The sequence below is a fragment of the Erwinia sp. 009765445 genome (assembly GCF_058137865.1).
Genome location: NZ_JBYUWC010000015.1, coordinates 1 through 57,671, shown reverse-complemented (window position 1 = coordinate 57,671; position 57,671 = coordinate 1). Strand labels below are relative to the sequence as shown.

Annotated in this window: 53 protein-coding genes and 2 pseudogenes (1 of these 55 running past the window's edge); 28 read left to right on the top strand and 27 right to left on the bottom strand. The window is 54.7% G+C overall.

Translation table 11 applies throughout. The features are described 5' to 3' along the window. The 6 genes from AC3Y5R_RS16870 to AC3Y5R_RS16845 form a co-directional block, all read right to left on the bottom strand. Positions 1-4,887 carry the 5' portion of a two-partner secretion domain-containing protein gene (locus tag AC3Y5R_RS16870; RefSeq protein ID WP_489922274.1) on the bottom strand. It extends 3,321 nt beyond the left edge of the window, so the window shows 4,887 of its 8,208 coding nt (coding positions 1-4,887); it begins with the start codon at positions 4,885-4,887; its stop codon lies off the left edge, out of view. Positions 4,888-4,909: 22 nt separating this feature from the next. Further along, the gene (locus AC3Y5R_RS16865; protein WP_489922273.1) at positions 4,910-6,607 is read right to left on the bottom strand and encodes a ShlB/FhaC/HecB family hemolysin secretion/activation protein; all 1,698 of its coding nucleotides are present in this window, start codon (positions 6,605-6,607) and stop codon (positions 4,910-4,912) included. Positions 6,608-6,815: 208 nt separating this feature from the next. After that, positions 6,816-7,613, bottom strand: coding sequence for an inositol monophosphatase family protein (locus AC3Y5R_RS16860; RefSeq protein WP_489922272.1), 798 nt, complete (start codon positions 7,611-7,613; stop codon positions 6,816-6,818). Positions 7,614-7,622: 9 nt separating this feature from the next. Then, positions 7,623-8,906 carry a histidine-type phosphatase gene (locus tag AC3Y5R_RS16855; protein WP_489922271.1) on the bottom strand — a complete coding sequence of 428 codons (1,284 nt, stop codon included), beginning with the start codon at positions 8,904-8,906 and terminating at the stop codon, positions 7,623-7,625. Between the two features lie 103 nt (positions 8,907-9,009). Then, the gene (locus AC3Y5R_RS16850) at positions 9,010-9,612 is read right to left on the bottom strand and encodes a peroxiredoxin C (protein WP_158783342.1); all 603 of its coding nucleotides are present in this window, start codon (positions 9,610-9,612) and stop codon (positions 9,010-9,012) included. A gap of 192 nt (positions 9,613-9,804) precedes the next feature. Next, positions 9,805-10,386 (bottom strand): ACP phosphodiesterase, encoded by a 582-nt coding sequence (locus AC3Y5R_RS16845; protein WP_489922270.1) that lies wholly within the window; start codon positions 10,384-10,386, stop codon positions 9,805-9,807. A gap of 116 nt (positions 10,387-10,502) precedes the next feature. Between AC3Y5R_RS16845 and queA the strand changes: the two genes are divergently transcribed. From queA to secF, 5 genes are all read left to right on the top strand, one after another. Then, positions 10,503-11,573: a tRNA preQ1(34) S-adenosylmethionine ribosyltransferase-isomerase QueA gene (queA, locus tag AC3Y5R_RS16840; RefSeq protein ID WP_489922340.1), complete on the top strand. Its 1,071-nt coding sequence runs from the start codon at positions 10,503-10,505 to the stop codon at positions 11,571-11,573. Positions 11,574-11,671: 98 nt separating this feature from the next. Further along, entirely contained in the window at positions 11,672-12,796 is a 1,125-nt protein-coding gene (tgt, locus tag AC3Y5R_RS16835; protein ID WP_489922269.1) for a tRNA guanosine(34) transglycosylase Tgt, read from the top strand. Between the two features lie 24 nt (positions 12,797-12,820). Next, a complete protein-coding gene (gene yajC / locus AC3Y5R_RS16830; RefSeq protein WP_024967238.1) occupies positions 12,821-13,153 on the top strand; it encodes a preprotein translocase subunit YajC in 333 nt (110 codons plus the stop codon). 27 nt (positions 13,154-13,180) lie between these two features. Further along, positions 13,181-15,028, top strand: coding sequence for a protein translocase subunit SecD (secD, locus tag AC3Y5R_RS16825; protein ID WP_489922268.1), 1,848 nt, complete (start codon positions 13,181-13,183; stop codon positions 15,026-15,028). Between the two features lie 10 nt (positions 15,029-15,038). Then, positions 15,039-16,007 (top strand): protein translocase subunit SecF, encoded by a 969-nt coding sequence (gene secF, locus AC3Y5R_RS16820; RefSeq protein ID WP_489922267.1) that lies wholly within the window; start codon positions 15,039-15,041, stop codon positions 16,005-16,007. A gap of 44 nt (positions 16,008-16,051) precedes the next feature. Here the strand turns inward: secF and AC3Y5R_RS16815 are convergent, their stop codons facing one another. Together AC3Y5R_RS16815 and lysM are read right to left on the bottom strand one after the other, a co-directional pair. After that, on the bottom strand, positions 16,052-16,624 hold the full coding sequence (locus AC3Y5R_RS16815; protein ID WP_489922266.1) for a SadB/YajI family lipoprotein: 573 nt from the start codon (positions 16,622-16,624) through the stop codon (positions 16,052-16,054). 25 nt (positions 16,625-16,649) lie between these two features. Next, positions 16,650-17,090 (bottom strand): peptidoglycan-binding protein LysM, encoded by a 441-nt coding sequence (lysM, locus tag AC3Y5R_RS16810; protein ID WP_489922265.1) that lies wholly within the window; start codon positions 17,088-17,090, stop codon positions 16,650-16,652. A gap of 214 nt (positions 17,091-17,304) precedes the next feature. Here lysM and nrdR point away from each other — a divergent pair, with 214 nt between their 5' ends. The 7 genes from nrdR to AC3Y5R_RS16775 all read left to right on the top strand — a co-directional run bounded on the left by nrdR (position 17,305) and on the right by AC3Y5R_RS16775 (position 22,432). After that, a complete protein-coding gene (gene nrdR / locus AC3Y5R_RS16805; protein WP_158783333.1) occupies positions 17,305-17,754 on the top strand; it encodes a transcriptional regulator NrdR in 450 nt (149 codons plus the stop codon). 3 nt (positions 17,755-17,757) lie between these two features. Beyond that, positions 17,758-18,858 carry a bifunctional diaminohydroxyphosphoribosylaminopyrimidine deaminase/5-amino-6-(5-phosphoribosylamino)uracil reductase RibD gene (ribD, locus tag AC3Y5R_RS16800; protein WP_489922264.1) on the top strand — a complete coding sequence of 367 codons (1,101 nt, stop codon included), beginning with the start codon at positions 17,758-17,760 and terminating at the stop codon, positions 18,856-18,858. A gap of 128 nt (positions 18,859-18,986) precedes the next feature. Further along, on the top strand, positions 18,987-19,457 hold the full coding sequence (gene ribH / locus AC3Y5R_RS16795; protein ID WP_158783331.1) for a 6,7-dimethyl-8-ribityllumazine synthase: 471 nt from the start codon (positions 18,987-18,989) through the stop codon (positions 19,455-19,457). Between the two features lie 16 nt (positions 19,458-19,473). Next, positions 19,474-19,893 carry a transcription antitermination factor NusB gene (gene nusB, locus AC3Y5R_RS16790; RefSeq protein WP_158783330.1) on the top strand — a complete coding sequence of 140 codons (420 nt, stop codon included), beginning with the start codon at positions 19,474-19,476 and terminating at the stop codon, positions 19,891-19,893. A gap of 55 nt (positions 19,894-19,948) precedes the next feature. Then, entirely contained in the window at positions 19,949-20,926 is a 978-nt protein-coding gene (gene thiL, locus AC3Y5R_RS16785) for a thiamine-phosphate kinase (RefSeq protein WP_489922263.1), read from the top strand. After that, positions 20,904-21,410, top strand: coding sequence for a phosphatidylglycerophosphatase A (gene pgpA / locus AC3Y5R_RS16780; protein ID WP_489922262.1), 507 nt, complete (start codon positions 20,904-20,906; stop codon positions 21,408-21,410). Before thiL ends, pgpA begins: the two co-directional genes overlap by 23 nt. Before the next feature lie 95 nt (positions 21,411-21,505). Then, positions 21,506-22,432 (top strand): DUF7916 family protein, encoded by a 927-nt coding sequence (locus tag AC3Y5R_RS16775; RefSeq protein ID WP_489922261.1) that lies wholly within the window; start codon positions 21,506-21,508, stop codon positions 22,430-22,432. A 104-nt stretch (positions 22,433-22,536) separates the two neighbouring features. On the opposite strand, the gene AC3Y5R_RS16770 is transcribed toward AC3Y5R_RS16775, so the two are convergent. From AC3Y5R_RS16770 to xseB, 4 genes are all read right to left on the bottom strand, one after another. Further along, a complete protein-coding gene (locus AC3Y5R_RS16770) occupies positions 22,537-23,511 on the bottom strand; it encodes an aldo/keto reductase (protein ID WP_489922260.1) in 975 nt (324 codons plus the stop codon). 97 nt (positions 23,512-23,608) lie between these two features. After that, complete coding sequence (gene dxs / locus AC3Y5R_RS16765; RefSeq protein ID WP_489922259.1) at positions 23,609-25,474, bottom strand: 1-deoxy-D-xylulose-5-phosphate synthase; 1,866 nt, start codon at positions 25,472-25,474, stop codon at positions 23,609-23,611. Between the two features lie 19 nt (positions 25,475-25,493). Beyond that, a complete protein-coding gene (gene ispA, locus AC3Y5R_RS16760) occupies positions 25,494-26,393 on the bottom strand; it encodes a (2E,6E)-farnesyl diphosphate synthase (protein ID WP_158783324.1) in 900 nt (299 codons plus the stop codon). Continuing rightward, on the bottom strand, positions 26,393-26,635 hold the full coding sequence (xseB, locus tag AC3Y5R_RS16755; protein WP_158783323.1) for an exodeoxyribonuclease VII small subunit: 243 nt from the start codon (positions 26,633-26,635) through the stop codon (positions 26,393-26,395). The genes ispA and xseB overlap by 1 nt, the downstream gene beginning before the upstream one ends. Before the next feature lie 227 nt (positions 26,636-26,862). Here xseB and thiI point away from each other — a divergent pair, with 227 nt between their 5' ends. Beyond that, positions 26,863-28,311 (top strand): tRNA uracil 4-sulfurtransferase ThiI, encoded by a 1,449-nt coding sequence (thiI, locus tag AC3Y5R_RS16750; protein WP_489922258.1) that lies wholly within the window; start codon positions 26,863-26,865, stop codon positions 28,309-28,311. A 73-nt stretch (positions 28,312-28,384) separates the two neighbouring features. On the opposite strand, the gene yajL is transcribed toward thiI, so the two are convergent. Together yajL and panE are read right to left on the bottom strand one after the other, a co-directional pair. Beyond that, entirely contained in the window at positions 28,385-28,990 is a 606-nt protein-coding gene (gene yajL / locus AC3Y5R_RS16745) for a protein deglycase YajL (protein WP_158783321.1), read from the bottom strand. Further along, positions 28,944-29,864: a 2-dehydropantoate 2-reductase gene (gene panE / locus AC3Y5R_RS16740; protein ID WP_489922257.1), complete on the bottom strand. Its 921-nt coding sequence runs from the start codon at positions 29,862-29,864 to the stop codon at positions 28,944-28,946. Before panE ends, yajL begins: the two co-directional genes overlap by 47 nt. A gap of 173 nt (positions 29,865-30,037) precedes the next feature. Between panE and AC3Y5R_RS16735 the strand changes: the two genes are divergently transcribed. Then, entirely contained in the window at positions 30,038-30,529 is a 492-nt protein-coding gene (locus AC3Y5R_RS16735) for a YajQ family cyclic di-GMP-binding protein (RefSeq protein ID WP_489922256.1), read from the top strand. 46 nt (positions 30,530-30,575) lie between these two features. Here AC3Y5R_RS16735 and AC3Y5R_RS16730 read toward each other — a convergent pair. From AC3Y5R_RS16730 to cyoA, 9 genes and pseudogenes are all read right to left on the bottom strand, one after another. Then, positions 30,576-31,120: pseudogene (locus tag AC3Y5R_RS16730) on the bottom strand (NAD(P)H-binding protein). Continuing rightward, on the bottom strand, positions 31,117-31,611 hold the full coding sequence (gene hutX / locus AC3Y5R_RS16725) for a heme utilization cystosolic carrier protein HutX (RefSeq protein WP_489922255.1): 495 nt from the start codon (positions 31,609-31,611) through the stop codon (positions 31,117-31,119). The pseudogene AC3Y5R_RS16730 and the gene hutX overlap by 4 nt, the downstream one beginning before the upstream one ends. Next, positions 31,592-32,935, bottom strand: a complete 1,344-nt coding sequence (gene hutW / locus AC3Y5R_RS16720; RefSeq protein ID WP_489922254.1) for a heme anaerobic degradation radical SAM methyltransferase ChuW/HutW — start codon at positions 32,933-32,935, stop codon at positions 31,592-31,594. The genes hutX and hutW overlap by 20 nt, the downstream gene beginning before the upstream one ends. Positions 32,936-33,384: 449 nt before the next feature. After that, positions 33,385-34,749 carry an MFS transporter gene (locus tag AC3Y5R_RS16715; RefSeq protein WP_489922253.1) on the bottom strand — a complete coding sequence of 455 codons (1,365 nt, stop codon included), beginning with the start codon at positions 34,747-34,749 and terminating at the stop codon, positions 33,385-33,387. 127 nt (positions 34,750-34,876) lie between these two features. Further along, positions 34,877-35,764 (bottom strand): heme o synthase, encoded by an 888-nt coding sequence (gene cyoE / locus AC3Y5R_RS16710; RefSeq protein WP_489922252.1) that lies wholly within the window; start codon positions 35,762-35,764, stop codon positions 34,877-34,879. A 14-nt stretch (positions 35,765-35,778) separates the two neighbouring features. Then, positions 35,779-36,108, bottom strand: a complete 330-nt coding sequence (locus AC3Y5R_RS16705; RefSeq protein ID WP_158783313.1) for a cytochrome o ubiquinol oxidase subunit IV — start codon at positions 36,106-36,108, stop codon at positions 35,779-35,781. Then, a complete protein-coding gene (locus tag AC3Y5R_RS16700) occupies positions 36,108-36,722 on the bottom strand; it encodes a cytochrome o ubiquinol oxidase subunit III (protein WP_158783312.1) in 615 nt (204 codons plus the stop codon). The genes AC3Y5R_RS16705 and AC3Y5R_RS16700 overlap by 1 nt, the downstream gene beginning before the upstream one ends. Continuing rightward, complete coding sequence (gene cyoB, locus AC3Y5R_RS16695; RefSeq protein WP_158783311.1) at positions 36,712-38,703, bottom strand: cytochrome o ubiquinol oxidase subunit I; 1,992 nt, start codon at positions 38,701-38,703, stop codon at positions 36,712-36,714. Before cyoB ends, AC3Y5R_RS16700 begins: the two co-directional genes overlap by 11 nt. 4 nt (positions 38,704-38,707) lie before the next feature. Next, on the bottom strand, positions 38,708-39,634 hold the full coding sequence (gene cyoA, locus AC3Y5R_RS16690) for a cytochrome o ubiquinol oxidase subunit II (protein WP_158783310.1): 927 nt from the start codon (positions 39,632-39,634) through the stop codon (positions 38,708-38,710). A gap of 734 nt (positions 39,635-40,368) precedes the next feature. Between cyoA and AC3Y5R_RS16685 the strand changes: the two genes are divergently transcribed. From AC3Y5R_RS16685 to AC3Y5R_RS16640, 10 genes and pseudogenes are all read left to right on the top strand, one after another. Then, positions 40,369-40,704 (top strand): hypothetical protein, encoded by a 336-nt coding sequence (locus tag AC3Y5R_RS16685; RefSeq protein ID WP_489922251.1) that lies wholly within the window; start codon positions 40,369-40,371, stop codon positions 40,702-40,704. A 4-nt stretch (positions 40,705-40,708) separates the two neighbouring features. Next, positions 40,709-41,398 carry an ABC transporter substrate-binding protein gene (locus AC3Y5R_RS16680; protein ID WP_489922339.1) on the top strand — a complete coding sequence of 230 codons (690 nt, stop codon included), beginning with the start codon at positions 40,709-40,711 and terminating at the stop codon, positions 41,396-41,398. Then, positions 41,395-42,387, top strand: coding sequence for a FecCD family ABC transporter permease (locus AC3Y5R_RS16675; RefSeq protein ID WP_489922250.1), 993 nt, complete (start codon positions 41,395-41,397; stop codon positions 42,385-42,387). The genes AC3Y5R_RS16680 and AC3Y5R_RS16675 overlap by 4 nt, the downstream gene beginning before the upstream one ends. Then, positions 42,384-43,166 (top strand): ABC transporter ATP-binding protein, encoded by a 783-nt coding sequence (locus AC3Y5R_RS16670; protein ID WP_489922249.1) that lies wholly within the window; start codon positions 42,384-42,386, stop codon positions 43,164-43,166. Before AC3Y5R_RS16675 ends, AC3Y5R_RS16670 begins: the two co-directional genes overlap by 4 nt. Continuing rightward, entirely contained in the window at positions 43,156-43,815 is a 660-nt protein-coding gene (locus tag AC3Y5R_RS16665; RefSeq protein ID WP_489922248.1) for a class I SAM-dependent methyltransferase, read from the top strand. Before AC3Y5R_RS16670 ends, AC3Y5R_RS16665 begins: the two co-directional genes overlap by 11 nt. A 10-nt stretch (positions 43,816-43,825) precedes the next feature. Continuing rightward, positions 43,826-44,676, top strand: a pseudogene (modD, locus tag AC3Y5R_RS16660) (ModD protein). Positions 44,677-44,739: 63 nt separating this feature from the next. Continuing rightward, positions 44,740-45,174: a Plug domain-containing protein gene (locus tag AC3Y5R_RS16655; protein WP_489922247.1), complete on the top strand. Its 435-nt coding sequence runs from the start codon at positions 44,740-44,742 to the stop codon at positions 45,172-45,174. A 44-nt stretch (positions 45,175-45,218) separates the two neighbouring features. Next, a complete protein-coding gene (locus tag AC3Y5R_RS16650; protein ID WP_489922246.1) occupies positions 45,219-45,866 on the top strand; it encodes a recombinase family protein in 648 nt (215 codons plus the stop codon). Further along, entirely contained in the window at positions 45,863-46,798 is a 936-nt protein-coding gene (locus AC3Y5R_RS16645) for an Rpn family recombination-promoting nuclease/putative transposase (RefSeq protein ID WP_489922245.1), read from the top strand. The genes AC3Y5R_RS16650 and AC3Y5R_RS16645 overlap by 4 nt, the downstream gene beginning before the upstream one ends. 168 nt (positions 46,799-46,966) lie before the next feature. Further along, on the top strand, positions 46,967-47,647 hold the full coding sequence (locus AC3Y5R_RS16640; protein ID WP_489922244.1) for an IS6 family transposase: 681 nt from the start codon (positions 46,967-46,969) through the stop codon (positions 47,645-47,647). 117 nt (positions 47,648-47,764) lie between these two features. Here AC3Y5R_RS16640 and AC3Y5R_RS16635 read toward each other — a convergent pair whose 3' ends face one another. Further along, on the bottom strand, positions 47,765-48,481 hold the full coding sequence (locus AC3Y5R_RS16635; RefSeq protein ID WP_455813098.1) for a GntR family transcriptional regulator: 717 nt from the start codon (positions 48,479-48,481) through the stop codon (positions 47,765-47,767). Positions 48,482-48,598: 117 nt separating this feature from the next. Between AC3Y5R_RS16635 and AC3Y5R_RS16630 the strand changes: the two genes are divergently transcribed. Genes AC3Y5R_RS16630 through AC3Y5R_RS16615 form a run of 4 tightly spaced genes read left to right on the top strand, consistent with a single transcriptional unit; the run spans position 48,599 to position 53,524 of the window. Beyond that, positions 48,599-49,393 (top strand): ABC transporter ATP-binding protein, encoded by a 795-nt coding sequence (locus AC3Y5R_RS16630; protein ID WP_455813097.1) that lies wholly within the window; start codon positions 48,599-48,601, stop codon positions 49,391-49,393. 16 nt (positions 49,394-49,409) lie between these two features. Further along, entirely contained in the window at positions 49,410-50,402 is a 993-nt protein-coding gene (locus AC3Y5R_RS16625) for an ABC transporter substrate-binding protein (protein WP_455813096.1), read from the top strand. Then, positions 50,399-51,145 carry an ABC transporter permease gene (locus tag AC3Y5R_RS16620; protein ID WP_455813095.1) on the top strand — a complete coding sequence of 249 codons (747 nt, stop codon included), beginning with the start codon at positions 50,399-50,401 and terminating at the stop codon, positions 51,143-51,145. Before AC3Y5R_RS16625 ends, AC3Y5R_RS16620 begins: the two co-directional genes overlap by 4 nt. A gap of 15 nt (positions 51,146-51,160) precedes the next feature. Continuing rightward, complete coding sequence (locus AC3Y5R_RS16615) at positions 51,161-53,524, top strand: CehA/McbA family metallohydrolase domain-containing protein (RefSeq protein ID WP_489922243.1); 2,364 nt, start codon at positions 51,161-51,163, stop codon at positions 53,522-53,524. 99 nt (positions 53,525-53,623) lie between these two features. Here AC3Y5R_RS16615 and AC3Y5R_RS16610 read toward each other — a convergent pair whose 3' ends face one another. The 3 genes from AC3Y5R_RS16610 to AC3Y5R_RS16600 form a co-directional block, all read right to left on the bottom strand. Then, positions 53,624-54,178: a recombinase family protein gene (locus AC3Y5R_RS16610; RefSeq protein WP_489922242.1), complete on the bottom strand. Its 555-nt coding sequence runs from the start codon at positions 54,176-54,178 to the stop codon at positions 53,624-53,626. Positions 54,179-54,220: 42 nt separating this feature from the next. After that, positions 54,221-55,144, bottom strand: coding sequence for an IS5 family transposase (locus AC3Y5R_RS16605; protein WP_489922241.1), 924 nt, complete (start codon positions 55,142-55,144; stop codon positions 54,221-54,223). A 353-nt stretch (positions 55,145-55,497) separates the two neighbouring features. Next, positions 55,498-57,513: an AAA family ATPase gene (locus tag AC3Y5R_RS16600; protein ID WP_489922240.1), complete on the bottom strand. Its 2,016-nt coding sequence runs from the start codon at positions 57,511-57,513 to the stop codon at positions 55,498-55,500. Between the last annotated feature and the right edge of the window lie 158 nt (positions 57,514-57,671).

The following is a 57,671-nucleotide window of genomic DNA, read 5'->3' as shown; positions in this document are numbered from 1 at the left end:
CAGCGTACCATTATCGTTCTGCACGTAGATGCCTGCCGGACGATCGAAGGTGATGCTGCCCTGACTGCCGCCCAGGGTACTGATGCTGTTGATATCCCGACCTGCAATCGCCGTCAGGCTGCTGCCGCCCTGCAGTGTTCCGCCAATATTGTTGATATCGGTGCGAGCCTGCAGAGAGACCTTGTCACCACCGATAAAGCCGCTGTTGTTCAGGCTGTCTGCCGTCAGCTGCGTCACTTCACGGCCATTGATGTGCCCACTGTTGGTCAGGTCGTTGCTGACGTTGAGTGAGATGTTATTACCCGCCAGCAGTGCGCCACTGCCGTCGAGGTCGCCAGATTTGACGCGGGCATAAAGCTGCGGCACCAGTACGTCCTGAGTGGTGCCGTCCGGCAGGGTTATGGTCTGTTTAACCAGCCAGATCATATCGCTGGTCAGCAGCGCCATCTGCTGTGCCGTCAGCGCCACCCCGAGAGTCAGGTTGTAATCTTTCCCGAAAGTAACGCCGGCATCCATCAGTGCCTGAAACTGTGCTTCGTCGCTGCTGTAGCCGCTCAGGTAACGATTGCCGGTCAGCGCCACTACCTGCTGGCGGATCAGCTGCTGCTCGTAAAAACCATCTCCCAAACGCTTCAGCACATTGCCCGGATCCTGAGTGAACTGATTCTGCATATAATCACTGCCCAGCCACTGTTTTTTATTGGTAAAGCGGGGATCTGTCTCAATCAGGAAAGGCACGTCACTGCCGGGATGCAACTGCCAGAGGCTGCTATCCGGCAGGCTGGTGTTTGGGGCGATCATCTTTATCACGGTATCGCCATCACTGCCTGGCGGAACGATTTCAACCAACTGCCCGGAAGGTGGGGTCAGCGGCGTCTGTCCGGTATCCGCGGTGATATCGCCTGCGTGAATGATGGTGGTATCCGTTCCTGATGTGTCGCGCCCGGCGATAGTTGTTTCGCTGCCGCTGATTGCTGCATTTCCCTGCCACGCTATGGTCTGCAGGTCGATGGTCTGGATAATGTCGTCAGGGCTGTAGGTGTCGCTGTCCTTGCCCTGTGACGTTTTCGTGCCGCCAATACTGCCACCCGATTTTTTGGCATACCAGCGGATCTGTTTACCGATATCGGTGATCACCCGCTCACCCGTGGTCGCGATATTATTCAGCTCGCCGATGATGATGCCGAGCAGGCCTCCGGCAACAATGCGGCTGTCGTGGTTATTTACCCGGTCACTGTTGATGGTCAGATTGCCGCCAGCCATAATCTGACCGGGGTCGCTCTCGATCACCTGTGTCTCCGTGATGGTCCGGTCATACTGATATTCGTAGAAGGTCCGGCCGCTGGAGCCGTCCGGCATTATTGCGGCATGAACGCCATATTTATTCGAGGTGCTGGTATTCACATCGTCCCAGTTATAGCGGGTGGTTGAACTGCTCAAAACAGCTTCATGATGAGATGACTGCTCAACTACCACCACCTCTGTCACCAGATGGTCATTGATATTGTTAATCTCGCCGATATTGAGCGTCATATCCCCGGCGGATTCCAGCGTGGCGCTGTGGTTATTGAAAACTGAACTTTTGCCATTGGCCCGCCAGCTACCGTCCAGTATCCCGCCGATGGCAATGTCTCCGGCGCTGTAAATCAACCCGTGCTGATAGTTGTTTATGACACCAGCGCCGATATCCAGCCGGTCACGGGCGGCAATCGTTGCGGCCGTACAGTTTTCGGCCAGGTTATTCAGCGTGCCGGTGTGCAGCGCAACATGGTCGCCGTAGATGCGTCCGGTTCCGGTATTGGTCAGGGTAGAGGCTGAGACGTGCGTCAGCCCGCCATCAAGCAGGCCCCGGTTGATGACATCGCCGGAAATCAGCAGGTGATTTTCTCCGGCGCTGATTTCCGCCGACTGCTGGTTCTCCAGCCCGCCAGCCTGCAGGTTAAATACGCCACCAGCTTTAATCAGCGACTGATTCACCAGGCCATTTCCCACGGTGAAGTTCATATCCCCGTTAGCAATAACGTCACCCTGATTGAAAAAGGCCTGCTGTAAGACCAGTTTCATGGTGTTCTGAGACAGCACCCGGCCGTCGCCACTCAATGAATATGCGGTCAGATTCACGGCGCTTCCGCCAATCAGCGTGCCTGCGGTGTTGGTGAATGCCAGCGAGTTGCCGCCGTTGAAATTGAGCAGGGAAGCGGACGAAATCAGACCATCGCTGTTATTCAGGGTGCTGGCGGCGGTGATATCGAGCAGGTCATTTGCCCTTATTGCACCGTCTGAGTTATCGAGTTTGTCGCCTGAAAGAGTGACAGACTGGCCTTCAATGCCGGTGTTTTCGCTTTGGGTGTTACGGTTGATCAACTGAGCCGTGGTAAGGGACAGGTTTGTTCCTCCACGTATCAGCCCGGAAGTGTTGTCCAGGCCGGTCCCGCCTGCGTTGAGCAGCGCGTTGCCTGCTATCTGCATCTGCCCGCCAATGTTCGACAGGGTACCAGTATTCAGCTGCGCATCACCCCGGGCAATAATAGTGCCGCTGTTGTTATTTAACTGCTGGCCCTGCGTGTTGAGCTGCAGCGCGCCGGAGCTGATTAACTGCCCCGATGAATTGAGCAGAGCGCCCGTCAACAGCGTCAGGCTCTTGCCCGCATTGAACACGCCGCCGGTATTGGTCAGCGCGTTGCCACGGGTATTCAGATTAAGGCTGGTTCCCGCCTGAACGCGGCCGGACTGGTTGTTCAGTGCTTTGGTCGTGAGACTCAGGCCCGCGTCACTGGCAAGCGTGCCCTGCTGGTTGGACAGGTTCAGCCCGGTCACTGAGGCATTACCGCCTGCGGCGATAAACCCGCCAGTGTTATCAATATTGCCACCTTTAATCGTCAGGTTATCGTGGCTGAGAATGCCGCCATTATCTCCGCTGTAACGGTTAATAAGATCGCCATCCGCTAAAGCCAGCTTCATATCTGCACCGGCCTGCAGCAGGCCGCCCGCATTATTCAGGCCGGTGCTCTCCAGTGACAGGTTATCGGCTGCGGCCATCACACCGTGCTGGTTGTTGATCTGAGCCTGAGTATCAACCTGCAATGCACCGTTCTGCGCAGCAATCAGCTGTCCCTGCTGGTTATTCAGGTTGCCTGCCTTCAGCTGAACATTACCGTTTGCTGCAATGTTGCCCTGCTGATTATCCAGCATGCCTTCGACCGTTATGGAGAGATCGCCGCTGCCGTTGAGCAGCAGTGAACCCTGCTGATTGTTGAATGATGAGGTGTTCAGCGTCAGATTGAGGCCATTGCTGGCAATTTTACCGTCAGCATTATTCAACCCATCGTCAAAGGACAGTTGCAGATCGCTGGTTCCAAGCTGCTGAACCAGTCCCTGCTGACTGGAGAACGAGCGGGCATTGAGGTTCAGCGTATCAGCCGACATTTTGCCGCCATCGTTATTTATGGTGTCACGAGCGGTAGCCGTAAGCTGATGCGTGGCTGCCACGGTGGCCTTTGCCATACTGATGTTGCCTGAGCTGGCCTGCAGCAATATGTCATTACCAAAAGTCTGGCTGCCGCTCAGATCCACTGTTGTGCCTGTCGCAGTCAGTTGGCTCGCCGCGAAAGCCTGGCCGTTAATCTTCAGTTCGCCCTGGCTGGTCACGGTCAAATTACCTGCCGATCCCAGCGAGCCGTCGCTGTTCATGCCCGCAGCCAGTGCAGCTGTTGAACTGCTGGCGACCGAAGCGGCGCTCAGCGTGGTGTTATTGCTGGCGGCAATAATCCCGTTGTTATTAAGCATGCCCCCGGCCGTAATATCGGTGCTGCCTGCTGCATAAATTTTGCCGCTGTTATCCACCAGGTGTTGAGAGGTCAGTTGCAGGTTCTGTGAAGCGTTGATGCTGCCGGTATTGCCAATGCTGCCATCGGCATTGACAACCACATCACCTGCAGAGGAACCGATATTTCCGGCATTGTGGACGCCCACGCCGTTTTCGGTGCCCAACAGGCGGATTTTATTGGCATACATGCCGCCCAGACTTGCAACATCAATCGCGAGGGCCGGTGCAGTGCTGCCATCGGCGGCTTTGGCCGTCACCGCGTTATGATCGGCATCGACGTTGTTCCGGCCTGCGGTCACTTTCAGTTCGTTAGCCCAGATCCCGGCATTGACCTTTACCGCGCGGGCGATCAAATCGGTGCTGTCCTGACGGCTGCTGTCCATGCCTGCACCCTGAATGACAATCTCCCCGTTGTTCACGTCATAACCGGTGATTAAACCGTTATTCATTTGCACCTGGCCAGTGGTCAGGGTGGCGCGATGTGCGTTGATAAAGCCGCAGCCGTTACAGGTAATACCCGACGGGTTGGCAATGACGACCTGGGCTTTCTGGCCTGCGATTTCAATCATGCCGTTGAGCTGGCTGGCATTGCGTGCATTGACTTCGTTGAGGATGACTTTCGCCTCGCCTCTGGCCAGGTTGCCGTTGCCGTTCACCATTCCGGCCAGCTGGGTCTGTGTGCTGGTGTGACTGTTGTTCAGCACCACGCCCTTGTTATCAACATCAAACTGGCTGTAGACGTTGCGGGATACGCCGCCGCTACTGGGGGTCTGAATATTAATCTGGGGTGTGCCGTTAGCCGAGCTGATAATGGTCGGCTGCTGATTACCCGGAGCCTGACCGTCGGCGACGACTGCCGCAGTGGAAGTCAGGCTGACAAAGCCCAGAGAGATCAGCAGCGCAAATTGCAATGCAGAAAGTTTGCTGACCAGCCGGATCAGACTCTGACCCGATTCAGAAGAAGGAGAGGCGGTGCCGTGTGCCGACGTGGCGAATTCACCAACGACCATCAGCATGCCGCGGGCTTTATTGAAAACGATACGGTAGAAATTCTTGTTCATAATTACGTCCTTGTCAGCCCAATCAGTACTGCCAGTTAAGCGTGAAGCCTAGCGAAACCGGGTCGGTCCTGAATCCGTCAAGTTTGGAGAAGGGCACGGCGGCAAACAGGTCATAGCCCACGTTGAATGCCTGCCCGCGCAGGCCAATCGCGCCCCCGGCAAGGTGGTTGCCCACCAGATTTTCTGTGCCTTTGCCGCCGACTTCGCCGTAGTCGACGCCCACATACAGCTCCTGCTGCGGCAGTGGGGTGGCCCAGGCAAGGTCATTGCGTACAAACCAGCCACGATCGGCGTTCAGAGAGCGCTCGCCATCAAAACCCCGTACCGACCAGCGGCTGCCAATGGCAAACTGCTCCTGTGTCGTCAGAGGGGTGTTGCTGAACTGGCGCTGATACTGCACGTTGTAATGGAATTTCTGCGTGCCCAGCGTGAAGGGGATATTTAACTGCGCAGAGATCTGCACAATTTTGGACAGTGCCGTGGCCTCGCCAAAGCTCTCTTCTGGTGCGGAGAGCGCGCCGAACCAGCGGGTGCCGCGCTGATAGCTGATCCCAGCATCCAGCGTGGATTGCGCAATATAGTGACGGTGCTGTAAGCCAACACGCCACGCCGAGGTGCGGCGGCGCTGCACTTCCACTTCCGTATCGTTAACGTAGTTCTTTGACTCTTTCGCCAGCACGTCATAAGTCAGGGTGGTTTTCTGGCTGCCTGAGCGGTGCAGGATGCGGCTGAGCTGGAAATCCAGGTTCTGGCTTTTGCCGCTGTAGCGATAGTCCTGATTCAGCCCTGCAACCAGTTGGTGATAGTCATAGCTGTTGACCGTAAGCCCCGCGGTCCACCAGCCGAACGGCACCGAGTAGTGGCCGGTCAGGTTGCTGGTGCCTTTATCGTGATGTTTTTCCAGACTGCTGCTGGCGGACACATAGAAGAGGTCGCTGAACGAAAATGGGTTATCCAGCGAGACGGTCAGGCCACCCTGATAGCGACCAGTACTACGGGTGCCGGAATCATCCAGCGAAGCACCGATGCGCCACAACCGGCTTTGTTGCCAGCGCAGCAGCACATCGCTTTCGCCAGGACCGGTTCCCGGCACAATTTCCATACTGGCCTGCACGGTTGGCAGGCGCTGCAGGTTCTCCAGCCCTTGCTCAATATCACGCAGGTCAAGCAGCGCTCCGGCATGAGCCGGGAAAGCTCCGTACAGCGTAACATAATGGTCACTGTCAGGCGTCAGGATAACGTTATGCACTTTGCCTGGCACCACCACCAGTTTCAGCTCTTCGCTTTTCAGATCCTGGGCCGGAGCCAGCACGCGGGTGGTGATGTAGCCGTGGTCGATCAGGCGGTTCTGCAGGGTGCTCATCAGCAGGTTGATGCCTTTGCCGCCCAGGCAATGGCCAGCGGCCTGATTGCCCAGACGCTGCAACGGCAGCCAGCCGGGCAGGGCATCATTGCCGCTGAGGATCACCTTTGATATCGGGAAACAGGGTTTTTCATCCGGGAAAGATAAACGGTCAAATCGGTACGGCGGAGAAAGACGCACGTCAGGCGCGGGGGGATTCAGCTGCTGTTCCAGCGCTTTCTGACGCTGTTGCTGCAGAAGTAGCGGCTCATTAAAGTCTGCGGCGTTTACCGCAGGCAGCAAAAACAGCAGAGGAAAGGTAGTGAAAAAAGCAGCGCAGTTTTTACGGTTAACGATAAGGGTGAGAATCCCCTTCATTGACTAATCCTTGTCAAAAATAAATATTATTCAACCAGTTATTCCTGGTTTTGATGTTTTCAGGTTTTGCTTGCTGTGAGAACAAAAAAGGCCCACTACGGATAGGGGCTTTGTGTTGAACAGAAAGGATACTAAGTTACATTTTTTATCGAATCAACATGAAATCTTACGTATTCCTGTTGTTCTGAGGGTAGTTTGACCTGCGTTGTTAATGGTCAGAAAGTGCCTTAATCTGTTCGTAAATCGTCGGGTTCCCCAGCAGGATCGCATTGCCGTTCCTCAGGCCATTTCCGGCCAGAAAATCATTACTGACGCCGCCAGCTTCCCTGACCAGCACCAGCCCTGCCAGCGCATCCCACGCATTGGTATGCGGTTCGTAAAAGCCAATCAGGCGACCAGCCGCTACCCATGCCGCCGTCAGTGCGCCCGATCCCAGGCGGACAAACATACCCTCCTGCAGCAGCAGGCGCTGAATAAATCCGGTGATGATTTCCGGTGCAATCTTTGGTGAGTTGCTGATCCCGGTCACGCCTTCTTTTAGCGTCAGCCCCGGATGGACCTGCATTGGTGCCTCGTTTAGCCAGGCTCCGCCACCCCTGCAGGCGTGGAACACTTCATCATGGTTGGGATCGCAGATCACGCCGATGGCGGGTTCGCCGTCAACAATTACCGCAATGGAGACGCACCAGGCTGGCAGGCCGTTGAGAAAACAGCTGGTGCCATCAATCGGGTCCACCACCCACAGACAGGCAGCATCTGCCTGTGTTCCACCGCCTTCTTCGCCGAGAAAACCATCCTGCGGGAACTGCTGCTTCAACCGGTTACGGATCAGATCTTCCACTTCCCGATCGGCACGGCTGACCAGATCCTGCATGTTGCCCTCCTTGCGTTCGACAGCCAGTTGGGCGCGCTGCCGGAAGAACGAAAAGGCAAAAGCGGCAGCGTCTCCGGCCACCTCACGGGCAAAAAGATAGCGTTGTTGTAAAGCCTCTGGCGTCACGGTCAACTCCTCAGGTCATGATTGCGGATAATCGATCGGTGCGATCGACGAACGATCTATATTCTTCTCAATACGTTGCAGTGATGTGTCATATGGGCAAAGCGTGCCCACCGGGGTTGCCTTGCAGCCAGTGAACTTCAGCTCGCTGAGCAACGGAGGATTGCGCTGACTGAGTGGCGTCAGCTGGCGCAGCTGATCCAGACCCTGCGACTGAAAATAGATGCGGATAAAACGTTGCTGGTGGTCATTGCGCCAGCGTTCAAACACCAGGCTGCCGCCGGGAGGAATATTGCCCGCAGGATAGAGGCCCTGCTGCCAGCGGAAGTCCAGCAGGGTACGCAGCCAGGAGATATTGATGTCATGCGCCACATACAGCAGCCAGCGGACGTCAGGTGGGGCATTTTGCTGGTCGGTTACGCCCTGTTGCAGGGCTCTGGCAATCTGATCCATCAGCAGCGAAGCACCGCGCTGTGCCGGGCCTTGCAGATCGTTGGTGTAATCATATTTTGCGGTCAGCAGCGGCAGCAGTCTGGCAACCTCTTCAGCACTGCGGGCATGCCCGAATGCCACCTGAGCGGTGGGTTTGTTCTCGCTGTATTCCAGCCGGATCGTTTCTGCCATCGCCGCCAGCGAGTCCAGACCTTTGATGCCAACACCGCCGGACGACCAGCTTTTCAGTTCCCATGGCTGGCTGAAGAGCGGGCAGCTTTGCCCTGGCGGACAGAGTGCCTTTTTTAGTGCGTCAATTTGCGGCTGTAAGCGTTGCTGAGCGCTGGCAAGGTTGCCGCCCATTGCCTGCAGCGCCTGCTGACGGGTTGCTTCAGCCTCTTCAGGGCTGGCTTTTTTAGCCGGAGCAAAGAAAAGGGGATCTTCTTTTTCACTGTTAATAGCGATACTGCAGCCGGGGAAAGCCGCTTCGGTCAGCGCTTTCGCCGTCGCGCGGGTTCGCTGGAACGGGCTGGCGCGAATGTAGAATTCTCCGCTGGCAGGGCAGCCGTCTTTCAGCAGGCCGAGCTGGTGATAACGCTGGCTTTCATATTGCCCCTTCAGCCAGACTGCGGTGTAGCCATGGCCGGTGAGTTCACCGTCCGGTGTCAGCCAGCTGGCCCAGGAGCGCGCCGTTCCGGCTTCAATCTCTTTACGGTTATCAGGAGAGGGCGGCCGGACACCGTGGCGGCTGACTTCCACCACTTTTTCCAGGATGTAATGGGGTTCGGCGTGGGCCAGAAAAGGAGCAGCCAGCGCTGCGGCCAGCATCACTATCGGGAAGGTCTTGATCACATCGGGCATCAGGTTCATCCATGCGCTTTCGGCTGAAGACAGCGGTCAGCATGCCCTGGCCTTATCTCAGGCGCAAAAAAAAGCCCGCATTTGCGGGCTTTTTCGGACTAAGAGGCGGCGATTACAGCTTGCCAGCGTTCTCAGACAGGTATTTAGCCACGCCATCCGGAGACGCGCCCATACCTTCTTTTCCTTTTTCCCACTGAGCCGGGCACACTTCGCCGTGCTCTTCGTGGAACTGCAGCGCGTCAACCATACGCAGCATTTCGTCTACGTTACGGCCCAGCGGCAGATCGTTAACAACCTGGTGACGAACCACACCGGCTTTGTCGATCAGGAATGAACCGCGCAGCGCAACGCCTGCGTCCGGGTGCTCGATGCCGTAGGCTTTCTGGATTTCACGCTTGATGTCAGCAACCATGGCGTATTTCACTTCGCCGATGCCGCCTTTTTCAATTGGGGTCTTACGCCATGCGTTGTGCACGAACTCGGAGTCGAAGGAAACGCCTACAACTTCCACGCCGCGCTTCTGGAACTCTTCGTAACGCTTGTCGAAAGCGATCAGTTCAGAAGGGCAAACGAAAGTGAAGTCCATTGGCCAAAAGAACACAACGGTGGCTTTACCAGCGGTGTGTTTTTTAAAGTTGAAGTTTTCAACGATTTCACCGTTGCCCAGCACAGCTGCGGCAGTAAAATCAGGGGCTTGACGAGTTACCAGGACCATGTTCACTCCTGTAAAGGTAGTTAGATTAAGAAGACAAGAACGCAAGTATACGGGCGATTTCGGCCCACGAACCAGCGTAATTCATCGATTGTTCCGATAGGTTAAAACTATCGAAAAAGAATAATTCACAAGGAAGCCTCATACAATAACCTTTTTTGCCAAAAGGGCAAGGGTTATGCGTTTATCTGCCGCTCAGAGAGCCTGCTGCGAAGCTTTTGCCATCATCTGCGGGTAGAACTGCCAGAAGAGTTCGCTAAATTGCTGATAATGCGCGATGAAATCCTGGTACGAGTCCGTCAATGCCGCCAGGCGGGGACGACGGCTGGCCATGCCGCTTAACACACTCTGCAAATAAGCCGCTTCGGCATACTTCTCCATCCAGCGGTCGGTCCATAAGTAACGATTAAGTGTGCGGAACCGCTCCGGTGTGGTGTGCAATTTCGGTTCGATCACACTTCTGCAATTGGCCAGAAAAGCTGGCAAAGATTTTTCCGGGTGAATTTTATCCCAGTTTAATGACAGAAAATGATCCCAGATAACGTCCAGCGTAATCGGGGCTACACGATGAGTTTCTGCCCGGAATAAGCTGCGCGCTGCCCGTACTTCAGGCAGCGAATCGGTCATCACGTCGATACGCCGGTGCAGCAGAATGCCTGCTGCAACCTTTTCCGGCCAGACCTCGCGCGGATTGCCGCGCACAAAGTCGGCCATCAGATTACCGATGAGGGAGCTGTCAGCCAGTGAGGCGAGATGGAGATGGGCAAGAAAGTTCATCGGGGGAGTATATCGCTTTATCCATTGCCATCACAGCGGCGTTATCTCACGGTTGTTTAGATATGGCGGGATTTCAGCTAGAATGTGCGCCCTGATTTCCCTGACAGTGAATGACCATGCGCGTTGCCGATTTTTCTTTTGAGTTGCCCGATTCTTTGATTGCCCACTATCCGCAGGCCCAGCGCAGCGGATGCCGTCTTCTGTCCCTTAATGGGCCGGACGGCGAGCTGACGCATGGGGTGTTCACCGATTTACTGGATAAACTCAATCCGGGCGACCTGCTGGTGTTCAACAACACGCGGGTGATTCCTGCGCGAGTATTTGGTCGCAAGGTCAGCGGTGGGAAAATTGAAGTTCTGGTGGAACGGATGTTGGACGATCACCGCGTGCTGGCTCACGTACGTTCCTCTAAAGCGCCAAAACCAGGCACTGAACTGCTGCTTGGCGACGACGAAAGCGTCAGGGCCACTATGGTCGCCCGTCACGATGCGCTGTTTGAGCTTCACTTTGACGATGAACGTGCAGTGCTGGATATCCTCAACGCCGTTGGCCATATGCCGCTGCCTCCTTATATTGATCGTCCGGATGAAGAGGCGGACCGCGAGCTGTATCAGACGGTCTACAGCGAACGTCCTGGGGCTGTTGCCGCGCCGACCGCCGGTTTGCATTTTGATCAACCGATGCTTGAAGCATTGCGGGCTAAAGGGATTGAAACCGCTTTCGTCACTCTGCACGTTGGCGCGGGAACTTTCCAGCCGGTCCGGGTGGAGAGTATCGAAGACCACATCATGCATGCCGAATATGCCGAAGTGCCTCAGGAAGTGGTTGATGCCGTGTTGGCCTGCAAGGCTCGCGGAAATCGCGTGGTGGCCGTGGGCACAACTTCTGTCCGTTCGCTGGAAAGCGCGGCGCAGGCAGCAACCGACGCGCTGATAGCGCCGTTCTTCAATGACACCAAAATCTTTATCTTTCCGGGCTACCAGTATCAGGTGATTGATGCGCTGGTGACCAACTTCCACCTGCCGGAATCCACGCTGATTATGCTGGTCTCGGCCTTTGCCGGTTACCGCAACACCATGCATGCTTATCAGCAGGCGGTGGCGGAGCAGTATCGCTTCTTCAGCTACGGCGATGCGATGTTTATCACCCGCAATCCTGAAGCGGTGCATGAGAAGGTGAGTAAATAATTTTCTGCCAGTCGTGCCCCGCACGGCGGCTCTCCCGGTCACACATGGGGTGTGATCGTTAACACTAAACATCAGACTGTTTCTCTGGTGGAGGCAACGTGAAGTTCGAATTAGATACTACCGATGGGCGCGCGCGCCGTGGCCGTCTGGTCTTTGACCGTGGCGTGGTGGAAACTCCGGCATTTATGCCGGTGGGCACTTACGGCACCGTTAAAGGCATGACGCCGGAAGAAGTGCAGGAAACCGGAGCCCAGATCATTCTCGGCAACACCTTCCATTTATGGCTGCGTCCGGGCCAGGAGATCATGAAGCTGCATGGCGACCTGCACGACTTTATGCAGTGGAAAGGGCCGATCCTTACTGATTCCGGCGGTTTCCAGGTCTTCAGCCTGGGTGACATTCGTAAGATCACCGAAGCAGGCGTGCATTTCCGCAACCCAATCAACGGCGATGCAATCTTCCTCGACCCGGAAAAATCCATGGAGATCCAGTACGATCTGGGCTCCGATATCGTAATGATCTTTGACGAGTGTACGCCTTACCCGGCCGACTGGGATTATGCCAGGCGCTCGATGGAGATGTCGCTGCGCTGGGCACAACGTAGTCGCGATCGCTTTGATTCCCTTGAGAATAAAAATGCGCTTTTCGGCATTATCCAGGGTGGGGTTTACGAAGATTTACGAGATGTCTCGGTAAAAGGGCTGGTAGATATTGGCTTTGATGGTTACGCTGTGGGCGGCCTGGCGGTCGGCGAGCCAAAAGAGGATATGCACCGGATTCTCGAGCATGTCTGCCCGCAGATCCCTGAGGACAAACCGCGCTACCTGATGGGCGTCGGCAAACCCGAGGATCTGGTGGAAGGCGTGCGTCGCGGCATTGATATGTTCGACTGCGTGATGCCAACCCGTAATGCCCGCAATGGTCACCTGTTTGTGACCAATGGCGTGGTGAAAATCCGCAACGCGAAGTATAAAGATGACACGTCCTCGCTCGATGCCGACTGTGATTGCTACACCTGTCGCCATTACAGCCGCGCCTACTTGCATCATCTTGATCGTTGTAACGAAATACTGGGTGCGCGCCTGAACACCATTCATAACCTGCGCTATTACCAGCGTTTGATGGCGGGTTTACGCCAGGCTATTGAAGAGGGTAAATTAGAGCACTTTGTTACCGAATTCTATGACCGGACGGGCAAGGCGGTTCCGCCGTTAAACGTCTGATAATTAAACAATGAGGGAAATTTAATGAGCTTGTTCATTTCTGACGCAGTGGCCGCCGCTGGGGCGCCATCTCAGGGAAGCCCGTATTCACTGGTCATTATGCTGGTGGTGTTTGGTCTGATTTTCTATTTCATGATCCTGCGCCCACAGCAGAAACGTGCGAAAGAGCACAAAAAACTGATGGACTCCATTTCCAAGGGTGATGAAGTGCTGACCACCGGTGGTCTGGTGGGCCGTGTGACCAAAGTGGCTGAAACTGGCTATGTGGCAATCGCGCTGAACGATACAACGGAAGTTGTGGTCAAACGTGATTTCGTGGCTGCCGTTCTGCCGAAAGGTACGATGAAGGCGCTGTAATTTTTTGTTTTCCCTAAGGGAACTGCCGTGTTAAACCGTTATCCTTTGTGGAAGTACATCATGCTGATCGTCGTGTTAATCGTCGGTCTGGTGTACGCACTTCCCAACCTTTATGGTGAGGATCCGGCTGTTCAGGTCACTGGCGCGCGCGGAAGCGCCGCCAGTGAGCAAACGCTGGGTCAGATCCAGGACGTACTGAAAAAAGACAATATTCAGAGCAAATCACTGCTGCTTGAAAATGGCGCGATTATGGCGCGTTTTGCCAACGGTGACTTGCAGCTGCGTGCCCGTGATGCCATTACTCAGGCGTTGGGTGAGAACTACGTTGTAGCGCTTAACCTTGCCCCTGCCACGCCAGCCTGGCTGAGCCTGCTGCAGGCAGAGCCGATGAAACTCGGTCTCGATCTGCGTGGCGGCGTACACTTCCTGATGGAAGTCGATATGGATACCGCTCTGGGGAAACTCCAGGAGCAGAACATCGACAACCTGCGCAGCGATCTGCGTGACAAAAACATTCCTTATACCAACGTTCGCAAAACTGATAACTACGGTCTGGAAATTCGTTTCCGTGACGGTCAGGCGCGTGATGATGCCGTCAGCTATCTGACTGGTCGCCACCGTGACATGGTGATCAGCACCAGCGGCAGCAATGCCCTGCGAGCGGTGATGACTGACGAGCGTCTGCGTGAAGCGCGTGAATACGCGGTGCAGCAGAACATCAACATTCTGCGTAATCGTGTCAACCAACTGGGCGTGGCTGAGCCACTGGTGCAGCGTCAGGGCTCTGACCGTATTGTGGTGGAACTGCCTGGTATTCAGGATACCGCACGTGCGAAAGAGATTCTGGGCGCAACTGCCACCCTGGAATTCCGTCTGGTAAACACTTCTGTCGACCCAACTGCTGCAGCTAACGGCCGCGTACCGGGCGACTCAGAAGTGAAAAACACCCGTGACGGGCAGCCAGTGACGCTGTACAAGCGTGTGATCCTGACCGGTGACCACATCACTGACTCCACGTCGAGCCAGGATGAGTACAACCAGGCACAGGTCAACATCTCGCTGGACAGTGCCGGTGGTAACATCATGTCCAACTTCACCAAGGACAATATCGGCAAGCCAATGGCAACCCTGTTTGTGGAATACAAAGACAGCGGTAAGAAAGATGCCAACGGCCGGGCGATCCTGGCGAAGCAGGAAGAAGTGATTAACGTAGCCAACATCCAGTCTCGTCTGGGTAACAGCTTCCGTATCACCGGTATCAGCAACCCTAACGAAGCCCGCCAGCTCTCGCTGCTGCTGCGTGCCGGTGCGTTGATTGCCCCAATTCAGATTGTGGAAGAGCGGACTATTGGCCCGACTATGGGCCAGCAGAACATCACTCAGGGTCTGGAAGCCTGTCTGTGGGGCCTGATCGCCTCGATCCTGTTCATGATTATCTTCTACAAGAAGTTTGGTCTGATTGCGACCTCTGCGCTGCTGCTTAACCTGGTGCTGATTGTCGGTATCATGTCATTGCTGCCAGGCGCGACGCTGACCATGCCGGGTATTGCCGGTATTGTGTTGACGCTGGCGGTAGCCGTTGATGCTAACGTTCTGATCAACGAGCGTATTAAAGAAGAGCTGCGTAACGGTCGTTCTGTTCAGCAGGCAATTCATGAAGGCTATAAAGGCGCTTTCTCAAGTATTGTCGATGCGAACATTACCACTCTGATCAAAGTTATCATTCTGTATGCGGTCGGAACCGGTTCGATCAAAGGCTTTGCGATTACTACCGCAATCGGTATTGGGACGTCGATGTTCACGGCGATTATAGGTACCCGTGCCATTGTTAATCTGGTTTACGGTGGCAAACGCATCAATAAGCTGTCTATCTGAGGAGTGCGTTGTGGCACAGGAATATAACGTTGAACAGTTGAACCACGGCCGTAAAGTCATTGATTTTATGAGCTGGGACCGACTGGCCTTTATTATCTCAGGGCTACTGATTGTGGCTGCGGTGGCTGTTATTGGCATACGTGGTTTCAACTGGGGACTTGATTTTACCGGTGGTACGGTAATTGAAATCAATCTGGAAAAACCGGCCGATCTTGAGGTGTTACGTGATGATTTGGTGAAAGCCGGTTTTCACGAGCCACAGGTGCAGAATTTCGGCAGCAGCCGTGACGTGATAGTGCGTATGGCACCGGTGTCAGGTCCGGCTGGTACGGAATTAGGTAACAAAGTGGTTTCGGTTATCAATCAGACGACCCAGCAGAACGCCAGTGTTAAGCGTATCGAATTCGTTGGTCCCAGCGTCGGCAGTGATTTGGCGCAGACGGGGGCGATGGCACTGCTGTCGGCACTGATAGCGATTTTGATCTACATTGGGTTCCGTTTTGAATGGCGTCTGGCCCTGGGTACCGTGCTGGCGCTGGCACACGATGTGATCATCACCAGCGGTCTGCTGGCGCTGTTTCGGGTCGAAATTGACCTTACCATTGTCGCGTCGCTGATGTCGGTAATAGGTTATTCGCTTAACGATAAAATTGTTGTCTCCGACCGTATACGTGAGAATTTCCGCAAGATTCGACGGGGATCCTCTTACGATATTACCAATGTGTCGCTGACCCAAACGCTGAGCCGAACGCTGATTACCTCGCTGACCACGTTAGCGATGATTCTGATCCTGTTCGTCTTTGGCGGTGAGCTGCTGAAAGGCTTCTCACTGACTATGCTGATCGGTGTGACTATCGGTACTGTCTCGTCAATTTATGTTTCTTCGGCGCTGGCGTTGAAGCTGGGCATGAAGCGCGAGCATATGCTGGTGCAGAAAGTGGAAAAAGAGGGCGCAGACCAGCCTTCAATTCTGCCTTAATCTGGACTGTCAGAAATGAGAAGGGCCGCGAAAGCGGCCTTTTTTTATGGCTGGCTGGTGGGTTGAACGGGAGCCTGTACCACGAGGTCATGAACGCGAATGTAACCTGACTGTTCCGGCACGGTGTTGCTCAGCCGCAGCGGGATGGTCACTTCACTGCGTGGCAGCAGAGATCCCGCCACGTTGATCAACTGACTCTGGCTGTCGACCTGCAACGGTTTGCCGGTTGTCGGATCCATTTCTCCCCATTCGACACGGACGGTGAAGGCCGGAAGGGTATTTTCTCCGGCCGCGCGGATATTCAGGATCGCACGGGTACCGTTGGCTTCACTTGAAACATGGCTCAGCGACAGGCGAACATCGCCTGCCTGGCTTTTCAGCACCACCGCGGTGTTGGCGGCGGGCAACAGCCACGCGCCCTGAGTGGAGTTAGTGTTAAGCATGTTCTGCTGGGTCAGCGCCGTAGCCTGTTGGGTCAGCTGGCGCAGTTCGCCATTCAGCTTGCCAACCTGAGTATGCAGCTTGTTCAATTCCGGCTGCTGTGAGGGCGTTGCACAACCTGCCAGCAGCAGTGCTGCTACCAGCAAAACGGGCTTTCTCATTACCACTCTGGTCATTACCAGTCAGCTCCTTGCAGTTAAATTATTCAGGAATACGCAGTGTCTGCCCGGGATAGATTTTGTCCGGATGAGACAGCATCGGCTTGTTAGCCTCGAATATCTTATTGTATTTGTTTGCATCACCATACACTTCACGTGAAATGGCACTCAGGGTATCGCCTTTCTTCACAGTATAGAATTTTGCTTCTGTGGCTGGCTGCGCGACGTTAACGTTATCTTCCACCGAGGTAATACCGGCCACGTTACCAGCAGCAATCAGGATCTTCTCCTTCAGCTCCTGGGAGATTGCGTCACCGCTGATGCTGGCTTTGCCGTCGGTGACCTTCACATCCACCTTATCCGCGCCGGGCAGGCCCCGCTTGCTGATGTAGTCCTGCAGTTTCTTACTCTGATCGTCACCTGAGCCGGTAACGGAGTCCCACAATTTCTCACCTGCTTCTTTTACGAAGTTAAACAGTCCCATATATCCTCCGGTTAATCCTTGATAAGAGAAAAAGTTACGCTATGTAACTAAGTTATTATAGCGGGAAAGTCGAGTCTGTTCTGCGTACGGCTGTCTGAAAGTCATCGGGGAACGAACTTTTCCGGGAAAGGGCGGAAATGGCCAGCCCGTTATTTTGTTAGCGTTGACTTCGCGCTACACTGTGGTCAAATTTCCAGGATTATCAGGAAGCACCATGCATTGCCCGTTCTGTTCCGCTGTGGATACCAAAGTGATCGATTCCCGCCTGGTGGGGGAAGGCACCTCGGTGCGTCGCCGCCGTCAGTGTCTGGTGTGCCATGAGCGGTTCACCACTTTCGAAGTGGCCGAGCTGGTTATGCCACGGGTGGTCAAAAGCAACGAGATCCGCGAACCGTTTAACGAAGACAAGCTGTGCAGCGGTATGCTGAAAGCGCTGGAGAAGCGCCCGGTGAATTCCGACGATGTGGAAAACGCCATCAGCCATATCAAGAGCCAGCTGCGCTCCACCGGCGAGCGTGAAGTGCCCAGTAAGATGATCGGCAATCTGGTGATGGACGAGTTGAAAAAGCTCGATAAAGTGGCCTATATCCGCTTTGCTTCTGTTTATCGTAGTTTTGAAGATATCCGTGAATTTGGCGAAGAGATCGCCCGCTTACAGGACTGAACCATGCAAGATGAAGTCTGGATGGCGCGAGCCCTTGAACTGGCCCGTCGGGGTCGGTTCACCACCACTCCAAATCCTAACGTCGGCTGCGTGATTGTCCGTGACGGCGAAATGGTCGGCGAAGGGTATCATTTTCGCGCCGGGGAGCCGCATGCCGAAGTACACGCGCTGCGGATGGCTGGTGAAAAAGCGCGCGGTGCAACTGCTTATGTCACGCTGGAGCCTTGCAGCCATCATGGCCGCACGCCACCCTGCTGTGATGCTTTAATTGCCGCTGGCGTCTGCCGGGTGGTTGCTGCCATGCAGGACCCGAACCCGGAAGTGGCAGGACGCGGTTTGTATCGGCTTCAGCAGGCAGGAATTGAGGTCAGCCATGGGCTGATGATGCAGGAAGCAGAAGCGCTGAACCGGGGCTTTCTCAAGAGGATGCGCACCGGCTTCCCGTGGGTACAGCTGAAGATGGGTGCTTCGCTGGACGGTCGTACGGCAATGGCCAGCGGTGAAAGCCAGTGGATAACCTCCCCGGAAGCCCGCCGTGATGTACAGCGCCTGCGTGCGCAAAGCTCGGCTATCCTGACCACCGGTGCCACGGTGCTGGCAGACGATCCTTCGCTGACCGTGCGCTGGGATGAATTAAGTGCGGAGACGCAGACCATATATGCGCAGGAAAATTTACGTCAGCCAGTGCGGGTGGTAATTGATGGTCATAACCGGGTTACGCCCCAGCACCGCCTGATTGCACAGCCGGGGCAGACCTGGCTGGCCCGTCATCAGGCCGATACGCGGGCCTGGCCTGAGAATGTGGAACAGTTCACTGCACCTCAGCTCAATGGACAGGTAGATTTGGTGTCGCTGATGATGCTGCTGGGACGTCGGCAGATTAACAACGTCTGGGTGGAAGCCGGCGCTAAGCTGGCGGGCGCGTTGCTGACTGCGGGCGTGGTGGACGAGTTGATTGTCTACCTGGCACCGAAACTGCTCGGTGATTCGGCGCGTGGTTTATGCCATCTGCCTGGTTTAGCACAACTTGCTGAAGCTCCTGCGCTCACATTCAGCGATATTCGTCAGGTGGGGCCAGACTTGCGCCTCACGTTGACAGCCTGATTTATGGCCTGCTGACAAGAATCCAGTCGCCAGGCGGTAACGGAGTGAATCTCCGGAAGCAGACCGTTTAAGAGTGTGATAGAATCCGCCCCCCTGCGGGGCCATAACAGAACCCTGAAAGGAAAATTATGAAAGTTATTGAAGCTGCTGTTGCTACTCCTGATGCGCGCGTGGCCATTGTTATTGCGCGTTTCAACAACTTTATCAACGACAGCCTGCTGAGCGGTGCCCTCGATGCGTTAAAACGTATCGGCCAGGTGAAAGATGAAAACATCACCGTAGTCTGGGTGCCGGGTGCCTATGAAATGCCAACCACCGCGCGCGCGCTGGCGAAAGCCGGCAAGCACGACGCCGTAGTGGCACTGGGCACCGTGATCCGCGGTGGCACTGCCCACTTCGAATACGTGGCCGGTGAAGCCAGCTCTGGCCTGGCCAGCGTGGCAATGAACAGCGATATCCCGGTTGCCTTTGGCGTCCTGACGACGGAAAACATCGAGCAGGCCATCGAACGCGCCGGAACCAAAGCGGGTAACAAAGGGGCGGAAGCTGCCCTGACCGCACTTGAAATGATTAACGTATTGAAAGCCATCAAAGCCTGATCCTAAGGGGAATTTCGTGAAACCTGCTGCTCGCCGCCGCGCCCGTGAATGTGCTGTCCAGGCACTTTACTCCTGGCAGTTATCTAACAACGACATCGCTGATGTCGAATATCAGTTTCTTGCGGAGCAAGACGTCAAAGACGTTGATATCAGCTACTTCCGTGAGCTGCTGAGCGGCGTTGCGACCAACAGCGCGTATCTCGACGGCCTGATGAAGCCTTACCTGTCCCGCCAGCTGGAAGAGCTGGGCCAGGTAGAGAAGGCCGTTCTGCGCATCTCACTGTTCGAGCTGAGCAAGCGTGCCGACGTTCCCTACAAGGTGGCAATCAACGAGGGGATTGAGCTGGCCAAAGTGTTTGGTGCCGAAGACAGCCACAAGTTTGTCAACGGCGTGCTGGACAAAGCCGCTCCTCATATCCGCCCCAATAAGAAGTAATCCTCTCAGGCCGGTTTAACCGGCCTTCTTCATTTTCAGACTCGGAACACAGTGTATGGCATGTGGCGAATTTGAACTTATCGCGCGTTATTTTGACCGCGTGACAAGCTCCCGTCGCGATGTGGAAAAAGGCATCGGCGACGACTGCGCATTACTGACTCTGCCGGAAAAACAGACCCTGGCAATCAGCACCGACACGCTGGTTGAAGGCGTGCATTTCCTGCGCGATATCCATCCTTCCGATCTCGGCTACAAAGCGCTGGCGGTTAATCTCAGCGATCTGGCGGCAATGGGGGCTGACCCGGCGTGGCTGACGCTGGCACTGACCCTGCCGGAAGTAAATGAAGCCTGGCTGAAAGACTTCAGCGACAGCCTGTTTGAGCTGCTCGACTACTACGATATGCAACTGGTCGGGGGCGACACCACTCGCGGGCCGCTGAGCCTGACGCTGGGCATTCACGGCCTGGTGCCGCAGGGCAGGGCGCTGAAACGCTCTGGTGCCCGACCGGGAGACTGGATTTACGTCACCGGCACGCTGGGCGACAGTGCGGCAGGGCTGGCGCTGTTGCAGCATCATATGAAAATTAACGATCCGGTGGCACATGAAGCGCTGATCAAGCGCCACCTGCGCCCGATGCCACGTATTCTGCAGGGCCAGGCGTTGCGCGATCTCGCCACCTCGGCTATCGATCTCTCCGACGGGCTGATCTCCGACCTTCACCATATCCTGAAGGCCAGCGATTGTGGTGCGCGTCTGAATCTGGATGCCCTGCCGCTATCAAAGGTGATGAAGCAGTATTTTGAGCCGGACCAGGCTCTGCGCTGGGCGCTTAGCGGCGGTGAAGACTACGAACTGTGCTTTACTGTGCCGGAAATCAACCGTGGTGCTCTGGACGTAGCGCTGGGACATTACGGCGTACCGTTTACCTGCATCGGGCAGATGGCTCCGCAGTCTGAAGGGCTGGTGCTGCTGCAGGATGGCAAACCGGTGGAAAGCGAATTGAAAGGATTTGATCATTTTGCCTCGCGATAAAGACGTGGCGAAAAGTCGCCTGAAAATGAGCAATCCGTGGCACCTGCTGGCAACGGGGTTTGGCAGCGGGTTAAGCCCTTATGTGCCGGGCACCATGGGTTCCCTGGCCGCGATCCCGTTCTGGTGCCTGATGATTTACCTGCCGCCGGATATCTATTCGCTGGTGGTGATGTTCGGCATCTGTATTGGGGTCTACCTTTGCCACCGAACGGCGAAAGATATGGGCGTACACGATCACGGCAGTATCGTCTGGGATGAGTTTATCGGGATGTGGATCACGCTGATGGCGATCCCGGTAAATAACTGGAAATGGGTGCTGGCGGGATTCGTGGTGTTTCGTATTCTGGATATGTGGAAACCATGGCCCATTCGCTGGTTTGACCGCAACGTGCACGGTGGCATGGGCATTATGGTTGACGATATCGTGGCCGGGATTATCTCCGCCGGTATCCTTTACTATGCGGGGCTGCATCTGACGCTGTAAGCGGTGTTAATTCGCGATGAAAATTATGTGGGTTGTTTCACAGCCAGTCAGCTGACCTACTGCCTATAATGTCTCCTTTTTATAAGGAGCTTTATATGGTTAAACGCTATCTTGACTGCAGCGCCTCGGAACTGGCGGCTCTTCAGGCACGGGAATTACTGGATTCGCTGCGCCAGAGTGAAGGACGCATTATAGTCAGCGAGACAATCTCTGCCGTACAACCTTTGCTGATGTCGGTGACCAACGCGGAACTGGCCGCCAGCCAGGGGGCCGATTTGCTCCTCCTGAATATGTTCGATGTTAACTCACCTTGCGTACAGGGGATGCCTGCTGGCAGCGAACCCGGTGAGACCTTGCGGGATTTGCAGCGCCTGACAGGGCGTGTCATTGGCGTCAATCTTGAAGCTGTCGATCCCGGATTTACAGATCATCATAATGAATTTTGGGCGATGAAAGCCGGACGGCTGGCAACGTCGCAAAATGCGTTGAAGCTGGCAGAGATGGGGGCAAAGTTTATTGTCCTGACCGGGAATCCAGGGAATGGCGTCAGTAACGAGGCTATAGGTAACTGCATTCGTGCAATCCGGGAAGCTACCGGTGACAAATTGGTGATCATCGCGGGCAAAATGCACTCGGCGGGCATACTTCCTGCTGCGGGTGAAAAAATCATCACCACTGCCGATGTCGATAAGTTTATTGCCTGTGGCGCAGATATTTTACTGATCCCCGCGCCCGGAACAGTGCCTGGTATCACTCAGGCCTATGCAGAGCAGTTAATCAGTCACAGTCATCAGGCTGGTAAAATGGTGATGACGGCTATTGGCACTTCACAGGAAGGCTGCGATGTGTCGACGATCAGGCAGATAGCGCTGATGTGCAAAATGGCGGGTGCCGATCTGCATCATATTGGTGATACCGGTTATACAGGGATCGCTTTGCCGGAGAATATTCAGGCGTACAGTATCGCTGTTCGCGGTGTACGTCATACCTACGCGCGGATGGCCCGCTCGATCAACCGCTGACGGCCATACGTGTCGTGAGCATGTTGTCAGTTGAGGTACAGGCTTCCCGGATAAAAATCCGTAAAGCCTGCTTTCATAATTGCGCTTTATTTGTCGCCTGAGGGTTATTCGAAGCCCACCACGTTGTGCGGCTGATAGACGCTTTCCAGTTCGATCATCTCTTCCTGCGTCAGCTCCACATCCACTGCTTTAACCAGGTCGGCCAGCTGCTCTGAACGCGATGCCCCGATAATCGGTGCGGTGATCGCAGGTTTTGCCAGCATCCATGCCAGTGCAATCTGCGCCCGGCTGACGCCTTTATCTTCGGCTATCTTCGCCACCCGCTGGGCAATCGCGCCGTCATTCTCTTCGGTTTTGTCATACAGCGTGCTGCCAAATTCATCTGAAACCGAGCGGGCGGTGGTTTCACCCCACGGACGGGTCAGCCGTCCACGCGCCAGTGGACTCCACGGCAGCACGGCAATATTTTCTGCCTGGCAGAGCGGGTGCATTTCACGCTCCTCTTCGCGCTGGATCAGGTTGTACTGGTCCTGCATGCTGACAAAGCGCGTCCAGCCATGGCGATCGGCTGTATAAAGCGCTTTGGCAAACTGCCAGGCAAACATCGAGGATGCGCCGATATAGCGGGCCTTGCCGGATTGCACCACGTCGTGCAGCGCTTCCAGAGTCTCCTCCAGTGGCGTGTTGTAGTCCCAACGGTGGATCTGTAGCAGGTCAACATGATCCATGCCCAGACGGCCAAGGCTGTCATCAATGGATTGCATAATGTTGTCGCGGGACAGACCTCCGGCCAGGTTGCTCATCGGAAAATATACTTTGGTTGCCACCACGATCTCGTCGCGGCGGGCGAATTCTTTCAGTGCACGGCCCACGATCTCTTCGCTGCTGCCGTCTGAGTAGCTGTTGGCGGTATCGAAAAAGTTAATGCCGGACTCCAGCGCCTGCCTGATCAACGGTCTGCTGCTCTCTCCGGGTAAAGTCCAGGCATGGCGGCCACGGTCAGGCTCACCAAAAGTCATGCAGCCCAGGCAAAGGCGGGAAACGGTCAGGTCGGTGCTGCCTAATTGAAGGGTTTTCATGCAGGCTCCTGCTATCGGTTTACGGCTTACCAGCCGGTGAAATTCCCGTTAAGCATAGCAGGTGAAAAGCTCCCCGGACGGGGAGCATCGTGCGGTATTACTGTGCCAGCCAGTGGCTGATTTGCTGTGCAATCCCTTCAGCATCCAGCTGATAGTCATGGCGAATTTCGTCCTGAGTGCCCTGCGGAATAAATTCATCGGGCAGGCCGATATTCAGCACCGGTACCAGCAGCCGTTTAGCCATCAGCAGTTCAATCACGCCGCTACCGGCACCGCCTTTAATCGCCCCTTCTTCCAGAGTGATCAACGCTTCATGGCTGGCGGCCAGTTCAAGGATTAACGCCTCATCCAGCGGCTTCACAAAGCGCATATCCACCAGAGTGGCATTCAGCGAGTCAGCTACCGCCGCCGCTTCTGGCAGCAGCGTACCAAAGTTGAGGATCGCCAGCTTTTCGCCTTCGCGCTTCACCACGCCTTTCCCTAACTGCAGCGAGGAGAGTGGCTTAAGCTCTGCGCCAGTACCTGTTCCGCGCGGATAACGCACGGCGCTCGGCCCCTGAGAGTAGTGGTAGCCGGTATACAACATCTGGCGACACTCGTTCTCATCGCTCGGCGTCATGATTACCATATTCGGAATACAGCGCAGGAAGGAGATATCGAAGGCACCTTGGTGAGTCTGCCCGTCCGCACCGACGATGCCGCCACGGTCAATGGCGAAAAGCACCGGCAGTTTCTGGATAGCCACGTCATGGATCAGCTGATCGTAAGCGCGCTGCAAGAAGGTGGAGTAGATAGCCACCACCGGTTTGTAACCGCCAATCGCCAGGCCCGCAGCAAAGGTCACAGCGTGCTGTTCCGCAATTGCCACGTCAAAATACTGCCCCGGGTAGTCGCGTGAGAAGCTGACCATACCGGAGCCTTCACGCATCGCCGGTGTCACAGCCATCAGCTTGTCGTCATCAGCGGCGGTTTCGCTCAGCCACTGACCGAAGATTTTCGAGTAACCCGGCAGACCTTCTGCCGCTTTTGGCAGCAGACCGCTGACGGGATCGAACTTCGGCACCGCGTGCCAGGTGATCGGGTCTTTTTCTGCCGGGGCGTAGCCTTTGCCCTTTTTGGTCATGATATGCAGGAACTGCGGGCCTTTCAGGTCACGCATGTTATTCAGGGTATGCACCAGCGACAGCACGTCGTGGCCATCTACCGGACCGATATAGTTCCAGCCCAGCTCTTCAAACAGCGTGCCGGGCACCACCATCCCTTTCAGATGTTCTTCGGTGCGCTTTACCAGCTCTTTGATCGGCGGCAGGCCGGTCAGCACTTTTTTACCGCCCTCGCGCAGGCGGGAGTAAGTCTTGCCGGAAAGGATCTGCGCCAGGCGATTGTTCAGCGCACCGACGTTTTCTGAAATCGACATTTCGTTGTCGTTCAGCACCACCAGCATATCCGGCTTGATGTCGCCAGCGTGGTTCATCGCCTCAAACGCCATTCCGGCGGTAATAGCACCGTCGCCAATCACACAGGCGGTGCGACGGCCTTTGCCTTCTTTTCCGGCGGCTACGGCCATACCCAGCCCGGCGCTGATCGAGGTGGAGGAGTGGCCGACGTTCAGCACGTCGAACTCGCTCTCATCGCGCCACGGGAATGGATGCAGGCCGTTTTTCTGCCGGATGGTGCCGATACGATCGCGGCGACCGGTCAGAATTTTATGCGGGTAGGCCTGATGGCCCACGTCCCACACCAGATGATCAAATGGCGTGTTATAGACATAATGCAGCGCAACGGTCAGTTCCACCACGCCCAGTCCGGAGGCAAAATGACCGCTGGAGCGGCTGACGCTGTCCAGTAAATACTGGCGCAGCTCGTCACAGAGTTTTGGCAGGCTCTCTTTTGGCAGTGAACGTAATTCTTGTACCGAAGCGGCCAGTGCAAGCGTCGGATATTTTGCAGTATCAAAACTCATCAGAGACTCATTGTGGAAGTTATTTATTGCGTTCAATTATGTAACTTGCCAGTGCTTGTAGTGATGCTGTGTTAAATGATTGCGCGGCAAGTGTTTCCAGTGCGCTGAGCGATTCCTGATAGAGATCCCAGGCTTTTGCCCGCGCACCTTCGAGTCCCAACAGCGCTGGATAGGTGCTTTTTCCCAGATCCTGATCGGCTCCCTGCCGCTTTCCGATGACGGCGGTATCGCCCACCACATCGAGTATGTCATCCTGCACCTGGAATGCCAGGCCAATGGCGTTTGCGTACCGGTCCAGCGCCGGTATCGCAGCACGTCCGCGTTCTCCGGCAGCCAGCGCACCCAGGCGGACTGCGGAGCGGATCAGCGCACCGGTTTTATGACGATGAATTTGTTCCAGCGCCGACAGGTTAACCTGCTGGCCTTCAGCCGCCAGATCGAGCGCCTGGCCTCCACACATTCCGGCCACACCGCTGGCCTGTGCCAGTTCGGAAATCATCGCAATCCGGTTGAATTCCGTCACGCCGGGCATCGGTGTATCAGCAAGAATGGTAAATGCCAGCGTTTGCAGCGCATCGCCCGCTAAAATGGCCGTGTCCTCGCCAAATTTAATGTGGCAGGTTGGCTGTCCGCGGCGAAGGCTGTCGTCATCCATGGCGGGAAGATCATCGTGGATCAGCGAATAGGCGTGAATGCATTCAACCGCTGCGGCGGGCGCATCCAGTGCGGCGCTGTCGGCGTGTAGCATCTCTCCGGTGGCATACACCAGAAACGGACGCAGCCGCTTACCCCCTAATAATGCACCATATTCCATGGCATTCACCAGAGGAGAACTCTGAAACGGCAACGGGGCAATGAAGCGTTGTAAAGCCTGATTAACGCGCGCGTGGTGCGCGGTCAGAAGGGCGCTAAAATCCATCAGTCATTTTCCGGCGTGAAAGGCTTCAGTTCGGCATCTTTATCATCGCTGAGCAGGATCTGCACGCGCTGCTCTGCCTGTTGCAATTTTTGCTGCCCCACGCGGGCCAGCTGGACGCCACGCTCAAACTCATTGAGCGCCTCTTCCAGCGGCAAATCCCCACTTTCCAGACGAGAGACGATTTGCTCCAGCTGTTCCAGAGAGGTTTCAAAGCTGGCGGGCTGTTCGGCTTTTTTTGGCATTATGGCTCTCGGCTCAGTTGTTTTTTTCACCTTGGAGCCGTCCATGGTAGCCGACTCAAAATGATTAGCAAAATAATGATCTCAACAGATGAAGAAGCAGTCGCCGGACAGGTGTGGTATAATCCGCGACTTAGCTGCAAAGGGCATAAGCTGCTTTGCGAGAAGATGATTTTACCCTCTAAGTGCCGATAATACAGCACTTAATTGCCCTTTGAGCCCATGCTTCCATGAAGTTTATCATTAAGCTGTTCCCCGAAATTACCATCAAAAGTCAGTCTGTTCGTCTGCGTTTTATCAAAATCCTGACGACGAACATCCGTAACGTGCTGAAAGACTATGACGACTCGCTGGCGGTTGTCCGCCACTGGGACCATATCGAAGTGCGTGCCAAAGATGAGAGCCAGCGCGAAAACATTGTTGACGAGCTGCAGCGTATCCCCGGCATCCACCACGTACTGGCGGTGGAAGACCAGCCGTACACCGATATGCATAACATTTTTGAGCAGGCGCTGGAGCTGTACCGCGAGAGGATCGAAGGGAAAACTTTCTGTGTCCGCGTGAAGCGACGTGGCAAGCAGGACTTCAGCTCACAGGATGTTGAACGCTACGTGGGCGGCGGGCTGAATCAGCACGTTGCCACCGCGCAGGTGAAGCTGAACCACCCGGAAGTCACGGTGCATCTGGAGATCGAAGACGATCGCCTGCTGCTGATCACCGGCCGTTACGAAGGTATCGGGGGCTTTCCTATTGGTACTCAGGAAGATGTGATGTCGCTGATTTCCGGCGGCTTCGACTCCGGTGTCTCCAGCTATATGCTGATCCGCCGTGGCTGCCGCGTGCATTACTGCTTCTTCAACCTTGGCGGTGTAGCACATGAAATCGGTGTCCGTCAGGTGGCGCACTATCTGTGGAACCGCTTTGGCCGCTCGCACAAAGTGCGCTTTGTGGCGATCAACTTTGAGCCGGTAGTCGGTGAGATCCTTGAAAAAATCGAAGACGGTCAGATGGGGGTGGTACTCAAGCGCATGATGGTGCGTGCCGCCTCAAAAATTGCCGAGCGCTATGGCGTACAGGCTATCGTCACTGGCGAAGCGCTGGGGCAGGTTTCCAGCCAGACGCTGACTAACCTGCGCCTGATTGATAATGCGTCTGACACGCTGATCCTGCGTCCGCTGATCTCCCACGATAAAGAACACATTATCGATCTGGCCCGCCATATCGGGACGGAAGATTTCGCCCGGACCATGCCGGAATACTGTGGGGTGATTTCAAAAAGCCCGACGGTGAAGGCAGTGAAGTCGAAAATTGAGGCGGAAGAGCAGAATTTCGACTTTGCTATCCTCGACAAAATGGTGGAAGAAGCGACTAACGTCGATATCCGTCAGATTGCAGAAGACACCCAGCAGGAAGTGGTGGAAGTGGAAACCGTGGTTTCCTTTGGCGATAACGATGTGGTGCTGGATATCCGCTCACCAGATGAGCAGGACGACAAGCCGCTGGCTCTGGAAGGGGTGGAAGTGAAGGGTATGCCTTTCTATAAGCTCAGCACCCAGTTCGGCGATCTTGATCAAAGCAAAACCTGGCTGCTGTACTGTGACCGTGGCGTGATGAGCCGCCTGCAGGCGCTCTATCTGCACGAGCAGGGCTTCACTAATGTGAAGGTTTACCGCCCGTAATCTGCGTGGGGCGAAGCGATTCGCCCCTGCTTATACAACCTAAACCGCTCGCTTTTCCTGGCGCTCCAGCCTGCTACTCGATCCACTCGCGGTAATCAAAAATACCGGCTGCCAGTACCAATTGGCTGGCAACTTCGTGCGCTTTTTCTTTCCCGACCAGCAGGTCAATCAGCTTCAGGGCAAAATCGATAGCCGTGCCCGGTCCTTGGCTGGTCAGCAGGTTAACCCGCGGATCCCACACCACACGTTTGTCCATCCACTTGCTGTCAGGAATGGTCTCTTTCAGGCCAGGAAAGCCGGTCATATTGCCGACCGGGAACAGGTCATGCGGCACCAGTACCGTTCCGGCGGCGGCGCAAATGGCCGCCACAATCCGGCCGGAAAGATGAAACTGGCGAACGGTTTCCACCAGCAGTGGGCTGTCACGAAAAGCTTCTGCCCCTTTCAGTCCACCGGGCAGCACGATGGCGGCAAAGTCGTTATCAGCCACTTCAACCAGCGGTGCATCAGCCAGCAGGCGCACGCCTCTTGAACAGCGAATCTCCGTGCTGCCGTCATCCGTTACGCTGGCAGTGGTGACTGACAGGCCACCGCGTACCAGCAAATCAATAGTGGTAACGGCTTCCGTTTCCTCACTGCCAGGTGCCAGGCAAACCAGCACCGATGCGTTCGCGCTCATAATCTTGTTCCTTACGCTTAATCATTTCATAAAGTCGGCTGTTTTCCGGCGTTGCCAGACCCTGCGCCCGTGCGCGGCGGATAACATAGCCGGTGATATAATCGATCTCTGTTCGCCGTTCTGCACGGATATCCTGCAGCATAGAAGAGGTGTTGGCGGCCGTGCTGTTAATCACATCCATCACGTAATCAAGCAGCGCCTCTCTTGAGGTGTGCTGGCCTTCACGCTCCATCACCATCGCCACTTCGTTACACAGCGCCGCCACCTCCTGCTGATGATTGAGCAACTCACCGTTCGGGCAGTCGTGCTGCACCGTCAGCGGGTTGATCACACAGTTAACCGCCAGCTTTTGCCAGGCAGCAGAGGCCACATTGTTGTGCCAGGCCACGTCAGGCAGCGCCTGATGCAGCACTTCGGCCAGGTCGCTGAGTCCTGCCCCATCCGCCGTGGCGGGGCCGATATGGGTGATCCCGGCGGCAACATGCACGATCACCGTTCCGTCTCGTTTGGCGGCGTGAGTGGTGATCCCTCGCAGCAGCGGTTGTTGAACCGCCTTCAGCTCGTCCAGCGTGCCCATGCCGTTGTGCAGCAGAAGAATGGGGCAGTCATCACGTATCACAGACTGCAGATTTTTCACCGCTTCGGAGACCTGCCAGGCTTTCAACGTTACCAGGAGCAGATTGCTGTCGGCTAAAAATTTCGGATCGTTGGCAATCCAGGTTTTGTTGATTGCCGTGCCGCCCGGTGTGATTACATTGGCCGAGCAGTACGGCTGCGGCACCCGCAGCCAGCCCTGCACCTCATGTCCCCGGGCATCAAGTGCCGTAAGCCAGATCTGCCCTAAGGCACCGCATCCCAATACGGTAATCTTCATTCGTCCTCCCCGCGTGCGGGTTGTGTAAAGTCCGCCGTGCTGTCCAGCCCTTGCCGGGTAAACCGGGTCCGCGCTGGTGGATACTTTCTTATTATAGCTTTCCACGCCGGTGGTTTTTTTAAACCGGCTAAGTGGGTATTATGCATGTCACTTTAGAATCAGGAGAATACATCATGCCATCTTTCGATATCGTTTCAGAAATTGACATGCAGGAAGTACGAAATGCCGTAGAGAATGCTAACCGTGAAGTCTCAACCCGTTTCGATTTTCGCAACGTCACTGCCAGCTATGAGCTGAACGAGAAAAACGAATCCATAAAGGTGTTGAGCGAGTCTGATTTCCAGGTGAAACAGCTGGTGGATATTTTGCGCGAGAAGCTGCTGAAGCGCGGCATCGAAGGCGGTGCGCTGGAAGTCCCGGAAGAGATTGAGCACAGCGGCAAGAGCTGGTCGGTGGAAGCGAAGCTGAAGAAAGGCATTCCCGCTGACGTGGCGAAGAAGCTGGTTAAGCTGATCAAAGACAGCAAGATGAAAGTGCAGACGCAGATCCAGGGTGAGGAAGTACGGGTGACCGGCAAATCCCGTGACGATCTGCAGGGCGCGATGGCGCTGGTTCGTGGCGGCAATCTGGGCCAGCCGTTCCAGTTCAAAAACTTCCGCGATTAAGTAAACAGGGCGAAGATTTTCGCCCTGTTTACTTTGCAGACTGTGGTCAGGCTTTTTGCGGTGTTAAGCCCGGTTGAGTCAGGCTGTAGATCTGATTATCCAGCGGTTTCGCGACTAAGGCGGCGATAGTTAATGCCACATCAGCGCGGCGGATAAGTCCGTGTATTTCGGTATTTTGCACCAGCTCTCGGCCAGCGACTTCTCCCTGACGGCCTGACCAAAAGCCTGTTTAGCCCGGTCAGACAGCGTTGACCAGCTGTCACCGCAGCCCAGTGAAGTGACCATCAGCATTTTCCGGATCCCAGCCTGCTCCGCGCAGTCAATCACTGTCCGGTGTGCGGGGTAATCGTGGCTGCCGCCCATGGTTGAGACAATCACCGCATCCGGCCCGGCAGCCTGGCATACCTGCGTCACGGCATTTTCGTCGCAGGCGTCACCGATCATAATCTGAATATTCATCGCGGCCAGTCGGTCGGCATCTTCCTGCTTCCTGACTAATGCCAGCACGGATTGCTGATGAGCCAGCGCATGCTGCACCAGCAGCAATCCGGTACCTTTAGCAGCACCAAAAATCAGCCATGTCGCCGTTATTTTTCTTCCTGTTGCAGAGCTTCAGCCAGCTGGCGGAAGGCGGTAAGCTGTTCGGTCAACAGCTGATGATGGCTGTCACGGCCGACAAAGATCTTCAGCATAGCCTGGCCCTGGGCATTGAGGAAAATTACCGAGGCGGTTGCCATGCCCATAAACGGTCGCTCGACGAAGGCGATGCGCTGGCAGTGGCTGGCTTTAATATGGCCGCATAATCCCTTTTTGCCGCGCAGATTAAAATAGCCGTGGCCGTGATGGCCGGAAGGCAGCTCCCCGTGAAACTCCAGAATGATATCCGGATTATTCACCAGCGTGGTGACTTCACCCCAGCCGGTGATGGCATCCCAGACGGCATCAAACTGCTCGCCGCTGACCAGCGTTTTCTCCGGCAATGCCTCAATGGCAGACTGTAGCGACACGGCATAGCGGGCAGCAATCTCTTCCAGTGTGCCTTCCGGCCTGGTTTGCATAAACTCAGAGAGGGTGGGTTGCATGGTGACTTCCTTTTTCAGAGTGGGTTACAGAGAGCTGCAGTAAAATATCAGAAAGCGACTGCATCAGATTATTGGCCCAGAAGCGGCCACTGTCTGTCATACGCAGGCACAAATCGTTGCCGGTCAACAGCCCGGACTGGTACCACTGATCGACGAGTGGCTGGAGCTGGGCAGCCTGCGCGGTCAGTTCAGTTAAATCCACCCGGCCAATTTCAATGCCCGCCTGTAACTGGTGCCGCCATTGATGCGGGCCTTGCATTGCTGGCGTCATCATGCCAATGGGTTTATGGCCGTTATCCAGCGAGCTGTAGTAGCTCTTCAGCTGGCGATTCATCATATAAGCCTGCCCGTTCAGGTTACCTCCGGCACCGGATCCCAGCGCCAGGCAGTCCGCGCCCTGTTTGATCAGCAGGTTGTACAGGTTGCGTTCGCGCGTGGTTCTGGCCCAGTGGCTGTTGCTTAGTTGTCTCCAGCCAAATTTTGCCAGCAGCGCTGCACCCTGCAGATAGAGCTCGCGCCGCTCCGTCACATCCGGCAGCGCCACTCGTTCGTTATCGACGGCTTTCGCCAGCGGAGTGGTAGGGAGCAGGTTCAGCGCATAGAGATCCACGCCATCCAGACCGATATCCCTCACTGTTTCCAGGTCCCGATGCCAGTGGCTGGCAGTCTGTCCGGGCAGGCCGAAGATCAGATCGCAGACTACGGCAGCACGATCGCGTCGGCACAGTTTTTCGAGAAAGGCGATAGATTGCTGGCGGTCAGAGGTGCGGGCTATTTTCTTGCGGATGCGGCTGTCAAAAGTCTGGATGCCAATAGAGAAACGGTTTGCTCCGGCATCCAGGCAGGCATCGATCCTTTCATCGTCAAAGTTCAGGATGCGCCCTTCAATGGTGATTTCGCAGTCCGGCGCCAGCGGCAGGCGCTCTTTCAGCAGGCTGATAACACGGTACAACCCCTGAGCGGAGAGGGCGGTTGGCGTGCCGCCGCCAAAATAGACGGCATGAATGGGCGCAGACTGATGCAGCGGGCTGTCTGCCTCTATCTCGATTTCACGCAGTAAGTAGCTGACGTATTTTTCGGCTTCGTCCGGCTGAAATTTATTCTGATAAAAACCGCAGAAGGTACAGTGGGTGGCGCAAAACGGCACATGAAGGTAGACCAGTCGTTTGCGTGGTGGCACCGGATGCAGCAGCAGGTTTTGCCATGCGGGCTGGATAGCTTCTGTAGGAAGGGGGGCTGTGTTACGCCACGGCATCGCGGCACGTCGTTCATTAAAGGCCTGAACGCCGGGGAGGGCGAACCAGGGGGACAGATCAATCGACATAAACCTCATCCATGGGGCAGGGGAGAATAAGACTTATTAAAAGATAATCATTATCATTTAGCAAAGCTAACTGACGTGGGGATGATTCAGGTCAAAAACGGGGAAGGGTATGGGAGCGATGGGGGCATCAAACAGTGAACAGCAAACATCAAAACAGTGCCTGTACGGGGAACACAGGCCGCTCATAAAGACGCAAAAATCGCCTTCCCTGGCAGCTCGACCCGCACCGTCCATAGTGCGGGACGCTTTATTCCCGGCCTGTGTTCCCCTACTGTGAATTGGGGGGAAATTAGCCCTTAACGACAGAACAACACTTTAGCCTGCCTACAACGTGCAACCGCGGTGTAACCGACAGTCAGGGCGGCAGAATCGCTCAAATCTCTGCCTTCCGCGCACAGACGCGATGTCACCTGCACTTTGAGCCAGGAAGTTGTTTCCCAGAGGTTTACTCAGCAGCTGGCGACCAGTGCTTCCAGTTCAGGCCGGTTGGTCACCTTGCTGTCAATCTTCACGTAGGCACTTTTCTCTTCCGGCACGATAAAGACGGAAGCGACGCCTGGCTGAGCTTTCAATCGTTTTTCCAGCGCATCTTTATCCAGATTATCGTCCTTCAGCAGAATACGCAGGCTGCTGACGTAAGGGGGTTCCTGCATGGTGCAGCTGACCAGCAGCCAGACTGCGGCGATAATCGAGCCGACCAGGAACACAGTCTGCGCGTCGAAATGACCGAATACCCAACCACCCAGGCTGCCGCCAATGGCCACACCAATAAACTGGCCGGTGGAGTAGAGGCCCATCGCTGTGCCTTTATAGCCAGGAGGCGACTCTTTACTCACCAGCGAAGGCAGGATCGCTTCCATCAGATTGAAGCCAATAAAGAACAGCTGCACGCCAACCACCAGCGTCCAGAAGTGATTGCCCGCGCCCCACAGCACCACTTCCGCAATCAGCATCAGCGCCACGCAGCAGACAAACACTCGCTTCATCTTGCGCTTCACCTCCGCATAAATGATAAACGGGATCACGCCGCAGAAGGCAATCAGCATGGTGACCAGGTAAATTTTCCAGTGCTGTTCAGCCGGGAAACCGGCGTTTTCAAATTCGCCCGGCAGCGCCACAAAGCTCGACATCAGCATAATATGCAGGCACATGATGCCGACATTCAGCTTCACCAGGCGGCTATTTGCCAGCACCTTACGGATGCTGCCTTTCACCATGCCCGATTCACGGTTCAGCACGTGATTGGAGGCGTTTGGCACCACCACCAGAGTGATCACGATACCGCTGGCCGCGAGGACAGCAATCATCCAGAACAGCGCGTGCAGACCCAGCGCATGCGTAATGATCGGGCCGAGCACCATGGCAATGGCAAAGGTGATACCAAAGCTGATGCCGATAAAGGCCATGGCTTTGGTGCGGTTCTGTTCCCGGGTCAGATCTGACAGCAGAGCCATCACCGCTGCTGCAATCGCACCGGAGCCTTGCAATGCACGACCGAGGATCACTCCCCAGATGGACGTGGTGCAGGCAGCAATCACGCTACCAAGAACAAAAATCAGTAACCCGCCGACGATTAACGGTTTGCGACCAATGCGGTCAGACAATAAGCCGAAGGGGATTTGGAATACGGCCTGCGCTAAACCGTAGATGCCGATGGCGAGTCCTATTAATGCTTCACTTGCTCCCTGTAATGCCATGCCATAAGTAGTCAGGACGGGCAGCACCATAAACATTCCCAGCATACGCAGGGAAAAGACCGTCCCTAAACCCCATGTCGCACGCAGCTCGACCGGAGTCATTTTATTATCGTTCATTACAACCTCAATTTATCAGGTGCAGGTATTTTAAGGGGCAGGGCAGGGTGGGTAAAATACTTCTTATTAAACAGTCGTAACAAAAAGAAAGGGCGCGATAATCGCGCCCTTTATGATGAGGTCTGTCTTACCAGACGTAAGTCAGCAGGTCTTTTGAGGCCGGAGCCATAAAATCGACCGACATCATTACGCTCAGGGCAGTAATGGCGACGATAGAGAAGACGAACAGCTTACGGGCCCAGACGCGGTCATTCTGCGTTTTGTACCCTGAAAGCGCCATCCCCAGCCACCACACGCTGACCGCTGCAGCCACCACCAGATACTTGTAGCCTGCGTAACCCACCAGCGTTAGCATCAGGGTGGCAATCATAAACGCGAGGATATACAGCGTGATATGATTTTTCGCCACGGAGATACCTTTTACCACCGGCAGAACCGGGATATTCGCAGCCTGGTAATCTTTAAAGCGGAAGATGGCAATCGCATAGGAATGCGGCATCTGCCACAGGCTAAAGATAGCCAGCAGGATTAACGCACCAGCATCAAACTGGTTGGTCACGGCGCAGTAGCCAATCACCGGCGGCGCAGCGCCGGAGAGGCTGCCAATCAGCGTGCCATAGACAGACTTGCGCTTCATGTACAGGCTATAAATGCCGACATAAACCACAAAGCCCATCACCGCCAGCCACATGGCCAGCGGGTTAGCTCCGAAATACAGCAACGCGAATCCAGCAATACCCAGAACGGTTGCATAAACCAGAGAGACTGTCGGAGAAATGAGGCCTTTAACCAGCACCCGATTTCTGGTCCTCTCCATTTTCACGTCGATGTCACGGTCGATAAAGTTGTTATAAACACAACCCGATGCGACCACCAGCGAGACGCCGACTAAGGTGGAGAAAAACAGGGGATAGTCAATGTGGCCTTTCGAGGCCAGCAGAAAACCCCCGATCACAGAAATCAGATTTCCGAAAATAATTCCTGGTTTCGTTACTTGCAGGTATTGCTTAATCATCACTGGTAGCTCGGTTAGTTGGCCATCATGTTGTAGTTGAGGTTCCACATGATCCATAGCGAGCCAACAACAACTATCAAGATGATTATTGCGGCAAAAACAATTGCCACAAGGTTCCATCTTTCTTCAGAAGAGGTGTTCAGGTGCAGGAAGTACACCAGGTGCACCAGCACCTGGACAATCGCACAAACCAGAACCACACCCAGGATGGTCGCTTTAGAAGCGCCGCCGTCCATGACCATCCAGAACGGGATCGCGGTCAGAATGATCGACAGGATAAAGCCGATCATATAAGACTTCACGCTACCGTGTGACGCACCATGTTCGTTAACAGAATGACTCATTACATGGCTCCCATCAGGTAAACAATGGTGAATACACAGATCCACACCACGTCCAGGAAGTGCCAGAACAGGCTCAGGCACATCACACGGGTGCGGTTAGTTTCAGACAGACCACGTTTGGAGATCTGGTACATCAGTACCGCCATCCAAATCAGACCTGAAGTCACGTGCAGACCGTGAGTCCCTACCAGCGTAAAGAACGCGGAGAGGAAGCCACTGCGCTGCGGACCAAAACCTTCCATGATCAGATGATGGAATTCATAGATTTCCATCCCGATAAAGCCCAGACCGAACAGGAAAGTCAGCGCCAGCCAGCCGATAACGGAGCCTTTGCTGCCTTTGTTCATGCTGATCACGGCAAAACCATAGGTAATGGAGCTCAACAGCAGCAGGGCGGTTTCACCCAGTACGAACGGCAGTTCAAAAATATCTTTACCAGCCGGGCCGCCAGCGGTGTTGTTAACCATCACACCGAAAGTAGCAAACAGGGTGGCGAAGATGATGCAGTCGCTCATCAGGTAGATCCAGAAGCCAAAGACCTTATTGGCTCCTGCATCGTGATGCCCATGCTCCGCATGGGCGTCGTGGTGTTTAGTCAGAGTTTCAGTTGACATTTTTCAGTCCTGCTTTGCTAATTTCGTCAAAGTGCTGATTCTCGATTTTTTCGATCTCGGCAACGGGAACGTAGTAATCAACGTCTTCGTCGAAGCTCTTGATGACCCAGGTCAGGATCATGCCGAGGAACGACAGACCCACCAGCCACCAGATGTGCCAGATAGCTGCGAAACCGAACACCAGGCTGAATGCACCGATCACCACACCAGCACCGCTGTTTTTCGGCATGTGGATCTCAGCGTAGTGAGCAGGCTGTTTGTACGCTTCGCCTTTTTCCTTCATTTCCCAGAACGCATCGCGCTCGTGGATAACAGGCACTTCAGCAAAGTTGTAGAACGGTGGTGGTGAAGAGGTTGCCCACTCCAGAGTACGGCCGCCCCATGGATCGCCAGTCAGGTCACGCAGCTGCTCACGGTCACGTACCGAGACCCAGAACTGAGTGATCTGGCAGATAACGCCACAGGCAATCAGTGCTGCGCCGCCCGCTGCAACAACCAGCAGTGGGTGGAACTGAGGATCGATATTCTGGCTCAGACGACGGGTCATCCCCATGAAGCCCAGCGCGTACAGCGGCATAAAGGCAACGAAGAAGCCGATGATCCAGAACCAGAAGGCGCGGATACCCCATTTCTCGTTCAGGCAGAAGCCGAACGCTTTCGGGAACCAGTAAGTCACACCAGCGAAGCAACCGAACACCACACCACCGATAATCACGTTATGGAAGTGAGCAATCAGGAACAGACTGTTGTGCAGAACGAAGTCCGCACCTGGCACCGCCAGCAGAACACCGGTCATACCACCTACGGAGAAGGTGACCAGGAAGCCTACGGTCCACAGCATGGCAGAGTGCATCTGAATGCGGCCCTGGTACATGGTGAACAGCCAGTTAAAGATCTTAACACCGGTCGGGATGGCGATAATCATCGTCATAATACCGAAGAAGGCGTTAACGTTCGCTCCCGCACCCATGGTGAAGAAGTGGTGCAGCCACACGATAAAGGACAGGATGGTGATAACAATCGTTGCCCAGACCAGTGAGGTGTAACCAAACAGGCGTTTTTTGGAGAAGGTTGCCACCACTTCGGAGAACACACCGAAGACTGGCAGAACCAGAATGTAAACTTCCGGATGGCCCCAGACCCAGATCAGGTTCACGTACATCATCATGTTGCCGCCCATTTCATTGGTGAAGAAATGGAAGCCCAGATAACGGTCAAGGGTCAGCAGTGCCAGCGTCACGGTCAGCACCGGGAAGGCCGCGATAATCAGTACGTTAGTACACAGCGAAGCCCAGGTGAACACCGGCATTTTGAACATGGTCATGCCAGGAGCACGCATTTTCAGGATAGTAACGAAGAAGTTAATACCCGTTAATGTCGTCCCGATCCCCGACAGCTGCAGACTCCATATCCAGTAGTCAACGCCGACCCCTGGACTGTATTCCGCACCGGAAAGTGGTGGGTATGCCAACCAGCCGGTCTGAGCGAACTCGCCCACACCCAGTGACAGGTTAACCAGCACCACACCCACAGCCGTGAACCAGAAGCTCAGGTTGTTCAGGAACGGGAAGGCCACGTCGCGTGCACCGATCTGCAGAGGAACAGCGATGTTCATCAGACCGACAACAAACGGCATCGCTACGAAGAAGATCATGATCACGCCGTGAGCGGTGAAGATCTGGTCGTAGTGATGGGGAGGCAGGAACCCGGCCTCGCCGGCAGAAGCCAGCACCTGCTGGCTACGCATCATGACCGCATCGGCAAAGCCGCGCAGCAGCATAACGAAGGCCATGATGATATACATGATACCGAGTTTTTTGTGGTCAACAGACGTCAGCCATTCTGACCACAGGTATTGCCACTTACCGAAGTAAGTGATTGCTCCAGCAACCGCCAGACCACCAAGAATGATGGCGGCAACCGTAACCACGATAATCGGCTCGTGGTACGGTACTGCATCAAGGGTTAATTTTCCCAACATCGTATTATTCCTCGGCTCCAGCTTTAGGGGCGTCGCTCATGTCCATGCCTTCGTGTCCGGACATGTCCATTTTCCCGTGGTTCATCATGAACTTGTCAATAACCTGCTTGAACAGTCCAGGATTAGCAGTAGAGAAGAACTCAACAGGATGGTTTTCGCTAGGCGCGGCCAGTTTCTCGAAGTCATCCATGGTCATCAGCGTATTGGATGATTCTTTCGCCTTCGCAACCCACTGATCGAATGATGCCTGGTCAGGAGTGGCGATCGCTTTGAACTTCATACCTGAGAAGCCACGACCACTGAAGTTAGCGGAGATACCGTCAAACGTGCCGGGTTCATTCGCAATCAGATGCAGTTTGGTCTGCATGCCCGCCATAGCGTAAATCTGGCTACCGAGGGTAGGAATGAAGAAGGAGTTCATCACGGAGTTGGAAGTGATTTTGAAGTTCACTGGCGTGTTAGCCGGGAACGCGATCTGGTTCACTGTCGCAATACCCTGTTCCGGGTAGATAAACAGCCATTTCCAGTCCAGTGCCACCACGTCGATCTCAACTGGCTTCACATCAGAGGCCAGAGGCTTGCTTGGTTCCAGCGCGTGGGTCGATTTCCACGTCAGTACACCAAGGAAGATAATAATCAAGATGGGAACAGTCCACACCACGGCTTCCACTTTATTAGAGTGTGACCAGTTAGGGCTGTATTTGGCATTGGTATTGGATGCCCGATATTTCCAGGCGAACACCACAGCCATTAAGACTGCCGGAATAACGACGATCATCATCAAGCCAAAGGCTGTCAGTATCAGCGAACGTTGCTCCAGTGCAATCTGTCCTTTGGGATTCAACAATGCACTATCACAGCCACTTAACAATAAAGTGCCTGCAATTAATGACAAAATCCCCAAACTTTTATTGTATTTCCTGAGTCTCATTTAACGACCTCAATGACAAGGGCTCTATTGTCGTTTAAGTGTGGCGGCATTTTACGGGAACGTTTCATTACTGTAAACCAGCAACAGCTTGTGTCAGCGCCATGTTGACACCTTTTGCAAAGGCTGTCACAGATGTTGCTGGAGGTGACAAAATATGAATGGAGGCAAGGGGTTGGGGCAATATAACAAAAACCTATCGAAAAACCCATTCAAAAATCGTGGCTGATATAACCAGCGAATTTGGCACTCAAACATTTAACATATTTGCATCATTTGGGAGATGTGAATTATACAATAATAATAACGTACCGGTTTTTAATATTCTACACGGAGGGAATGTTGCGGGATAAACCTTTTAGGAAATAATGGAGAATGGCCAAATTATCCCCGCAGGCAATTGTTAAAAATCGTTTGTTTCCCGACCGCAACACCCCTTTTTTGAACGTCAAAAAAAGCCTTTTTGTTACGGTATTGTTAGGTGCAATTTTTTCACTTCACTTCCTTCTGTCGGCAGTGGGGTCAGCGCCGCCCGTTTTGTTCCTGCATGAGTGGATGTTTTTCCAAAAAAGTGCCAGAAACATGCCTGTAAATTGGGTGGTGCACCTCCAAATTAAGGCAGTTAATCCGAGCGGAATCACACTGTTCAGGCAGGTTATCATTTCAGTGTTGACAATATCCCGGGAGCATTATCATTATATAACCCGCTATATAGCGACTGAAAACAGGGAGTTGATATGGATATCACCCGACGCCGTCTGGCTGGCTTTGTTGCCGCCAGTGGCCTTCTCTCAATACTGCCTTTTCCTGCCCTGGCGACTGCACCAGGCCTGTTTATTTATGGCAAGCTTCCCTCACCTTCCCGAATTCGTACCGTTCTGAGCGCTGGTGCGCCCGGCGACCCGTTGCTGCTGGCGCTGGTTCCTGAAAAACTACTGGGTTTATCCTTTTTTGAACTCGCCCAGCCGGGCAATGAATTTCTGCCGGAGGAGATCCGCCGCCTGCCGAAAATTGGCCGTCTGGCTGGTCGGGCAAGTACGCTCTCACTGGAGCGGGTGATGGCTTCAGCCTGATGTCATCGTTGACTGTGGTACGGCAGATGCAACTTATCGTTCGCTGGCAGAGAGAATCAGCGCCCGAACCGGTATTCCGTGGGTGCTGGTTGATGGCGGGTTAGCGTCCACGCCCCGCCAATTGCGGCAGGTTGGGGGGCTTCTTGGGGTAAGCGACCGGGCTGAACAACAGGCCCGGCTGGATGAAAAATTTCTCAGCGAGGCGACGGTTTTTGCCGCCCGGCAGTCTCCAACCCGGACGTTTTATTCAGCCAGGGGGGTAAGAGGGCAGGAAACAGGGCTGGAAGGATCTTTGCACACGGCTGCTGCAGAACTGCTGGGGCTGAAAAATGTGGCAAAACAGGTCGGACAGTCGCGGCTGGCACAGATTTCAATGGAGCAGATCCTTGACTGGCAGCCTTCTCTGGTGATCACCCAGAGCCAGAGCGCATGGCAACATATTACCACCGATGCCGTCTGGCAGGGCGTGAAAGCGGTGCAGGATCGGCAGGTTCTGCTGTTTCCCCGACATCCTTTCGGCTGGCTGGATGCGCCTCCTGGCGTCAACCGGTTGATGGGGCTGCGTACTCTGCAGGCGCATTTTGATCCGCAGGTTAAACAGAGACTGGAGCGGGACCGGGCACTGTTTTTTAGATTGTTTTATCACGCGGAGCCTGATGTGAGCCAGTGGCAGCAATTGCTGAGTCCTTCATGAAAAGCTGGATGCTGTGGCTGATTGCCGCCGGGATAGCGCTGACCTGCGTAGTCGTTTCAGTTGGCGTTGGTGCGTTCCCTCTGACCGTTGCGCAGATGATCGGCCTGATCTTTCATCCGGGAGAAATCAGCCAGGCACCTGAACCGGGGATCGTCTTCTGGCAGATCCGACTGCCGCGTATTGCGGCCGCGTTGCTGATTGGTGCCGGGCTTTCCGCTGCCGGAGCCGCTTATCAGGGGATCTTACGCAATCCCCTGGTGTCGCCGGATATTCTGGGCGTTTCCGCAGGAGCCGGCCTGGGAGCCTCGCTGGCTATTTTGCTGGAAATGCCGGTGATCGCAATTCAGGCGTTCGCTTTTGTCGGTGGCCTGGTCGTGGTCACTCTTGCGACGGGGATTGCCCGCATGGCACGCCGGCACGACGCTGTTTTGTCGCTGGTGCTGGTGGGTATTGCCCTTGGGGCATTGTGCGGCGCGGCAATCTCGCTGATTAAAGTTATCTCCGATCCTTACACACAATTGCCGACGATTACCTTCTGGCTGTTGGGCAGTTTATCAGCCATAACTCCCGGCGACCTGATGACCGCCGGGGCCGGGATTATCGCCGGGCTGATGCCGTTGCTGCTCCTGCGCTGGCGGGTAAATTTGCTCAGCCTGCCAGATGAGGAGGCACAGGCACTTGGTGTGAATGTCACCCGGATCCGCATTCTCTTTATTGTCTGCGCCACACTGGTAACGGCCTGCGCGGTAGCGGTCGCCGGAGTGATTGGCTGGGTCGGGCTGGTGGTGCCGCATATCTGCCGTCTGCTGGTGGGAGCCAACTACCTGCGTTTGCTTCCCTTGTCGCTCTTTTGCGGAGGATTGTTTTTGCTGCTGACCGACACTCTGGCCCGTACCCTGGGCGCTATTGAGCTGCCACTTGGGATCCTCACTTCCTTTACTGGCGCTCCCTTTTTTCTGATGCTGCTTCTGCGCGGAGGGCGAAGGTGATGCTGTTACAGTTCGACAAGGTGACGCTTGGCTATTCCGGCGTCAGCATCTTGAGTGAAGTCAGTTTCAGCCTGCGTCGGGGAGAAATTTGCTGCCTGCTCGGCGGCAATGGCAGCGGAAAAAGCCCCCTGTTGCGCAGCCTGGTCGGGGCGATTAAACCTTCTGCGGGTGCCATTAACCTTGCGGGTAAACCGCTCGGTAGCTGGTCCGTGCGTGAGCGGTCAGCCCTTGTTGGTTGGGTGCCTCAGTCGCACCATACTCCGTTTGCTTTCAGCGTACTGGATATGGTGATGATGGGCAGCACAGCCGGGCAGGGAATCTTCAGCTCACCCGGCAAAAAGCAGCGTGACCAGGCCCGCAGCGCCCTCGCCGGGCTGGGGATCGGCAGGCTGGAGCCGCGGCTCTGGCCTACGCTGAGTGGCGGAGAACAGCAGTTGGTGCTGATTGCCCGGGCGCTGGTGCAGCAGCCACAGCTGATGCTGTTAGATGAACCCGCTGCCAGCCTGGATTTTGGCCACCAGATCGCTCTGCTGGAGCAGATCCACCAGCTGAAAAAATCCGGAATGACCCTGCTGATCGCGACTCACCATCCCATGCATGCCAGTGCGGTGGCCGACCGGGTGGCTTTCGTCAGCCCGGCAACAGGTGTCACCATCGGCTCTCCGGCAACCATGCTAACCAGCGTATCGCTGGCAACCCTTTATCAGGTGCAGGCGGAAGATATCCGCCGCCATCTGAATCTCAGCAACCAGCTACAGGAGAAAGAGCATGCTGATTGATGACATTGATTTCGGGGCCCTTTATCAGCAGCAGCTCAGGCTGGCAAAGCGTACCGAAAAGAGCCCGGAATACTGGGACGGGCGTGCACAGGAAATGTCTGCCATTTGTGCCAGCCCGCAAAGTCCTTATCTGCAGCAACTGCTGGCCAAAATTGATTTCACTGGCGCTTCCACTTTACTGGATGTCGGCTGTGGCCCCGGCACGGTCTGCCTGAATGCAGCTTCTCGGCTTGAGCAGGTTTACGGCATTGATTACAGCTCCGGCATGCTGGAGGCGGCCGCGCAGAAGGCAAAAGTGATGGGGGTGAATAACGTCACTCTGCTACAACGAGCCTGGGAAGAGTGTTGGGACGATCTTCCCGTCTGTGATATTGCCGTGGCATCACGCTCCACGCTGGTGGGGGATCTGCGTGACGCGATGTTCAAACTCAATCAGCAGGCACGCCTGCGAATCTACACCACCCACACGGTGACCGGCAGGTTCGGCGATCCGCAACCGGGCGAAGAAGAAAAACCCGAGCTGCCGAACTATATCTATGCCGTTAACGTGCTGTACCAGATGGGCATTCAGGCGCGGGTGGATTTTATCCGGCATCCTGACGCCCGCGACTGGGCACTGGTGTCCTGGGATCGGGTATCGCTGATTTAAGGAGGTCGCGATGATCTACATACCGGACAGCCTGCTCGAACGGTGGCTGCTGGAGGATATTCAGGGGGGTGACCTGACCACGCGCACGCTGGGTTTTGGATCCCGGTCCGGACAGATGGTGTTTTCACACCGGCAGGGCGGCTGCGTAAGCGGGCTGGAGTGCGCGCGGCGAATGCTGAAGCGACTGGATCTGCAGATCGATTTCGCCGTCCGCGATGGAGAAGTGGTGGCTTTGGGAGGACTTCTGCTGACAGCAACCGTCCCGGCGCAGGCACTCCATCAGGGATGGAAAGCGGTGCAGAACATGCTGGAGTGGAGCTGCGGCGTGGCTGACTACGTTTATCAGATGCAGCAGCGAATGAGGCAGTCGTGCCGGAAGGGCATATCGCCTGCACCCGCAAAACTATCCCCGGAACGAAATTGCTCGCCATGCAGGCCGTGTTAAACGGCGGTGGCATCATTCATCGTGCGGGATGTGCCGAAACAGTATTACTTTTTGCCAGCCACCGCCGCTTTTGCCGCGATCCTCAGGACTGGAAAGCGATGATAGCCACTCTGCGGCGGGAGGCTCCGGAAAAAGCAATCGTCGTTGAAGCGAATAACCTGCAGGAGGCAGAAGCGGCGCTGAAAGCACGGCCGGATGTTCTGCAACTGGATAAATTCACCCCGGCGGAAGTGTTGCAGGTGCAGGCGATAGCTGCACAACTGGCCCCCGAATGTCGGCTGTCGGTGGCCGGAGGGATCACTCTCGCCACCGTTGAAGATTTTGCCCGCACCGGCATTGCGCTGCTGGTGACCTCGGCACCTTATTACGCCCAACCAGCGGATATTTCAGTGGTTATCAGCCCTATGGACGACTAAAGGCTTCGTAAGGCTGCCACGGGCGTGGCGGCACTGCTTTATCACCAGATCAGGGAAATGATCATGAAAATAAGACCTCTCACTCTTTCACTGGCTGCCACACTGGCCATCACCGGGCAGCTCCAGGCAGAAGAACAGCCCCTTCAGGTCTGGTCCAGCCCGGTCGCTGCCAGCCGCGATATCCTTACGCCGGACACCTTTAACCAGCTTGAAAAACACGATGCCGCTGAAGCGCTGGCTACCGTGCCCGGCGTCACGCTGGACAAGTCTGGCAACCGCAATGAAATGCTGGTTCGCGTCAGGGGCTTCGACAGCAAACAGGTCCCCATTTACTACGACGGCGTGCCGATCTATATCCCTTACGACGGCAACCTCGATCTCAGCCGTTTTCTCACCTCCGGGCTGGCTTCGCTGGAAGTCTCAAAAGGTTATACCCTTATGATAGCAACACGAACAGATGCAAATATGGTATCACTGGACTTCATTCAGACAATTTGATAGTTAACACTCTCATCTTTTAATTGCTATTGAGATTAAGACACATGGCTCTCGTGGGTTACGCTCGTGTATCGACGACCGATCAGGATCTGACGCACCAGATCGCAGTTTTGACTGCCACTGGCTGTCGGAAAATTTTCGCTGAAAAAATAACCGGCACAAAAAAGGAAGGGCGTCAGGCGCTCGATGAATGCCTGGATTACTTACGGGAGGGAGATACGCTGGTGATCACCCGTATTGACCGGCTGTCACGAAGCCTGCGCGACCTGCAAAATCTGGTACACGAGCTCGAAGGGCAAAATATCAAACTCAGGGCCACTGAGCAGGCCATTGATACATCCTCCGCTTCCGGCAAGGCTTTTCTGGATATGCTGGGCGTCTTCGCCGAATTCGAAACCCGCCTGCGTCAGGAACGGCAACGGGAAGGAATTATCCGGGCGAAAGCCAGAGGCGCATATAAAGGAAGAAAACCCACCGCTCAGGCAAAAACGCAGCAGGTCATTGAGCTCACCATGGCCGGATTAACCCGCGAAGCAGTTGCCGGCCAGCTGGGCATAGGCAAGGCCAGTGTTTACCGGATATTAAAAGCATGGCGCCTGCAGCATCCCGAAGCCATCCTGCCCGGTGAACGGGTTAAGCCCCTGAGCAGCAATAGTGAGACAGTGACCGATCGTGCTACGATAGTCCCATGAAAAATAACCCGACGCCCCATGATGCCGCATTCAGGCAGTTTCTGACCCAGCCCGATATTGCCCGCGACTTTATGGAACTCCATCTTCCGGCAGAGCTGCGCGCTATCTGTAACCTCAGCACGCTGAAGCTGGAGTCCGGCTCCTTTGTCGAGGATGATCTCCGCCAGTATTTCAGCGACGTGCTCTACAGCCTGAAAACCACCGCCGGGGATGACGGCTACGTGCATGTGCTCATCGAGCACCAGTCGAGTCCTGATCGGCACATGGCTTTCCGGCTCATCCGGTACGCGGTGGCTGCCATGCAGCGTCATCTTGATGCCGGTCACAAAAATCTGCCGCTGGTCATTCCGGTGCTGTTCTATACCGGCAGACGCAGCCCGTATCCCTATTCCACCAACTGGATGCAGGAATTTGACGATCAGGCGCTGGCCGCGAAGCTGTATACCGGCAATTTTCCGCTGGTTGACGTGACGGTCATTCCCGACGATGAAATAATGAACCACCGCAGTATGGCCGCGCTGACCCTGCTGCAGAAACATATCCGCCAGCGGGATCTGGCAGAGCTGACGGACAGGCTGGCCACTATCCTGCTGGCCGGCAGTCTGTCTTCGCCACAGGTCATTTCGCTGGTACACTATATTCTACAGGCAGGAGAGTCGTCGGATGCGCAGGCGTTTGTACGTGAGCTGGCGCTCCGGGTCCCGCAACATGAGGAAGAACTGATGACGATCGCACAACAGCTTGAACAGAAGGGCATCGAGAAGGGGATTCAGCTGGGTGAACAGCGCGGTATTGAAAAAGGACGGCAGGAAGGAATGCTTGAAGGCAAACTTCAGGTTGCCCGTACCATGCTGCAGAACGGCATCGATCGCAGCTCGGTAATGCAAATGACCGGGCTGTCCGACGATGACCTGGCGCAGATTCACCATTAATCTCCCTGTCCGGCAGGGCAGGGCTGGCCGGATAAGGCCGGAGCCGTGGCACCGGTAAGCACCGCGTCGGCACTCAGCCTCTGGTGTTCTGCGCCACCCCGGCACACGGTTCTGTCGCATTAAGGCTGCGTCAGGTAACATGCTGTTTTTTTGTGATGTTTCCTGCCCATGTCCCTGACCCGAAAAGCCTTCAAACGCCTGCATTACCCCGCTGATGTTATCGCTCAGTGTGTCCGCTGGTATCTGGCTTATTCCCTGAGCCTGCGCAACCTGGAAGAGATGATGGCTGAGCGCGGTATCACCGTCGACCATTCCACGCTTCACCGCTGGGTCATCCGGCTGGTACCACTGCTGGATACGGCGTTCCGCCGGCATAAACGTGCCGTGGGCCGCCGGTGGCGAATGGATGAAACCTACATCAGGGTCAGGGGACGGTGGAAATATCTGTACCGGGCGGTCGATACTGAAGGTCAGACCATCGACTTTTGGCTGACGGCTAAACGGGATGCCGCTGCGGCCCTGCGCTTCTTCCGCAAAGCCATTCGCCGGCATGGCGAACCTGAGGTGGTGACCATCGATAAAAGTGGCGCCAATACGGCGGCACTGGCCACACTCAATGCCGGTAAATCAGAAGAAGAAATCATCACCATCAGGCAGAACAAGTATCTGAATAACCTGATTGAGCAGGATCACCGAAATATCAAACGACGGACACGAGCTATGCTGGGATTCAAATCGTTCCGGCGTGCGCAGTGTCTCCTGGGAGGAATTGAGCTGGTCCACATGATAGGGGTCCGCATGGAAAACGGCAAATATCCTACGTTAGGCCTGTTTTTTAAGCAGCTTTGAGCGAACAGCAGACCATATTTGGCCCCGGTCACGTATTTACAATGGCGCCGACATAGGATTTTAACTTTACGTGTTCTGATAGAGATTCCGGCGGTTACCGTACAGGCCTGCAAATTTTCATCCATTGCTCAATGTAAATTCGTAACGTTCAGGGCGAATGAAGAAGCGAGAGTTTTCCGCACACTGACCGTTTTCAAACCAGGATGTCCTCTCTAGAAGGAAGAGCGGCGAGTTTTTAGCGATGCCCAGCACTTCGGCAAGTGCCTTATCGGCAAAGTCCAAACGGATGGCGATATCAGAACGGCTTATCGCACTCTGGGTGGCTTTTTCCAGCAAAGCCCAGGTGGGTTCCTGCTCCGTCTCTTCCCAGCTAAGCGCATGAGGGAAAGCCAGAAAATGGCTGTAACACACGGCAATCGGCTCGTTATCCACCAGATGCAACCGTGAGATAAAGGTCAGAGACCGGGCCATCTCAAACAGGGTGAGTAACGGCTCGGGTGTGGGGATCTGCTCTTTAGCCAGCAGGCGCATACTCGCGTTCAGCCCCTGCTGCTTAAGGGACTCATGAAAGCTGCGCATAACATTGATACCGTGCGCTACTTTTTTGCCTGACACGTAGGTGCCTTTCCCCTGTTTACGCTCAACAATACCCCGCTCAGTGAGAGACTTAAGCGCAAGCCGGACCGTGACCCTGCTGACGGAAAAGCGCGCTTCCAGCGCAGATTCAGAGGGCAGCTTTCCGCTTGGCTGATAGTGGCCGGCGGCAATTTCCTGCTGCAGCGTATCGGCAATCTGCCGGTACAACGATGTCATGTTTTCACGCACTAATGTCATTCAGGTTCCGTCTCTCGTATTCCGTTCGGATCTAGTTTAGTCAGAAGCGATCTTAGACCAGCTTGTATTAATACGTATTATAACCATATCTCAATTTACTTACACGTGATGTCCAGCATGACAACTTCTGCGTCACCCGCACTGGCGGTAGACAATATCACTTTTCGTTACCCCGGCAGCGCACCGGTGTTTCGCAATTTCAGTTTCCATGCACGGCAGGGCGAATTTGTCGTGCTGCTGGGGCCTTCCGGCTGCGGCAAGAGCACCCTGCTTAACCTGCTGGCGGGATTCACCGAGCCTGAAGAGGGGACCGTTAAAATTGATGGGCAGCGGACCACGCCAGAGAACAACCAGCTGGGTTACGTGTTTCAGCAGCCGCAACTCTTTGGCTGGCTGAGCGTGCTGGAGAACGTCCGGTTCGGCCTGCGTATGCAGAAACGCGAGGACGTCGCTTCTCAGCGTGAACGCGCGCTGTCTTATCTGCAGCGGGTGGGGCTGGCGCATGCCGCCCAGCAGTTTCCACATCAGATGTCCGGGGGAATGCAGCAGCGCGTGTCGCTGGCGCGTGCGCTGGCACTGGAGCCTGACGTATTGCTGATGGATGAGCCGTTCGCTGCCCTTGATGCCATCACCCGCGGTGATATGAACGAAGAGACGTTGCGCCTATGGTCTGCCATCGGCCAGACCACCGTATTTATCACGCACGACATTGAAGAAGCCGTCTTCCTGGCCGATCGCGTCATCGTCCTGAATCGTGCTCCGGGCGGGGTGCACAGCGAACTCACCATTTCTCTGCCGCGTCCGCGCAGCAATCTGGAGACGCGGCAGCTTCCGGCTTTTGCTGCATATCGCAATGAATTACTGAAGCGTATTACAGACGTGATGCAGCAGTCCCACAGTCACTCACTCTAATAAAACGGAACGCCAAATGGGTAAATCATTTCTTGCTGTGCTGATATCAGGGGTTTTATTTAACGCGGCTGACGCATCGGACTCACAGCCGCTGCGCATTGGCTGGGTTTATGCGCTGGCAAACGCACCGGCGCTGATTGCAGAAAAAGAGGGTTTTTACAAGCAGGAAGGGTTAAACGTCGAGCTAAAGTCCTTTGGCGACGGGCCGGTTATCAGTCAGGCGCTGGCCGCGCACGAGCTGGATGCAGCTTACATCGGTGCGACGCCGGTGTTTCAGTGGTTCTCTCGCGGTCTGAAGGGACAAATCATTGCCAAAGTGAACAGCGGGCAGGCCGCGCTGATCGTTCCGGCAAAAAGTGGCATTTCAACCCTGGCTGACCTGAAAGGCAAACGTATCGCAGGGGTGAAAAAGGGCAGCGGGATGGATGTCCTGCTGCGCGGAGTCGTGCTGCAGCCTGCTGGGTTAATCGCAGATAAAGATGTGCAGGTGCTGAGTATGCCACCCGGAAACATGCCCGCAGCATTGCAGCAGGGTGTGGTAGATGCTGCCTTTACCTGGGAGCCTTTTGTCAGCGAAGCGCTGCTGCGCGGTGATGCAAAAGTGCTGCTCGACGTGAATAAGGTTCAACCGGGTTATCCGTGGTATGTGCTGATGGCACTCCCGGAAACGTTAAAGGACCGTCCTGACGACGCCGTGAAACTCATCCGCGCCCATCAGAAGGCGGTGGATTTCATCAACCAGCACCCGGCAGAAGCGGATCGGATTATGGCCAACGCGTTTAAGCTGCAGTCCATCAAAACCGCAGACGGCAAAACGCTGCCGCCGGAGGCAGTGGTAGAAGAGGCGCGTAAACGCATTCAGTGGTCAGTGTCACTGACGCATAAAGACGGGGCGTTCTTTGAACAGCTGACGAAGGATTCCCGGTCGCTCGGCTACATGCAGAAAGCCCCTGCGCTGAATGAATTTGTTGATACGCAGTGGCTGAAAAAAGCAGGGATCACGCAGTGAAGTTAACGCCAAACTGGGGCTGGGCGTCGCTGCCCACTCTGCTGGTTGTCTGGATGGCTGTGGCCAGCCACTATCCTTCTTACGTGCTGCCGCAACCCTGGGATGTATGGCATGAAGCAGTGCGCTGGTTCAGTGACGGCTCCATATGGGCTCAGCTTAGGGTGAGCCTGCTGGAGGAGTTCGCCGGGTTCGTTATCGCCGTAGTGCTGGCGCTGATCCTGGGCGTCAGCGCCGGGCTGTCCGATCGGTTCAGGGATTTTCTCACGCCGCTGAACAGCCTGTTTATGGCCATCCCGCCCATTGCGTGGGCACCGCTTATGCTGCTTATTTTTGGTCTGGGCATCGTCTCTATCGTGGTGGTGATTGTTATTGCCGCGCTTTTCCCGATGTGTCTGACCATTCAGGAGGGGATCCGGGGCATTCGCGGCGGGGAAGTGAGAGCGGCGCGCACGCTGGGTGCTGGCCCGGCTCAGTTACTGCTTCATATCTATCTGCCGAGCTCATTACCGTTTATCACTGCTGCGCTGCGTATTGGATTCAGCCAGGCTTGGCGCGCACTGGTGGCGGCTGAAATGCTTGGAGCCTCTCAGGGCATTGGCTGGATGGTAGCGATGGGCGGCCAGACGGGTAACAGCAGCCAGGTGCTGCTGGGAATCTGCCTGATCGGGCTCATTGCCTGGCTGATGGAAAATCTTGTGTTTCGTCGCATCGAGCAGCGCTACCAGCGCTGGCGTGCCCAATAATTGTGTGAGGTTAATGTGAGTCAGTTTGATATCCGTGATGCAGGCGATTACATCGCCCCCAAAGGCCTATATGAGCAGAATAAAGCTCGCCCGTTTCTGGGCAGCGTCACCAGTTCACACTGTCAGCTAACGGCAGGTGTCTGGGAAGAGATCCAGCTGGAGTATACCGTGGGTGCCAGCGGCCTCGCTGATGGTGCATGGCTGAAGCTTGCCTTTAAATTTTACTCGGACTGGGCGCTCTTTCAGACCTGCAACCCCGCTGCTGCGAACTATGTCAGCGCCGAGTATCAGGCAGGCCCCCTGTTGCCGGGGCAGAGCCCTGCCACTGTGCAGCACCTGAAAGTGCGCTTCGACCAGAAAGGGCATGAGCGACCGTTCCAGAAGGCGATTCTGATTGATATCGTCGATGGCTACATCAACCCCGGGGATAAAATCATTATCCGTCTCGGCGACCGCCGTCGGGGCGGAGGCGGGACCCGCGTACAGAGTTTTGTCGAGAAAGATTTCCGTTTCCGTCTATTTGTCGACCCGCTGGGCAGCTCAAAATTTGCTGAAGTGCCGGGGGACACGCTGCTGGATATCGTACCCGGTGCCCCGGCGTCCCTTTCCGTCATTGCCCCCCGGCTACTGGCTCCTCATACACCGTTCTCCGCCATCATCCGGCTGGATGACAGTTGGGGTAATACCTGCCGGGAACTGCCGCTGTCAGGACGGCTGGCACTGACCTCCTCTAAAGGGGAAACGCAGCACCATGACTTCCAGCTGGCCGGGCAGGGCTGGGCGATTGCGCGTATCGCTGATTTGCAGCTTTCTGCAGGAGAGTGGTCAGTCAGCGCGACGCTGGACGCGCTCCCGCCGCTGGAGGGCAAAGCGTGGGTTACGGCCGAAGAGACTGCGACGGGCCTGCGCCCGCTGTATGCCGATCTTCATGTGCATTCTGATGACACCGTCGGGACCAATGACACGCTGTATAACCTGAGTTACGGACGTGACGTCGCCGGTCTTGATATTCTGGGATATACCGCAAACGACTTCAACGTTACAGAAGCGCGCTGGAAACAGGCGGTAAAACTGATTAATGAGTTGAACCAACCAGAGAGCTTTGTCTGCTATTCCGGTACCGAGTGGTGCGGCAATACCTGTGCTGGCGGCGACCACAACGTGGTGTTTCTTGAAGATGATGAACCCCAGTTCCCGTTTGATAATCAGGGCCGGCTGGTACGCTCTTTCGAGTGGAACGAGTTTACCGCCGGCACCATCAAACCGGGGGCGTGGCCACTGGACGAGCTTTATGCCGCCTACGCGCGCGAGCCGCACAAACACCTGCTTATCCCGCACGTCGGCGGGCGGCGGTGCAACCTCGACTGGCACCATCCTGAACTGGAGAGACTGATTGAAGTCGGCTCTGCGTGGGGACAGTTCCACTGGGTCTACGCTGAAGCGCTGGAGCGCGGTTACCGGCTGGGTGCGACTGCTAACAGTGATGAGCACCAGGGACGCTGCGGTGGAGGAGTGCCCGCCACGGCGGTATTCGGTTCACGTGGTGGACTGACCGGCGTACTGGCCGAACGTTTTGACCGTAAGGGCGTGGCGACCGCGCTACGTGCCCGCCACACGTTTGCCACCACGGGTGAACGCAGCTATGCCGAACTGCGGGCCGGCAATGCGCTGATGGGTGACGTGGTTGCATACAGTTCAGTTGATGCGCTGAGCTATCGCCTGTTAGGCGATGCCGGCTGGGAAGCTATAACGCTTTATGACGGTGAAAAAGAGGTGTGGCACCGGGATTTGCACGCGGAACTGGGCCGTTCTCAGCGACAGTTCCGTGTTCGCCTGAGTGGCGCACGCATCAAAGATCGCTATCGCGGTGCGTACTGGACAGGGCATATTGACGTCGCCGGGATGCCCATCAATGGTTTCTCCCTGACCGGCGCTGACCACCCTGAACAGACTGTGTGGCGCGAGAGCCATACTCAGATTGGCTTGCGGACGGACACCAATGGAGACAGTGACACGGTAACTGTCAGCACCGGTGGGCTGCATGGGGCAAAGGTACGTGTACATTTGGAGATAAGCAGATACATCAAAGTGGGCGATCCGCTTACGCCTCAACCTCATTCATGGGCACCCGTTTTTGACGCTGAGATTGATGGCAAAGCCCTTCTGTTATCAGGTAAAGAGACTTTTACGCTGGCGGGTACTGAGCTGCAGGTCGAGATCGAACTGGTGACAGAACAGCAGCTACCGCGTGACCTCCGGGGTGATGTACTGCTTTCAGAACTCAATCTGCCTGCAAAATCTGAGCATGCTCTGTTCATTAGTGCGAGACAGAAAGACCAGTCGCGTATCTGGACCTCGGCTCTTTTCCTCACGCGTTAACATCCTTCGGCGGCGTCTAAGGCGCCGCTGTAATCATCTTTAAAGTGCGAAGTCCGCTCCTGGCACATAACAGACCGTCCAGCTGTGAACTCAGGGTCATTATTGCCCTGCCTTTACCCTGAGTATGGTTTGTCGGGTGGTATTAAATTCATGCGCAATGGCGCTGATACTGATCCCGGAGTTAATCCGTGCAATCACCGTAATTTTCTGTTCTTCATTCAGCACTGAAGGACGTCCAAACCGCTTTCCGGCTGCTTTTGCCCGCGCAATACCAGAGTGCGTACGCTCTAGCAGCAAATCTCGCTCAAACTCAGCCACGGCTGAAATCACCTGCATGGTCATTTTCCCTGCCGGACTGGCCAGGTCCACGCCCCCCAACGCCAAGCAATGTACCCGAATGTCAGACACTGCAAGTTGTTCGACGGTTTTTCTTATATCCATCGCATTACGACCAAGACGGTCAAGTTTGGTGACAATCAGTACATCACCATTTTCCATGCGATCAAGCAGTCTGATAAATCCTGGTCTTTCGCTGGCCGCGACTGACCCACTGATGTGTTCCTCAATTATTCGCTGAGGTCTGACAGCAAAACCGGCAGTTTCGATTTCTCTGCGTTGGTTCTCTGTTGTTTGCTCCAGAGGGCTTTGTTGCATAAATCAGATTTAGATCGAGCCTGTCTGTAGTGAGTTGGTTTTTCAGGCGATACGCACGCTTTCTGGCATTCCGGCCTTCGTCATTTTGTTCAGCGCACGCACCATGGCCAGAGCCTCTGCTACCTGACCATCATAGTCACGCAACGTCAGTGAACCTCCGAACAGCTGCTTCACCCTGTACATCGCCGTTTCCGCTATAGAGCGACGGTTATAATCTGTGCTCCATTTCCACCGGGCATTGCTCCCGCTCAGACGCTGATTCGCAACGGCACGGTTGCGGTCTGCGTATTCACCGGGCCAGTAACCCGCTCCCTTTCGCGGAGGGATGAGGGCGCTGATTTTCTTACGACGTAGTTCATCGTGACATAACCGGGTGTCGTAAGCACCGTCCGCTGCGGCTGACCTGATTTTTCGATGAGTCTGCCGGATTAGAACCGGGAAGGCCTCTGCATCAGTCACGTTGTTCAGCGACAGGTCAGCACAGATGATTTCATGCGTTTTCGCGTCAGCGGCCAGATGCAGTTTTCGCCAGATACGCCGGCGTTCTTTGCCGTGTTTTTTGATTTTCCACTCACCTTCACCGAAGACTTTCAGTCCCGTGGAATCAATAACCAGATGCGCTATTTCACCCCGGGTTGGCGTTTTGAAACTGACATTAACTGACTTTGCCCGTTTACTGACGCTGCTGTAATCAGGACAGCGTAACGGAACGCCCATCAGGGAAAAAATGGAATCAATGAAGCCCTGAGCAGTTCGCAGGGTGAGCCGGAATACGCGCTTAATCACCAGGACGGTCGTAATGGCAAGGTCGGAATAGCGCTGAGGCCGCCCACGTGATGAGGGCGTTGCTGAGTCATACCATGCCCTGACAGCTTCATCATCCAGCCAGAAGGTTATGGAGCCACGGTTGATAAGGGCTTTGTTGTAGGTGGGCCAGTTGGTAATTCTGAACTTCTGCTTTGCCATGGGACTGCCTGTGTTGTCAGGATGATGCGTGATCTGATCCTGCGATTGAGCAAAAGTTCGATTTATTCAACAAAGCCGTCCGGATCTGAAAAATGAGCCCGTTATCGTCCTTTCGAATAATGATCTGAGGGATATAAACTGTTAGTTAGAGATCGAAAACTTAAATCCGGATATGAAGCTCCTTCACTACGATTTTACAACCCAAAGCAGCCAGTCGAATGATCAGGAATTCAGAGACGCCTTATTAATATGCGCTGTGTCTCATGGTCTCCGAAGCACTTGTTAATATAATCGCGATAAGTCAGTCGAAGAACCCCAGCCGGAGTCAAGGTACCGGCTGGTGAAGGTGTGAATCATTTCAGAGAGTTATTAATTTCTTTGAAAAGCCCTGTAAATCGTTTTATGGTGGTTTCTGACAAATTTTCAGGTGTATTAGTCGCGAAAGCGGCAGCGACGGCATAGTGATTATATCCGCCAGATGGTCGGATTTTTATGCTGTTGTTTGAGAGATATTTTTCGATACGCTGAACAATGCGATCCCCCGCTGGAAGATTCGTATCGTCAATAATCATACCATTCAACTCTTTTTTGTATACCCCACAGAAAAGCTTCAAGTAGGCATTTGGATCTATTAGGTCTTCGACATCTGTAGGAATACTGTCCTCTCCCATCTTAGATATGTCGCGAAATTGAGAAAAATTAAATACCGATTTTTTTTTCAGTAATTTTTGTTGGATTAAAGATTCAAGTTTTTGGTCGGGCTTTCCGTTGTAATCATGTAATATTGTAAGATTGAGCCCGTTTGCACCCAAGAGCGAGACGAAGGTCGCGACGTTGCTCAATCCCCCTACCGGAACAATGGTGGCGTTATTAGTAAGCCCTACATTACCTTTTGACTCTACAATTTTCGACATGACTTGTAATATTGAAAGCTCTGATATTCCTTCGACCAGCAAGTTATATTTTGTGACAAAGAGATTTTGGGCCAAATTCCATCCCAGAGCTGCTTGGAGAGGGAATATTGTGCGTGGATCAGATCCAGATAAGTTGTCTGAAATAACTGTGCCCAACTTGGCTTTATCTTCCACAACTCTGACTTGGTGTAGTCTGTCTGAGTGCACCATGAAAGGTGAGTGTGTTGTATATATAACCTGTTGATCTTTTGAAAGATTATCAATGTAGTTGAGAAAGTCGGTTTGGGCCAAGGCGTGCAATGCAAGTGCAGGCTCATCTAGTAATAGAATCAGACTTTTTTCCGAGTCCCGCCCACTTGGATCAATCTGGTGTTGAACGCTGTCGAACCAAACTAAGAAGCTGAAGAACCAAATAAAGCCACGGCTGCGCTGGTCAAACGGAGTCGATACACCACGGTGACGCCGATTTTTAATGCGGAGATAAATATTCGGCCCATTGTTGAAAGGGCTAGCATCTGAAGAGTCGGCACGAATATCTATCTCAACTTCTAGGTCTTCATTTTGCTTCCAAAATTCAAGAACCTGATCGGTCAAGCTTATCGATACCGCCTCAATTTGAGATTTAAGTTCCTCGTAGGATGTGCCGTTGTCAAAATCATCTAGATCAACTTCTGCCATGCGAAGCAGTGCGAGAACAGCCTGATGCTTGGGCTCGATTTGCTTATGCGCATTTGCAGGGTCTGCAGTTGCAGCTGTCACTCGCTGTTTTAAGTCATTCAGATTGAGCTTTCCGGGCAATAAATCATAGTCACTGAAATACAAAAATTTAGGTATAAATGCCTTGAAATGCTGGTACGCATCGTATCCACAGATCTGGTCCCAGCCTGAAGACTTGTCTGCGGCTGCTACTCTTTTCGTCAACGAATCGATTAACATTTTATCAGCTTCGTTGACAGTGCTTACAGCCATCAATTCTGTTAAAGCAGTCCGAACACCAGTTGCAGTCTTTAGCACTTCCTTTGTTTCGTCGCTTAGATTCGAATTGGTCGCCAATTTTTTTAATGCCGGGCCATCCAATACGCTTATAGAAATCGTGCCACCATTTTTATAATTGCTCGTAATGCTGAATGTAAAACCTTTTTTGATTTCAGTTCCTAAGAGCGTATTCACCTGATTGATCTGTGCATCAGTTGGCGCGTAGGTTAGTTTGACGGCTGTATCTGGGTTTTCTTCATGGTGCCGCTTGTAACCAGTAAGATCTTTCCTTGGATAGTCATCGGTCACATTGAATTTTTCCTTGCCTAAAGCATCGTTCGATTTGTGCAAGGCTTTCAAGAAAACAGTTTTACCAGCTTCATTCATTCCGACGATTACAGTTACTTGCGAATCAATTGACACTTCTTGAGGTTCATTAATGGAGCGAAAGGGTCCTACAACTGCGGTCACAAGCTTCATAGCTTCACTTCCTTTATAATAATAAAGACCGATTCTGCTCTGCAGAAACGGAGACAAAGCGGCTTTCTGATGATAGTTAGGTGGACTGACCCCACAACCGTAGACATTTCCTGTCCTCACGACGAGGCCAGTTCAAAGGCCTCCGGACTGACGCCGCC

Coding starts and splice junctions, on each gene's coding strand:
- cyoB (WP_158783311.1), bottom strand. CDS start 38,703: ATGTTGGGAAAATTAACCCTTGATGCAGTACCGTACCACGAGCCGATT.
- cyoA (WP_158783310.1), bottom strand. CDS start 39,634: ATGAGACTCAGGAAATACAATAAAAGTTTGGGGATTTTGTCATTAATT.
- AC3Y5R_RS16630 (WP_455813097.1), top strand. CDS start 48,599: ATGACAACTTCTGCGTCACCCGCACTGGCGGTAGACAATATCACTTTT.
- AC3Y5R_RS16605 (WP_489922241.1), bottom strand. CDS start 55,144: ATGGCAAAGCAGAAGTTCAGAATTACCAACTGGCCCACCTACAACAAA.
- AC3Y5R_RS16865 (WP_489922273.1), bottom strand. CDS start 6,607: ATGAAGGGGATTCTCACCCTTATCGTTAACCGTAAAAACTGCGCTGCT.
- AC3Y5R_RS16700 (WP_158783312.1), bottom strand. CDS start 36,722: ATGTCAACTGAAACTCTGACTAAACACCACGACGCCCATGCGGAGCAT.
- AC3Y5R_RS16735 (WP_489922256.1), top strand. CDS start 30,038: ATGCCATCTTTCGATATCGTTTCAGAAATTGACATGCAGGAAGTACGA.
- AC3Y5R_RS16665 (WP_489922248.1), top strand. CDS start 43,156: ATGCTGATTGATGACATTGATTTCGGGGCCCTTTATCAGCAGCAGCTC.
- AC3Y5R_RS16675 (WP_489922250.1), top strand. CDS start 41,395: ATGAAAAGCTGGATGCTGTGGCTGATTGCCGCCGGGATAGCGCTGACC.
- AC3Y5R_RS16640 (WP_489922244.1), top strand. CDS start 46,967: ATGTCCCTGACCCGAAAAGCCTTCAAACGCCTGCATTACCCCGCTGAT.
- lysM (WP_489922265.1), bottom strand. CDS start 17,090: ATGGGACTGTTTAACTTCGTAAAAGAAGCAGGTGAGAAATTGTGGGAC.
- AC3Y5R_RS16815 (WP_489922266.1), bottom strand. CDS start 16,624: ATGACCAGAGTGGTAATGAGAAAGCCCGTTTTGCTGGTAGCAGCACTG.
- dxs (WP_489922259.1), bottom strand. CDS start 25,474: ATGAGTTTTGATACTGCAAAATATCCGACGCTTGCACTGGCCGCTTCG.
- nrdR (WP_158783333.1), top strand. CDS start 17,305: ATGCATTGCCCGTTCTGTTCCGCTGTGGATACCAAAGTGATCGATTCC.
- AC3Y5R_RS16685 (WP_489922251.1), top strand. CDS start 40,369: ATGGATATCACCCGACGCCGTCTGGCTGGCTTTGTTGCCGCCAGTGGC.
- AC3Y5R_RS16655 (WP_489922247.1), top strand. CDS start 44,740: ATGAAAATAAGACCTCTCACTCTTTCACTGGCTGCCACACTGGCCATC.
- cyoE (WP_489922252.1), bottom strand. CDS start 35,764: ATGATTAAGCAATACCTGCAAGTAACGAAACCAGGAATTATTTTCGGA.
- AC3Y5R_RS16625 (WP_455813096.1), top strand. CDS start 49,410: ATGGGTAAATCATTTCTTGCTGTGCTGATATCAGGGGTTTTATTTAAC.
- panE (WP_489922257.1), bottom strand. CDS start 29,864: ATGAAGATTACCGTATTGGGATGCGGTGCCTTAGGGCAGATCTGGCTT.
- yajL (WP_158783321.1), bottom strand. CDS start 28,990: ATGAGCGCGAACGCATCGGTGCTGGTTTGCCTGGCACCTGGCAGTGAG.
- ispA (WP_158783324.1), bottom strand. CDS start 26,393: ATGGATTTTAGCGCCCTTCTGACCGCGCACCACGCGCGCGTTAATCAG.
- AC3Y5R_RS16770 (WP_489922260.1), bottom strand. CDS start 23,511: ATGAAAACCCTTCAATTAGGCAGCACCGACCTGACCGTTTCCCGCCTT.
- AC3Y5R_RS16645 (WP_489922245.1), top strand. CDS start 45,863: ATGAAAAATAACCCGACGCCCCATGATGCCGCATTCAGGCAGTTTCTG.
- AC3Y5R_RS16650 (WP_489922246.1), top strand. CDS start 45,219: ATGGCTCTCGTGGGTTACGCTCGTGTATCGACGACCGATCAGGATCTG.
- hutX (WP_489922255.1), bottom strand. CDS start 31,611: ATGCAACCCACCCTCTCTGAGTTTATGCAAACCAGGCCGGAAGGCACA.
- yajC (WP_024967238.1), top strand. CDS start 12,821: ATGAGCTTGTTCATTTCTGACGCAGTGGCCGCCGCTGGGGCGCCATCT.
- queA (WP_489922340.1), top strand. CDS start 10,503: ATGCGCGTTGCCGATTTTTCTTTTGAGTTGCCCGATTCTTTGATTGCC.
- thiI (WP_489922258.1), top strand. CDS start 26,863: ATGAAGTTTATCATTAAGCTGTTCCCCGAAATTACCATCAAAAGTCAG.
- AC3Y5R_RS16775 (WP_489922261.1), top strand. CDS start 21,506: ATGGTTAAACGCTATCTTGACTGCAGCGCCTCGGAACTGGCGGCTCTT.
- thiL (WP_489922263.1), top strand. CDS start 19,949: ATGGCATGTGGCGAATTTGAACTTATCGCGCGTTATTTTGACCGCGTG.
- ribD (WP_489922264.1), top strand. CDS start 17,758: ATGCAAGATGAAGTCTGGATGGCGCGAGCCCTTGAACTGGCCCGTCGG.
- hutW (WP_489922254.1), bottom strand. CDS start 32,935: ATGTCGATTGATCTGTCCCCCTGGTTCGCCCTCCCCGGCGTTCAGGCC.
- xseB (WP_158783323.1), bottom strand. CDS start 26,635: ATGCCAAAAAAAGCCGAACAGCCCGCCAGCTTTGAAACCTCTCTGGAA.
- AC3Y5R_RS16600 (WP_489922240.1), bottom strand. CDS start 57,513: ATGAAGCTTGTGACCGCAGTTGTAGGACCCTTTCGCTCCATTAATGAA.
- AC3Y5R_RS16610 (WP_489922242.1), bottom strand. CDS start 54,178: ATGCAACAAAGCCCTCTGGAGCAAACAACAGAGAACCAACGCAGAGAA.
- AC3Y5R_RS16845 (WP_489922270.1), bottom strand. CDS start 10,386: ATGAACTTTCTTGCCCATCTCCATCTCGCCTCACTGGCTGACAGCTCC.
- ribH (WP_158783331.1), top strand. CDS start 18,987: ATGAAAGTTATTGAAGCTGCTGTTGCTACTCCTGATGCGCGCGTGGCC.
- AC3Y5R_RS16635 (WP_455813098.1), bottom strand. CDS start 48,481: ATGACATTAGTGCGTGAAAACATGACATCGTTGTACCGGCAGATTGCC.
- AC3Y5R_RS16855 (WP_489922271.1), bottom strand. CDS start 8,906: ATGAACCTGATGCCCGATGTGATCAAGACCTTCCCGATAGTGATGCTG.
- AC3Y5R_RS16705 (WP_158783313.1), bottom strand. CDS start 36,108: ATGAGTCATTCTGTTAACGAACATGGTGCGTCACACGGTAGCGTGAAG.
- AC3Y5R_RS16850 (WP_158783342.1), bottom strand. CDS start 9,612: ATGGTCCTGGTAACTCGTCAAGCCCCTGATTTTACTGCCGCAGCTGTG.
- AC3Y5R_RS16715 (WP_489922253.1), bottom strand. CDS start 34,749: ATGAACGATAATAAAATGACTCCGGTCGAGCTGCGTGCGACATGGGGT.